The sequence below is a fragment of the Actinoplanes sp. NPDC049265 genome (assembly GCF_043197135.1).
Lineage (GTDB): Bacteria > Actinomycetota > Actinomycetes > Mycobacteriales > Micromonosporaceae > Actinoplanes.
This window is the reverse complement of the sequence record NZ_JBICSP010000028.1, coordinates 57,672-113,477: the sequence shown is the minus strand read 5'-3', so window position 1 is coordinate 113,477 and position 55,806 is coordinate 57,672. Positions and strand designations below refer to the sequence as shown.

General features: G+C 72.4%; 53 protein-coding genes and 1 pseudogene (2 of these 54 running past the window's edge). 27 read left to right on the top strand and 27 right to left on the bottom strand.

Annotation, left to right across the window (positions count from 1 at the left end; translation table 11 throughout):
* Positions 1-1,314, top strand: partial view of a hypothetical protein gene (locus ACGFIO_RS40535; RefSeq protein WP_392835647.1) — the 3' end only. The gene continues 1,410 nt to the left of window position 1, outside the view; the window shows 1,314 of its 2,724 coding nt (coding positions 1,411-2,724); the start codon falls outside the window, past its left edge; it ends in the stop codon at positions 1,312-1,314.
* Positions 1,315-1,331: 17 nt separating this feature from the next.
* Here ACGFIO_RS40535 and ACGFIO_RS40530 read toward each other — a convergent pair whose 3' ends face one another.
* Together ACGFIO_RS40530 and ACGFIO_RS40525 are read right to left on the bottom strand one after the other, a co-directional pair.
* Positions 1,332-1,628: a hypothetical protein gene (locus tag ACGFIO_RS40530; RefSeq protein WP_392835645.1), complete on the bottom strand. Its 297-nt coding sequence runs from the start codon at positions 1,626-1,628 to the stop codon at positions 1,332-1,334.
* A 15-nt stretch (positions 1,629-1,643) separates the two neighbouring features.
* Complete coding sequence (locus ACGFIO_RS40525) at positions 1,644-1,844, bottom strand: hypothetical protein (protein ID WP_392835643.1); 201 nt, start codon at positions 1,842-1,844, stop codon at positions 1,644-1,646.
* Between the two features lie 279 nt (positions 1,845-2,123).
* Here ACGFIO_RS40525 and ACGFIO_RS40520 point away from each other — a divergent pair, with 279 nt between their 5' ends.
* A complete protein-coding gene (locus ACGFIO_RS40520; RefSeq protein ID WP_392835641.1) occupies positions 2,124-2,327 on the top strand; it encodes a cold-shock protein in 204 nt (67 codons plus the stop codon).
* A 237-nt stretch (positions 2,328-2,564) separates the two neighbouring features.
* Here ACGFIO_RS40520 and ACGFIO_RS40515 read toward each other — a convergent pair whose 3' ends face one another.
* Together ACGFIO_RS40515 and ACGFIO_RS40510 are read right to left on the bottom strand one after the other, a co-directional pair.
* Entirely contained in the window at positions 2,565-3,401 is an 837-nt protein-coding gene (locus ACGFIO_RS40515; RefSeq protein ID WP_392835639.1) for a hypothetical protein, read from the bottom strand.
* Positions 3,398-3,730, bottom strand: a complete 333-nt coding sequence (locus ACGFIO_RS40510) for a PadR family transcriptional regulator (RefSeq protein ID WP_392835637.1) — start codon at positions 3,728-3,730, stop codon at positions 3,398-3,400. The genes ACGFIO_RS40515 and ACGFIO_RS40510 overlap by 4 nt, the downstream gene beginning before the upstream one ends.
* Before the next feature lie 94 nt (positions 3,731-3,824).
* Between ACGFIO_RS40510 and ACGFIO_RS40505 the strand changes: the two genes are divergently transcribed.
* The 4 genes from ACGFIO_RS40505 (at position 3,825) to ACGFIO_RS40490 (ending at position 8,885) form a co-directional block, all read left to right on the top strand.
* Positions 3,825-4,229 carry an ATP-binding protein gene (locus ACGFIO_RS40505; RefSeq protein WP_392835635.1) on the top strand — a complete coding sequence of 135 codons (405 nt, stop codon included), beginning with the start codon at positions 3,825-3,827 and terminating at the stop codon, positions 4,227-4,229.
* A gap of 65 nt (positions 4,230-4,294) precedes the next feature.
* Positions 4,295-5,431: an FIST N-terminal domain-containing protein gene (locus tag ACGFIO_RS40500; RefSeq protein WP_392835632.1), complete on the top strand. Its 1,137-nt coding sequence runs from the start codon at positions 4,295-4,297 to the stop codon at positions 5,429-5,431.
* Positions 5,432-5,449: 18 nt separating this feature from the next.
* The gene (locus tag ACGFIO_RS40495) at positions 5,450-7,645 is read left to right on the top strand and encodes a PAS domain S-box protein (protein ID WP_392835631.1); all 2,196 of its coding nucleotides are present in this window, start codon (positions 5,450-5,452) and stop codon (positions 7,643-7,645) included.
* 73 nt (positions 7,646-7,718) lie between these two features.
* Complete coding sequence (locus tag ACGFIO_RS40490) at positions 7,719-8,885, top strand: HD domain-containing phosphohydrolase (protein WP_392835628.1); 1,167 nt, start codon at positions 7,719-7,721, stop codon at positions 8,883-8,885.
* Here the strand turns inward: ACGFIO_RS40490 and ACGFIO_RS40485 are convergent.
* The 4 genes from ACGFIO_RS40485 to ACGFIO_RS40470 form a co-directional block, all read right to left on the bottom strand.
* A complete protein-coding gene (locus tag ACGFIO_RS40485) occupies positions 8,869-10,104 on the bottom strand; it encodes an HDOD domain-containing protein (RefSeq protein WP_392835626.1) in 1,236 nt (411 codons plus the stop codon). The genes ACGFIO_RS40490 and ACGFIO_RS40485 overlap by 17 nt on opposite strands.
* On the bottom strand, positions 10,101-12,140 hold the full coding sequence (locus tag ACGFIO_RS40480; protein ID WP_392835623.1) for a sensor histidine kinase: 2,040 nt from the start codon (positions 12,138-12,140) through the stop codon (positions 10,101-10,103). The genes ACGFIO_RS40485 and ACGFIO_RS40480 overlap by 4 nt, the downstream gene beginning before the upstream one ends.
* 356 nt (positions 12,141-12,496) lie before the next feature.
* Complete coding sequence (locus ACGFIO_RS40475) at positions 12,497-13,150, bottom strand: response regulator (protein WP_392835620.1); 654 nt, start codon at positions 13,148-13,150, stop codon at positions 12,497-12,499.
* Positions 13,138-14,313 (bottom strand): sensor histidine kinase, encoded by a 1,176-nt coding sequence (locus ACGFIO_RS40470; protein ID WP_392835618.1) that lies wholly within the window; start codon positions 14,311-14,313, stop codon positions 13,138-13,140. The genes ACGFIO_RS40475 and ACGFIO_RS40470 overlap by 13 nt, the downstream gene beginning before the upstream one ends.
* Before the next feature lie 109 nt (positions 14,314-14,422).
* Between ACGFIO_RS40470 and ACGFIO_RS40465 the strand changes: the two genes are divergently transcribed.
* Complete coding sequence (locus ACGFIO_RS40465; RefSeq protein ID WP_392835615.1) at positions 14,423-15,169, top strand: ABC transporter ATP-binding protein; 747 nt, start codon at positions 14,423-14,425, stop codon at positions 15,167-15,169.
* The gene (locus ACGFIO_RS40460; RefSeq protein WP_392835612.1) at positions 15,163-17,592 is read left to right on the top strand and encodes an ABC transporter permease; all 2,430 of its coding nucleotides are present in this window, start codon (positions 15,163-15,165) and stop codon (positions 17,590-17,592) included. Before ACGFIO_RS40465 ends, ACGFIO_RS40460 begins: the two co-directional genes overlap by 7 nt.
* A 185-nt stretch (positions 17,593-17,777) precedes the next feature.
* Here ACGFIO_RS40460 and ACGFIO_RS40455 read toward each other — a convergent pair whose 3' ends face one another.
* Genes ACGFIO_RS40455 through ACGFIO_RS40445 form a run of 3 tightly spaced genes read right to left on the bottom strand, consistent with a single transcriptional unit; the run spans position 17,778 to position 20,736 of the window.
* A complete protein-coding gene (locus ACGFIO_RS40455; protein ID WP_392835609.1) occupies positions 17,778-18,560 on the bottom strand; it encodes a PIG-L family deacetylase in 783 nt (260 codons plus the stop codon).
* On the bottom strand, positions 18,557-19,684 hold the full coding sequence (locus ACGFIO_RS40450; protein ID WP_392835607.1) for a glycosyltransferase family 4 protein: 1,128 nt from the start codon (positions 19,682-19,684) through the stop codon (positions 18,557-18,559). Before ACGFIO_RS40450 ends, ACGFIO_RS40455 begins: the two co-directional genes overlap by 4 nt.
* A complete protein-coding gene (locus ACGFIO_RS40445) occupies positions 19,675-20,736 on the bottom strand; it encodes a YbhN family protein (protein WP_392835604.1) in 1,062 nt (353 codons plus the stop codon). The genes ACGFIO_RS40450 and ACGFIO_RS40445 overlap by 10 nt, the downstream gene beginning before the upstream one ends.
* A gap of 188 nt (positions 20,737-20,924) precedes the next feature.
* Here ACGFIO_RS40445 and ACGFIO_RS40440 point away from each other — a divergent pair, with 188 nt between their 5' ends.
* Entirely contained in the window at positions 20,925-21,824 is a 900-nt protein-coding gene (locus ACGFIO_RS40440; RefSeq protein WP_392835602.1) for a LysR family transcriptional regulator, read from the top strand.
* Here ACGFIO_RS40440 and ACGFIO_RS40435 read toward each other — a convergent pair.
* Complete coding sequence (locus tag ACGFIO_RS40435; RefSeq protein WP_392835599.1) at positions 21,821-22,429, bottom strand: NAD(P)-dependent oxidoreductase; 609 nt, start codon at positions 22,427-22,429, stop codon at positions 21,821-21,823. The genes ACGFIO_RS40440 and ACGFIO_RS40435 overlap by 4 nt on opposite strands.
* A 123-nt stretch (positions 22,430-22,552) precedes the next feature.
* Here ACGFIO_RS40435 and ACGFIO_RS40430 point away from each other — a divergent pair, with 123 nt between their 5' ends.
* From ACGFIO_RS40430 to ACGFIO_RS40410, 5 genes are read left to right on the top strand one after another with little or no spacing between them, the layout of a single operon-like run.
* Positions 22,553-22,870: an NIPSNAP family protein gene (locus ACGFIO_RS40430; RefSeq protein ID WP_392835597.1), complete on the top strand. Its 318-nt coding sequence runs from the start codon at positions 22,553-22,555 to the stop codon at positions 22,868-22,870.
* 44 nt (positions 22,871-22,914) lie between these two features.
* Positions 22,915-24,003 carry an FAD-dependent monooxygenase gene (locus ACGFIO_RS40425; RefSeq protein WP_392835594.1) on the top strand — a complete coding sequence of 363 codons (1,089 nt, stop codon included), beginning with the start codon at positions 22,915-22,917 and terminating at the stop codon, positions 24,001-24,003.
* Complete coding sequence (locus ACGFIO_RS40420) at positions 24,000-25,742, top strand: CocE/NonD family hydrolase (protein ID WP_392835592.1); 1,743 nt, start codon at positions 24,000-24,002, stop codon at positions 25,740-25,742. The genes ACGFIO_RS40425 and ACGFIO_RS40420 overlap by 4 nt, the downstream gene beginning before the upstream one ends.
* A 56-nt stretch (positions 25,743-25,798) precedes the next feature.
* Positions 25,799-26,983, top strand: coding sequence for an amidohydrolase family protein (locus tag ACGFIO_RS40415; protein WP_392835656.1), 1,185 nt, complete (start codon positions 25,799-25,801; stop codon positions 26,981-26,983).
* A gap of 6 nt (positions 26,984-26,989) precedes the next feature.
* The gene (locus tag ACGFIO_RS40410; protein ID WP_392835589.1) at positions 26,990-27,754 is read left to right on the top strand and encodes a sulfite exporter TauE/SafE family protein; all 765 of its coding nucleotides are present in this window, start codon (positions 26,990-26,992) and stop codon (positions 27,752-27,754) included.
* A gap of 86 nt (positions 27,755-27,840) precedes the next feature.
* On the opposite strand, the gene ACGFIO_RS40405 is transcribed toward ACGFIO_RS40410, so the two are convergent.
* Positions 27,841-29,616: a helix-turn-helix domain-containing protein gene (locus tag ACGFIO_RS40405; protein WP_392835586.1), complete on the bottom strand. Its 1,776-nt coding sequence runs from the start codon at positions 29,614-29,616 to the stop codon at positions 27,841-27,843.
* A gap of 127 nt (positions 29,617-29,743) precedes the next feature.
* On the opposite strand from ACGFIO_RS40405, the gene ACGFIO_RS40400 reads away from it, so the two are divergent.
* From ACGFIO_RS40400 to ACGFIO_RS40375, 6 genes are read left to right on the top strand one after another with little or no spacing between them, the layout of a single operon-like run.
* A complete protein-coding gene (locus ACGFIO_RS40400; protein ID WP_392835584.1) occupies positions 29,744-30,769 on the top strand; it encodes a sugar ABC transporter substrate-binding protein in 1,026 nt (341 codons plus the stop codon).
* Positions 30,766-32,295 carry a sugar ABC transporter ATP-binding protein gene (locus ACGFIO_RS40395; RefSeq protein ID WP_392835581.1) on the top strand — a complete coding sequence of 510 codons (1,530 nt, stop codon included), beginning with the start codon at positions 30,766-30,768 and terminating at the stop codon, positions 32,293-32,295. The genes ACGFIO_RS40400 and ACGFIO_RS40395 overlap by 4 nt, the downstream gene beginning before the upstream one ends.
* Complete coding sequence (locus ACGFIO_RS40390; protein ID WP_392835580.1) at positions 32,292-33,284, top strand: ABC transporter permease; 993 nt, start codon at positions 32,292-32,294, stop codon at positions 33,282-33,284. The genes ACGFIO_RS40395 and ACGFIO_RS40390 overlap by 4 nt, the downstream gene beginning before the upstream one ends.
* The gene (locus tag ACGFIO_RS40385; RefSeq protein ID WP_392835578.1) at positions 33,281-34,288 is read left to right on the top strand and encodes an ABC transporter permease; all 1,008 of its coding nucleotides are present in this window, start codon (positions 33,281-33,283) and stop codon (positions 34,286-34,288) included. Before ACGFIO_RS40390 ends, ACGFIO_RS40385 begins: the two co-directional genes overlap by 4 nt.
* Complete coding sequence (locus ACGFIO_RS40380; RefSeq protein WP_392835653.1) at positions 34,288-35,892, top strand: long-chain fatty acid--CoA ligase; 1,605 nt, start codon at positions 34,288-34,290, stop codon at positions 35,890-35,892. The genes ACGFIO_RS40385 and ACGFIO_RS40380 overlap by 1 nt, the downstream gene beginning before the upstream one ends.
* A 36-nt stretch (positions 35,893-35,928) precedes the next feature.
* Entirely contained in the window at positions 35,929-36,471 is a 543-nt protein-coding gene (locus tag ACGFIO_RS40375) for a cupin domain-containing protein (RefSeq protein WP_392835575.1), read from the top strand.
* On the opposite strand, the gene ACGFIO_RS40370 is transcribed toward ACGFIO_RS40375, so the two are convergent.
* From ACGFIO_RS40370 to ACGFIO_RS40350, 5 genes are read right to left on the bottom strand one after another with little or no spacing between them, the layout of a single operon-like run.
* Positions 36,438-37,487, bottom strand: a complete 1,050-nt coding sequence (locus tag ACGFIO_RS40370; RefSeq protein ID WP_392835572.1) for a LacI family DNA-binding transcriptional regulator — start codon at positions 37,485-37,487, stop codon at positions 36,438-36,440. The two genes, ACGFIO_RS40375 and ACGFIO_RS40370, sit on opposite strands and share 34 nt — an antisense overlap.
* Before the next feature lie 59 nt (positions 37,488-37,546).
* Positions 37,547-38,323, bottom strand: coding sequence for an ATP-binding cassette domain-containing protein (locus ACGFIO_RS40365; protein ID WP_392835571.1), 777 nt, complete (start codon positions 38,321-38,323; stop codon positions 37,547-37,549).
* On the bottom strand, positions 38,320-39,300 hold the full coding sequence (locus tag ACGFIO_RS40360; protein WP_392835568.1) for an ABC transporter permease: 981 nt from the start codon (positions 39,298-39,300) through the stop codon (positions 38,320-38,322). The genes ACGFIO_RS40365 and ACGFIO_RS40360 overlap by 4 nt, the downstream gene beginning before the upstream one ends.
* A gap of 6 nt (positions 39,301-39,306) precedes the next feature.
* Positions 39,307-40,353 (bottom strand): sugar ABC transporter substrate-binding protein, encoded by a 1,047-nt coding sequence (locus tag ACGFIO_RS40355; protein WP_392835566.1) that lies wholly within the window; start codon positions 40,351-40,353, stop codon positions 39,307-39,309.
* Between the two features lie 27 nt (positions 40,354-40,380).
* Positions 40,381-41,040 carry a nucleoside/nucleotide kinase family protein gene (locus ACGFIO_RS40350; RefSeq protein WP_392835564.1) on the bottom strand — a complete coding sequence of 220 codons (660 nt, stop codon included), beginning with the start codon at positions 41,038-41,040 and terminating at the stop codon, positions 40,381-40,383.
* 95 nt (positions 41,041-41,135) lie between these two features.
* On the opposite strand from ACGFIO_RS40350, the gene ACGFIO_RS40345 reads away from it, so the two are divergent.
* Positions 41,136-41,327 (top strand): hypothetical protein, encoded by a 192-nt coding sequence (locus ACGFIO_RS40345; protein WP_392835562.1) that lies wholly within the window; start codon positions 41,136-41,138, stop codon positions 41,325-41,327.
* 71 nt (positions 41,328-41,398) lie between these two features.
* Entirely contained in the window at positions 41,399-42,394 is a 996-nt protein-coding gene (locus ACGFIO_RS40340; RefSeq protein ID WP_392835559.1) for an SDR family oxidoreductase, read from the top strand.
* A gap of 102 nt (positions 42,395-42,496) precedes the next feature.
* Here the strand turns inward: ACGFIO_RS40340 and ACGFIO_RS40335 are convergent, their stop codons facing one another.
* The 8 genes from ACGFIO_RS40335 to ACGFIO_RS40300 form a co-directional block, all read right to left on the bottom strand.
* Positions 42,497-42,658, bottom strand: coding sequence for a hypothetical protein (locus tag ACGFIO_RS40335; RefSeq protein ID WP_392835557.1), 162 nt, complete (start codon positions 42,656-42,658; stop codon positions 42,497-42,499).
* Between the two features lie 95 nt (positions 42,659-42,753).
* On the bottom strand, positions 42,754-43,707 hold the full coding sequence (locus tag ACGFIO_RS40330; RefSeq protein ID WP_392835555.1) for an AraC family transcriptional regulator: 954 nt from the start codon (positions 43,705-43,707) through the stop codon (positions 42,754-42,756).
* Positions 43,708-44,043: 336 nt separating this feature from the next.
* Positions 44,044-45,651, bottom strand: coding sequence for a dipeptide ABC transporter ATP-binding protein (locus ACGFIO_RS40325; protein WP_392835553.1), 1,608 nt, complete (start codon positions 45,649-45,651; stop codon positions 44,044-44,046).
* Positions 45,648-46,529, bottom strand: a complete 882-nt coding sequence (locus ACGFIO_RS40320; protein WP_392835550.1) for an ABC transporter permease — start codon at positions 46,527-46,529, stop codon at positions 45,648-45,650. The genes ACGFIO_RS40325 and ACGFIO_RS40320 overlap by 4 nt, the downstream gene beginning before the upstream one ends.
* Positions 46,526-47,497 (bottom strand): ABC transporter permease, encoded by a 972-nt coding sequence (locus tag ACGFIO_RS40315; protein ID WP_392835548.1) that lies wholly within the window; start codon positions 47,495-47,497, stop codon positions 46,526-46,528. The genes ACGFIO_RS40320 and ACGFIO_RS40315 overlap by 4 nt, the downstream gene beginning before the upstream one ends.
* A gap of 4 nt (positions 47,498-47,501) precedes the next feature.
* Positions 47,502-49,145, bottom strand: coding sequence for an ABC transporter substrate-binding protein (locus ACGFIO_RS40310; protein WP_392835546.1), 1,644 nt, complete (start codon positions 49,143-49,145; stop codon positions 47,502-47,504).
* Positions 49,146-49,237: 92 nt separating this feature from the next.
* The gene (locus tag ACGFIO_RS40305; protein WP_392835543.1) at positions 49,238-50,371 is read right to left on the bottom strand and encodes an acyl-CoA dehydrogenase family protein; all 1,134 of its coding nucleotides are present in this window, start codon (positions 50,369-50,371) and stop codon (positions 49,238-49,240) included.
* Positions 50,368-51,576: an LLM class flavin-dependent oxidoreductase gene (locus ACGFIO_RS40300; protein WP_392835540.1), complete on the bottom strand. Its 1,209-nt coding sequence runs from the start codon at positions 51,574-51,576 to the stop codon at positions 50,368-50,370. Before ACGFIO_RS40300 ends, ACGFIO_RS40305 begins: the two co-directional genes overlap by 4 nt.
* A gap of 179 nt (positions 51,577-51,755) precedes the next feature.
* Here ACGFIO_RS40300 and ACGFIO_RS40295 point away from each other — a divergent pair, with 179 nt between their 5' ends.
* The 5 genes and pseudogenes from ACGFIO_RS40295 (at position 51,756) to ACGFIO_RS40275 (ending at position 55,775) form a co-directional block, all read left to right on the top strand.
* Positions 51,756-52,457: an alpha/beta hydrolase gene (locus tag ACGFIO_RS40295; RefSeq protein WP_392835538.1), complete on the top strand. Its 702-nt coding sequence runs from the start codon at positions 51,756-51,758 to the stop codon at positions 52,455-52,457.
* Positions 52,454-53,353, top strand: a pseudogene (locus ACGFIO_RS40290) (ketopantoate reductase family protein); the annotation flags it as partial. The gene ACGFIO_RS40295 and the pseudogene ACGFIO_RS40290, both read left to right, overlap by 4 nt.
* Positions 53,354-53,434: 81 nt before the next feature.
* Positions 53,435-54,283 carry a sulfurtransferase gene (locus tag ACGFIO_RS40285; protein ID WP_392835650.1) on the top strand — a complete coding sequence of 283 codons (849 nt, stop codon included), beginning with the start codon at positions 53,435-53,437 and terminating at the stop codon, positions 54,281-54,283.
* The gene (locus ACGFIO_RS40280; RefSeq protein ID WP_392835536.1) at positions 54,280-54,447 is read left to right on the top strand and encodes a hypothetical protein; all 168 of its coding nucleotides are present in this window, start codon (positions 54,280-54,282) and stop codon (positions 54,445-54,447) included. The genes ACGFIO_RS40285 and ACGFIO_RS40280 overlap by 4 nt, the downstream gene beginning before the upstream one ends.
* Complete coding sequence (locus ACGFIO_RS40275) at positions 54,444-55,775, top strand: FAD-binding oxidoreductase (protein ID WP_392835533.1); 1,332 nt, start codon at positions 54,444-54,446, stop codon at positions 55,773-55,775. The genes ACGFIO_RS40280 and ACGFIO_RS40275 overlap by 4 nt, the downstream gene beginning before the upstream one ends.
* Positions 55,776-55,779: 4 nt before the next feature.
* On the opposite strand, the gene ACGFIO_RS40270 is transcribed toward ACGFIO_RS40275, so the two are convergent.
* A protein-coding gene (locus ACGFIO_RS40270; protein WP_392835531.1) for an HAD-IIIC family phosphatase crosses the window boundary here: on the bottom strand, positions 55,780-55,806 show its end. 1,005 nt of this gene lie beyond the right edge of the window; only the last 27 of its 1,032 coding nucleotides appear in the window; its start codon lies beyond the right edge, outside the window; it ends in the stop codon at positions 55,780-55,782.

Genomic DNA, 55,806 nt, shown 5'->3' with positions numbered 1-55,806 from the left:
CGCCTCGAGCAGGCCGCCCAGCTCCGGGACCGGCTCAACCCGCGCGAATGCGAGTTCGTCGACGCCGGCCTGGCCGCCGGGCAGGCACGGGCGCGAGCCGACCAGCGCGTCACCCGGCGACTGCGCCGGCTCGCCGCCGGACTCGCCGCCCTGGTCCTGCTGGTGGCCGGCGCCGCGGTGGTGACGGCGGCCGCGCAGCATCGGGCCACACAGCAGCGCAACGACGCGCTGTCCCTGCGCGCGTCCGACGCCGCCCGGGACATGATCGCCGGCCGGCCCCGGGAGGCCGCGGCCCTGGCTCTGGCCGCGTACCGCCTCACACCCACCACCGAGACCCGGGACGTGCTGGTGCTCGCGCACGCCGCCGTCGGCGCCACCATGCTGGGTCGCGGATACATGGATCCGCCGGGCCTGCGGTACGCGGTCACCTGGAGCAACAAGCCCGGACTACAGCTCTGGCGGCGGGCCGGTGCGACGTGGCGACCGGCCGGCGTCCTGCCCGACGACGACACCCACCTGCACCAGAGCAGTCTCGACGAGCGGCGCGCGATCTACCGGGCCGAGTACGACCACTCCGTCCTCTGGGACCTGACCGACCTCGATCGTCCCCGCCGGATCGGCTTCCCCGCCGACCTGGGCCTGCTGGACGGCATGGACCGGACCGGGTCACTGCTCAGCGGTCTCGGCCCCGACAAGACCGCCCGCGTGTGGCGGGTCGGGGAACGGTCCGTTCACCGGATCCCGGCCGGTGACGTCGTCGGCACGGCCGTGCTCACCGACGGGTCCGGCATCGTGCTCAGCCGGCGCGACGGCGACCAGGACCGCATCGAACAGTGGAGCCCCGACGGCCGCCGCGTCGCCACCCTGCTGCGGGTTCCGCACCCGGCGATCGTCCAGTCCGGGCCGGCCGGACTGATCATCGTCACCTCGTACCCGCGCGCCGTCAGCATGACGGTCATGGAGCTGAGCCGGGCCCGTGCTCCCCGGGTCGTGGTCCGGGCCGATGGCCTGGACGAGACGTCGGTACCCGCCATCGACGCCGCCGGACGAACCGTCGCCGTCGTCGACACCGCCGAGGCCCGGATCTGGGACGCGGTCACCGGTACGAAGGTGTTCTCGGTGCACACCCAGGGCCTGCGCCTGGGCTCACCCCGGCTGGCCGGCACCCAACTGTCGGTGCTGGACGGGAAGTCGGCGCTGTGGCGCCTCGACGCCGACCTGAACACCGTGATCGCCCAGATCTGCGCCCGGCCGGCGGCGGTCGACTGGGATCACTACTTCCCCGGTGCGGCCCGTCCCCGGCTGTGCCCCTGACCCGCCCGGGTCAGCGGTCACCGGCGGCGGTGACGGGTCCGTTCGGGTGCGGCGCGGTCGGGTACGCCGTGTCCGGGCGCCGACAGGAACACGGTGGCGGCGGGCCGGCTGGTGACCGGGGTCTCTTCTTGCTCGGGCTGATCCGGTTTCTCGGGCTGATCCGGCTCGTGGACACCGCGGTGCAGCTCCTCGGCCTTTTCCCGCATCTGACCCAGCGTGAGCCGGTCGTGTTCGCCGCTCAGGTCGACCTCGATGCGGCAGAAACTGTCGCAGGGATACTCCACGACGAACATCGCCTGGGAGCCGCCGGTCACCACAGGCCGGCACCGTCAAGAGAACTTCGCATCGGGTAATCGTAGTCGTGGGCCCGCGCCGGGTCGCACACCGCGCTGCGTGACGGGCAGAAAGCCGAACGGCGGCCCGCTGAACCAGTCGAGCCGCCGTTCGCCGCATGAGGTGGAAATCGAGCGATGCTCTCCGCGGACCCGGCGCACCGAGATGATCCGCCTGAAGAATTTCGTGAAATCCATCGGAAACGCTTGTCGAAATCGATGTTCGACTGGGTCAACGTAGCACGTCCGCGCCGGTCGACCCTGATCCGTGAGGGGCGTGGGTCGTGTCCCGGGAGCATCCGTGCTAGAGTCTTCCCCGTTGCAGTTTTGATTTCCTAAGACGTTTCCGGCGCCTGACGGGCATCTCAGCCCATCAGGCGTTTTTCGTTTCGGCGGGGATTGCGTTTCCGGTTTATCGAACCCGCGGCACGAGTCTCCGCACGGTGCGGAAACTCAACAGTCGGCTAGGAGATATTTGTGGTTTCCGGAACTGTGAAGTGGTTCAACGGTGACAAGGGCTTCGGCTTCATCACCCCTGACGGTGGTGGCGCCGACGTGTTCGCGCACTTCTCGGCGATCTCGGCCTCTGGCTTCCGCTCCCTGGAGGAGAACCAGCGTGTCGAGTTCGAGGTGAGCCAGGGCGCCAAGGGCCCGCAGGCGGAGAACATCCGCGCGCTCTGATCGAGCAGCCCGGTGACCCACCTCCGTGGGTGACCGGGTGTGGCGGCGGCCGGCCGCTCCGGTAGAGATCCGTTTCACACGTGATCTCCCGGGGCTGGTCGGCCGTCTCCTTTTCGGTGGCGGCCAGCCCGGCCGCCCGCCGACGTCCGGGCCGGGTTCAGATGGCCAGCCCGGCCGCCGATTTCCGGGCCGGGTTCAGACGGCCCGCCCGGCCGCCCGCCGACATCCGGGCCGGATTCAGACGGCGAGCCCGGCGGCCCGGCCGCCGATTTCCGGGCCGGGGTCGCCGCGACGGGTGGCCCGCGCCCTCACCGCCCGGCGCAGTGCGACGGCGCTGATCAGGAGTGCGACCAGCGCGGCGACGAAGTCGGCCAGCACGTAATTTTGCACGTTCTTGAAGACGCCGTCGACCGCCTCGATGACCAGGCCCACGGCGGCCAGACCGAACAACCCCGCGAACACCCGGCCGGTGGCGACCGGCGACGGCATCCAGCGCCCGGCTCCGCGCCGCCACACCAGCAGTGTGATGAGCAACGCCGCACCGAGGCCGGTCAGCACCAGGTCCGGGTGGGCGATCGGACCGGCGAACTCGGCCACACTGTTGTCGACGCCGGGGAAGAAGACCATGAAGTCGGGCCGGTAGACCCGTACGCAGTCGTCCACGCCCGCCGGATAGCCGACGAACCCGCACATGGGGTCGGCCCCGAACCGGTCCGTCGCGATCAGGAGCCTCGTCCAGGGCCAGCTCAGCAGCCGGACGAGAACTCCGCTGAGCCCGTACCAGATCAGAGCCGTGCCGATCAGGGCCCAGGCCGCGATGGCCAGCCGGGGCAGCACGGCCCGCACCGCACCGCGCGCCGGCACGCCGCCGGCGACGACGGCCGCCGAACCGAAGCGGTCGACCGCCTCCCGCTCGGCCGCCTCGGCGTCGAGGCCGCGGGCCCGCCCCTCGGCGGCGGCCTCGGTGAGATGCTCCTCGGCTTCGGTCAGCAGCCGCCGCCCGTCCGCGCCGGTGCCGGCCAGCAGGTCGAACATCTCGTCGAGGTAGCGATCGACGGGCCCCGGGGCGCTCACGCGACGCCCCCGGCCGTCATCGGGCCGATGACCGCCTGGACACCCGTGACGAAGCCGCGCCACTCCCGCTTCTTTGCCACCTGGGCCCGGTGGCCGTCAGTGGTCAGCTGATAGACGCGACGCCGGCGCGGCGCCGTCTCGTCCCATCGGCTGGCGACCAGACCGGCGCGCTCCAGGCGCTGCAGGGCCGGATAGACGGTCCCTTCCGGAAGATCGAACGCGCCGTCCGACCGGTCGCGCAGGGCGGCGATCACGGCGTAACCGTGCACCGGGCCGGCGTCGTCCAGCACCGACAACAGAAGCAGGTCGAGATGACCACGAACATCCATGCCCAGAGAAACTAGGCATAGGCAGACTAGGTGTCAAGGTCAGCGCGAAGGGATGAGGTGGCGTAGGCCAGACTGGATCGGGTACAAAGCCTCCATGGATCTGCGGTTGGCCTTCTCCCACGGCGCCGACTGCGCGGCCCTGCGAAGCCGGGCCCGGGACGCTCTCGGCCACTCGGCCGGCCCGGAACTGGTCGACGACGCCCTGCTGGTGATCACCGAGCTGGTCGAGAACGTGGTGCAGCACACCGGCAACGGCGGGGAGCTGACCGTACGCCGCCGCGACGGCGCCCTGCGGATCGAGGTCGCCGACACCAGCCCGCACCAACCCCAGGTCTACGGGCCCGACCCGCGGCGGATCCGCGGCCGGGGACTGATGGTCGTGGCCGCGGTCAGCCGCGAGTGGGGCACCCGCGCCCACGACGACGGCAAGGTCGTCTGGGCCGACCTCCCCCTCGCCGGCCTCCCCGGGCCCGCACGCGCGCCGGATGCGATCCGGTAGCAACCTGGGCTCATCTTTCCGGCGACCCGGTCGAACGGAGGTGAGAGCAGGCGTGGGAGGGCGAAGTGGCGACAACCAGCGAGCTTCGGAAAGCGGCCCGGGTGACGATGGCGTCGGCCGCCTCCCATCAGGCCGACGGCGCGGCCGCGGTCGGTGAGCTCGCCGAGCGTCTCGGCGATCAGGCCGACCTGTACGCCGTCTTCGTCGCGCCCGGTTACGACCTCGACGTCGTCGGACGGCGCCTGCGGCATCATTTCGGCGATCGGGTCATCGGCTGCACCAGTTCCGGCAACGTCGGAGCGCACGGCTACGACCGGAACGGGATCTGCGCTGTCGCGCTGACCGGTGGCGGCATCACGACCCGGACGGTCGTCGTGAACCCACTGAGCGACCCGGTCGCGGCCGTCGAGAACGCCGGCGCCCGGCTGGCCGCCGTCCGCGCCGAGCTCGGCGACCGCGACAAGTTCGCGATCCTGCTGGCCGACGGGCTCACCGGCAGCGAGGACGAGCTGGCCGCCACGCTCATGGCGATGCTGGGTGACGTCCCGATCATCGGCGGGTCGGCCGGCGACGGGCTGCAGTTCCGCCGGACCGCCGTCTACCACGACGGGGTCTTCGGTGACGACCGGGCGACGGTGACGCTGGTGGCCGCCGAGGCTCCGTTCCGCCTGCTCCGCCTGCAACACCACCTGGCCACCGACACCGTGCTGGTGGCCACCGACGTCGATCCGGGCGAACGGATCGTCCGGACGCTCAACGGGCAGACCGCCGTCGAGGCGTACGCCGAAGCGGTCGGGGTGGGTCGCGACCAGATGACGCCCGTGGTCTTCTCCCAGCACCCTCTGCTGCTGGCCGCCGGCGGTGCCAGCTGGGTGCGCAGCATCGCCGAGGTACGCGACGACGGCGCCCTGCGGATGTTCGCCCGCGTCGACCTGGGCGACGTGCTTCGGCTGGGCCGGTCGACCGGGATGGTGGAACGGCTCCAGGAGGGCATCGCCGAGGTACGCGACGACCTGGGCTCGCTGAGCGGCATGCTGGTCTTCGACTGCATCCTGCGACGCCTCGAGTCCGAGGAGCACGGCCTCTCCGAGCGCGTCGGACAGGTTCTCGCCGCCTGCGGAGCGGCCGGCTTCAGCACCTACGGCGAGCAGTTCAACGGCATGCACATGAATCAGACGCTGGTCGCCGTAGCGTTCGGCTGACCTGGTCCGGGAGGCGGCATGGTGGACACGCTGAGCGCTGTCGACGACGGCGAGCAGACGATCGAGGATTTGCGCCGTACGGTCGATCGCCAGCGCCGGACCATCGATGCGCTGGTCATCGCGGCCGAGCGGCGTACGTCGGCCGAACCGGACAGCGCGGCCCTGGCCACCTGGCAACGCAACCTCACGTTGCAACGCCGGCTGGCCGAGCGCACCGAGCGGATCCGCGCGGCCGAGCAGGTCCTGCGGGCGGTGATCGACTCGATCGACGCGGGTCTGTGCATCCTCGACGACGCGGGCCGCATCATCGACACCAACCAGGTGTGGAGCGCGATGGTCGCGCGCGCCGGCGACCTGGCCGGCGACGGGTGCTTCTTCTCGCTGGCCGCGCAACACGGCGACGGCCTCGGCGCTCTGCTGAACGGGGCGGGGGTCGCGGTCCGGCAGGTGCTGGCCGGGCAGAAGGTCGTTCCGGCGGTGGCACATCGGGTCGAGACCCGCGACGGCCCGAGGTGGTGGCGCCTGCGGGTGGATCCGGTGCTGCGGCACGGCGCGGCCCGCGCGGTGCTCAGCCTCACCGACGAGACCCATGCCATCCGTACGCAGGACGAACTACGCCAGACCACCCGGGAAGCCTCGCGTCTCGCCCTGGTCGCCCGGCACATGGACGACGGCGTGGTGATCACCGACGAGGACGGCCGGATCGAGTGGGTGAACGACGCCTTCACCGAGCTGACCGGGTACACCCCCGAGGAGGCGGTCGGCCGGATCCGCACCGACCTGTTCGGCATCGACCACATCCCGGCGTTCGACGCCACCGCGCTGAGCGCCAAGGGCTCGATGGTCCTGCCCGAGTTCGAGAGCCGTACCAAGGACGGACGCCGCTGCTGGTTGCGCGTGGAGCTCTACCGGGTCACCGACGACGACGGCGTGGTGCGCCTGGTCGGCGTGGAACGGGACGTGACCGCACGCGTCAAGGCGGAACGGGCCCGGCTGGCGGCCAAGGCCCGCGCCGAGGCTCTCGCGCACGAGCTGTCGGTCGAGAAGGCCGTGCTCACCGGCGTCATCTCGGCCATTCCGCAGTTCATCTACTGGAAGGACGCGAACGGCCGCTACCTCGGTCACAACGCCGCGTTCCTCGCCATCCGCGGGCTCGCCGCCGACGCGGAACTGGCCTGGAAACCGGAGGACGAGATCAACGTCGTCGACGATCTGACGCCGATTCTGGGCTCGCTCGAGGAGCGGGTACGCGACAACGGTGACCCGGTGGTCGACCACCACGTGAGCGTGAACGGCCCGGACGGCACGCCCCGCAGCTTCCTGCTCAGCGTGCTGCCGCAACCCGAGGCCGCCGGGGTCATCGGCATCGGCGCCGACGTCACCCGCATCGGGGAACTGGAACGCCAGCTCAACCAGGCCAACCGCCTGGAGGCGATCGGACAGCTCGCGGCCGGCATCGCGCACGAGATCAACACGCCGATCCAGTTCATCTCCGACAACACCCGGTTCATCGAACAGTCCTTCGCCGACCTGCTCACTCTGGTCACCGCCGTGCAGCAGCGGTTCGGCGACACCGACGACGAACTCGCCGGGCTGCTGCGCGAGATCGACGCCGACTTCCTGCTCGACGAGGTGCCCAAGGGGCTGGCCGAATCGCTCGAGGGCCTGGAACGGGTGGCCCAAATCGTCCGGGCGATGAAGGACTTCTCGCATCCCGGGCAGGGCCGCAGCGACGTCGACATCAACCGTGCCGTCGAGAGCACTGCCCACGTCGCCCGCAACGAGTGGAAGTACCACGCCGAGCTGAGCCTGGACCTGGGCGGCGACGTCGGCCTGGTGCCCTGCTACGAGGGCGAACTCAAGCAGGTTGTGCTCAACCTCATCGTCAACGCCGCCCACGCCATCGAGGCGGCCGGGCCGCGCGACGAGGGCGGCCTGGGGCACATCCGGATCCGGACGACCCGGGGGCCGGACACGGTCGAGATCGCCGTCAGCGACGACGGAACCGGCATGGACGAGGCCACCCAGCAGCGGATCTTCGACCCGTTCTTCACCACCAAGGAGGTGGGCAAGGGTACGGGCCAGGGCCTGAGCATGGCCTACTCGAGCATCGTGCAGAAGCACGGCGGCGCGATCAAGGTCGACTCGGCTCCGGGTGCCGGGACCACGTTCAGCGTCTGTCTGCCGCTACGGGCCGACGACGAAGCCGGGTGAAGGGCCGCTGAACCCGGCCTCGTGGCGATAGTTTGGCGGGGTTGCGTCATATTTGCCAGGAAGGTGACCAGGGATGGTCCTACCGCGTGTGCTGTTCGTCGACGACGAGCCGAACCTGCTCAACGGGCTGCGCCGACAGCTGCGCCGCGACTTCGAGGTGGTCACCGCGGTCGGGGCGGCCAATGGGCTGTTCTGCCTCGGCAAGGAAGACCCCTTCGAGGTCATCGTCTCGGACTTCCTCATGCCCGGCATCAACGGCGCCGAGTTCCTGGCCGCCGTCCGCAAGGCGGCACCCGACGCCACCCGGATGCTGCTGACCGGGCACACCAACCTCTCGGACGCGGCGACCACGGTCAACCAGGGTGGCATCTTCCGCATGCTGCTCAAGCCGGTCGATCAGGAGACCATGACCGGCGCCCTGCGCGACTGCGTGCAGCAGCACCGCCTGCTCCTCAGCGAGCGGCAACTGCTGGAGCAGACCTTGCACGGCAGCGTCAACGCGCTGATCGACGTGCTGGCGCTGGCGAACCCGGCGGCGTTCGCGACCGCCACGCGGATGCGCCGGACCGCCGCCGCGGTGCTCGACACCATCGACGTGCCGGACCGCTGGGCGGTCGAACTGGCCGTGATGATGTCGCAGCTGGGCGCCGTCTCCCTGCCGCCCGCGGTGGTGGCCAAGCTCGGCGCCGGCGAACCGCTCGCGACCGGCGAGCAACGCATGGTCGACGAGGTGCCCGCGGTCGCCGAACGACTGATCGCCGCCATCCCGAGGCTCGACGGGGTCACCGCCGCCGTGCGGTATTCCCGGACCAACTGGGACGGCTCCGGACCTCCCGGTGACGGTCCGGCCAGGGAGGATCTGCCCCTCGGCGCCCGGCTGCTGCATGTCGTCCACGAGTACGACGCCCTGGTCTGCTCGGGCTCGCCGGCCAACGTCGCCCTGCTGACATTGCGGTCCCGGGCCGGACACTACGACCCGGCGCTGCTCGACGCGCTGGACGCCGCGGTCCGGGACGACTCCGCCACCGAGGTGCTGTCGGTCGGGCTGGCCGAGTTGGGCACCGGCATGGTGCTGGCCGCCCCGGTGTGCAACCGCACCGGCACCCGTCTGGTCAGCGCCGGCCAGGAGGTGACGGTGAGCCTGCTGAGCCGGCTGCGCAACTTCGCCGAGCTCGATGAGGGGGTCGCCGAGCCGCTGATGGTGTACCCGGCAGGCGCCCACGTCACTGCCGGAGGGTAGCCCGCCAGCGTTCGATCACCTCCCGGTCCGGGCCGGCGAGCGAGTCCGGGCCGGCGGGCGAGTCCGGGCCGGCGGGCGAGTCCGGGCCGGCATTGTCGCCGGCGGCTCCGCACACGCTGCCGAACTGGGCCTCGACCACCCGATGGGCGAGCACGACGGCCGACACCGCGTCGCCGACCGGCCCGCGGGCGGCGTTCGCGTGACCGGCCACCGCGTCCACCACCGCGACGGGCAGCCCCCACAGGGCGAGAAGGTTGGCGCCGGCATCGCTGTGGCAGGTGCCCAGGGCGGCTCGTTCCGCGTCGTCGAGCAGGAACGGCGTGCTCCGCCGCGTACCCTCGGCCTCGCTGTTGAACTCCAGCACCCGTGCGTAATCCTCCCGGCGGGAACTGGCCAGCACCAGCTGACCGACCTCGTGCAGCAGACCCGCCGTGAACGCCTCGTCCCGCCATGCGGCGCCGCCGGCGAGCTGGCGCGCCAGCTGGGACGTGTGCACCGAGTGCTCCGTGAGCCGCTGGATCCAGTCGTGCGGCAGCACCCCGTCGGGATCGAAGCTGCGCACGACGTCGTGCATCAGGACCAGCCCCCGTACGGTCTGGGTGCCCAGCAGGGCGACAGCCTGCACGACGTCCGACACCTTCCCGCCGACCATCGAGGCCGACGAGTTGACCAGGTGCAACACCTTGGCGGCGGCCGCCGGGTCCTGTTCGATGACGGCGCCGATCGACTCGGCCGAGGCGTCCTCCGCGTTGAGCGCCGCGATCAGCTCGGCCACCAGACCCGGAGCGCTGGGCAGCGAGCTGACCATGGAGACGTCCCGGCGCGCCGAGTCGTCCCCGGACGCGCTCTGCGCGGTGATCAGCCGCTCGACGGTCTGCACCAGATCGTCGCGGGCGGCCGGCTTGGTCAGGAACTGGTGCGCCAGCGCGATGACCCGCAACACGTCCTTCTCGCTGGTCTGACCGGACAGGATCACCCGCGCGGTGGCCGGGTACAGCGACTGCACCCGGCTCAGCAATTCCCCGCCGTCCATGCCCGGCATGCGGAAGTCGGAGACCACCACGTTGCAGCGCCGGGTCTCCATCACGGCCAGGGCCTCGGCCGCCCCGGCCGCGAACGACATGTCCCAGCGCGCGCTCTCCCGGCGCAACATCCGGCGCAGCCCGTCCAGAATGCGTGGCTCGTCGTCGACGAACACCACGTGCGGCTTCTCGCTCATGTCACTACCTCCAGCTCGGCCGACGGGCGCGCGGCCGGAACCGCCTCGCCGATCGGCAACCGCACGCTGAACACCGAGCCGGCACCCGCCTCGGTACGAAAGGTCAAGGACCCTTGATGCCGGTCCACCACCAGGCTGCGGGCCAGCGACAACCCCTGCCCGGTGCCCCGGCCGACCTCCTTGGTGGTGAAGAACGGGTCGAAGATCTTGTCCGACACCTCGGCCGGCACGCCGGTGCCGGTGTCGGCCACCTCGATGACCACCTCGTCACCCTCGCGGCAGGTCACCACCCGGATCGTGCCCCGGCCCCGGCCGGCCGCCTCGATGGCGTGCGCCGCGTTCACCACCAGGTTCAGGACCGTCTGGGCGATGTCACCGGCATGGCAGCTGACCAACGGCAGCTCGCCCAGCTCGGTCTCCACGTCGGCCACGTACCTGACCTCACCGGCGGCCACCACCAGCGTGTTGCCGACGATCTCGTTGATGTCCGCGGGCGCCTTGACCTCGGCGCCCGGGTGCCCGAACGCCTTCATCGCCCGGACGATCGCCGCGACCCGGTCGACACCCTCCAGCGTCTGCCGCACCGCCGCCGGCACCTCGGCCCGCAGGAAATCGATGTCGATCTCGGCCGACGGGGAATCGAGCACGGCGAGCAGCTCGGCGAAGGCGTCGTCGAGGAACCGGACGTTGTCCCCGATGAACTGGATCGGCGTGTTGATCTCGTGCGCGACACCGGCCGCGAGACGCCCCACCGATTCCAGCTTCTGCGCGTGGCGCAACTCCACCTCCAGCCGCCGGCGCTCGGAGATGTCCCGCGCGTTGAGGATCAGGCTGCGGGAGCCGTCGTTCTCGGTCACGTACTCGACGACGACCTCGTACTCGGTCCACGGCCCGTCCTCCGAGCCGCGCAGCCGGCAGGTGTGCACACCGCTCGGGCCGGGCGCCAGCACCGCGTCCACGTCGTCGGGGTGGATGAAGCCGCGCAGCTCCGCGCCGACGAGCCCGCCCGCCGCGCCACCCAGCAGCCGCTCAGCCGCCGGGTTGGCGAAACGGATCACGCCGGGCTCGCCGGCCAGGATCAGCGCGTCCGACGAGTTCTCGACCACGATGCTCAACCGGGACCGGCTCAGCAGCTGGTCGAGCGTCAGCGCGGTCTCGTCGGCCAGGGTCAGCATGGCCGCCGACAGGTCATCGTCCGGGCGGCGGTCCAGGGCCGCCAGGAGCAGCCCGAAGACCTCCCCGCGTACGACCAGCGGCGCCAGCAGCAGCCGATCGCAGGCCGGCATACCCACCAGGGTGGTGAAACGCACGGCCGGCGGGCCGACGATCGTCGCCGACCCGCCGGGGGCCAGCGCGGCCCCGATTCCGGGCCCGAAGTCGTCGATGTCCATCGAGCGGCCGAGTGCTTCCGGGCCGGCCGACCCGGCATGACCTATCACGCGTACGGCCCCGGAGGCGATGGTGGCCACGAGCGCCCCACGGACCGCCCGGTCCAGGCGGACCGCCGCGCCCGACGCCGACCGCGCGGCTTCCTGCCGGGTGGACACCGCGGCGAACGCCGCTCCGGCCGAGGCGACCACACTCTCCCGGGCCGCGGCCCGGTCGCGGGCGCGCAGACCGTGCGCCAGCGTGTGGTTGATGACCAGACCGATCAGCGCGGTGACGGCCAGCGAGACGGCGTTGGCCGGCTCCATCTTCCCGAACCCGGTGCCGGCGCAGATCACGGCGACGACCGCGACCGCCCCCGGCAGCACGCTGCGCAGGTTGCCGTACAGGGCCCGGAAGTTGATCCAGACGAAGAGCAGGCCGATCGTGATGCCGTAGCCCGAGGCGTGCGCCACCACGCCGACGCAGGGCGCCTCGACCAGCCAGGTCCACCCGGGGAAACCGCCACGCCGGTACCCCTGGACCAGCGAAGCCTCGACGACCAGGAGTGCGCCGGCGGCGACGGCCCAGGCGAGGTGGTCGCCCCGATTGATGCCGAAGACGCCGATCACCGACCAGATCAGGCAGAACAACAGAAACAGCAGTCGCACCTGCACCAACATCGGGCTGGTACGGGTTCTCTGCCACGCCCGCCGAACGAAACCGGACACCGATACCCCCTGAACGGCTCTCCTCTTCCCTATCGGCGGGCACGCTGATCCACGGAGGCCGAACCGCCAACGGAACCGATGCTCACCCGCCCGGCACGCCGGCCAGGTCTGCGCCACCGCGTTCCGGGCCCTGGACCGTCGCCGTCCCGCGGCCCGCTCCGAAGGTCAGGACAGGTGCAGCAGCCAGCTGCGGGCCATCGGCCGGTCGAGGACACCGCCCAGGCGCAGGCCGATGACGCTGAGGCGATGCTCGTCGGCGTACACCCCGCCCGAGGTTCTCGGCCAGGACCTTCAGCTCAGGAGTTGAGGTAGGCCAGCACGGCCAATACGCGGCGGTGGTCGTCGGGCGCCTGGGCCAGGTCCAGCTTGGTGAAGATGGCGGCGATCCGCTTGGCCACGGTGGCCTCGGTGACGATCAGGCGCCGGGCGATCGCGGCGTTCGAGCGGCCCTCGGCGATGAGCCGCAGCACCTCCCGCTCCTTGGGGCTCAGCCGCTGCACCGGCGCCCGCCGGCGGGTGAGTAGCTGCCGGACGACCTCGGGATCGACCACGGTCCCCCCGCCGGCGACGTCGTCGAGCGCGGCGATGAACTCCTCGACCAGGCCGATCCGGTCCTTGAGCAGGTAGCCCAGGCCGGCACCGGAGGCACCCGATCCGATCAGCTCGGACGCGTACCCCTGGGAGACGTATTGACTCAGGACCAGAACAGCCAGGCCGGGGTACGCCGAGCGCAGCGCGTAGGCGGCCCGCAGGCCGTCGTCGGTGTTGTCCGGCGGCATCCGCACGTCGACCACGATCGCGTCCGGACGGTGCTCGGCGACGGCGGCGACCAGCGCGGTCGCGTCGCCCACGGCGGCCAGAACCTGGTGCCCGAAGCGCTCCAGCAGACCGGCCAGGCCCTCCCGGAGCAGAACCGAGTCCTCGGCGATGACCAGTCTCAGCTGTCGCACGGAATCTCCAGTCGCAGCACTGTCGGTCCGCCGGCGGGTGAGTGCAGGATCATCCGTCCATCCAGGACGGCGAGACGGTCCGCGATGCCGACCAGACCCGTGCCGGCGTCCGGGGTCGCGCCGCCGGTGCCGTCGTCGCGTATCTCGATCGTCAGCCGGCCCGCGCCGAACCGGCCGTGCACCCGGGCCGAGGTGGCCCCGCTGTGCCTGCCCACGTTGGTCAGGGCTTCGCAGATCACGAAGTACGCCGTGGTCTCGACCGGGGCCGAGGGTCGCACCGGCAGATCGATGTCGACCTCGACGGGCACCACCGAGCGGCCGGCCACGTCGCGGACGGCCGCCGCCAGGCCCACGTCGGCGAGCACCCGAGGGTGGATGTCGTGGATGAGCTCACGGATCTCGCTCAGCGCAAGCTGAACCTGGTCGCGGGCCGCGCTGACCTCCCGGGCGGCCGGCGACTCCGGGGGCAGGTCCAGCGCGGTCACGCCGAGCCGCATCGACAGCGTCACCAGCCGCTGCTGAGCGCCGTCGTGCAGGTCACGCTCGATGCGCCGGCGTTCCACGTCGAAGGCGTCCACCAGCCGGGCGCGGGATTCGATGACCTGGCGCAGCTCGCTGTCGCCGGGTACGAGCACGGCGCGGGCCATCGCGGCACGCACGCCGGCCCAGGTGGCGATGGGATAGGCCGCGATGGGCAACAGCACGACGCCGACGACGGGTACGGTCCAGGCGACGGCGGTGCTGGCGGTGGGTTGCAGGGGCGCCGCCATCAGGAAGAGCGGCAGACCGGCGGCGACGCCGAGCACGCCCAGGTCGATCCACCACAGCAGCAGCAGCGCGACGAGGCCGTACCCGACGTCGCGGGCCCGGCCCGGGGAACGCCGGAGCGGTCGCCCCGCCGGCGTCCCGATCACCAGCGGCAGCCGCCGGCGTTCGTACAACGCGACCACCCAGGCCAGGACGACCAGTGGCGGCAGCACCACCACGACCGCCAGCGGGCCCGAGCGGTCCCACACCCACGAGAGGATCCAGGCGAGCAGGGCCGCACCGGCGCCGATCGCCGCGCTGGCCAGCAGGAAGCCGGCCGACCGCCACGGCCAGGCCGACGTGAGGAAGCCGAGCGGGCGTTGAGCCAGGGCGTCCAGAGCGTTGCGCGCGACCACGGACCGACCGTAACGGCACGTACCGGCCGGCCGCAGGGGTGCCAGGTGTAAATCGAGTCTCGCCCCAGCGCCCCTGCGCCGGGCGGGCCTCGACCGGTTCGCTGGGGCCATGACGAACTCCACCGACGTCGTGCGGTTGTGGTCCGCGACGAAGCGGTACGGCTCCGGCCCGCGCACCGTCACCGCACTCGACCAGGTCACGACCACGTTCACCGGCGGCACGTTCACCGCGGTCATGGGCCCCTCGGGGTCGGGCAAGTCGACGTTGCTGCACTGCGCGGCCGGACTCGACCGGGTCAGCGAGGGCAAGGTCGACATCGACGGCATCGACCTCGGCGGCCTCGGCGAGACGGCTCTGACCCTGCTGCGCCGCGACCGGGTCGGCTTCGTCTTCCAAGCTTTCAACCTGGTCTCGGCCCTCACCGCCGAACAGAACGTCGCCCTGCCGCTGCGGCTGGCGGGCCGCGAGCCCGGTCGCGCGGACCTGCTGGCGGCGCTCACCGAGGTCGGGCTCGGGCACCGCGGGCGGCACCGGCCGAGCGAGTTGTCCGGCGGCGAACAGCAGCGCGTCGCTATCGCCCGGGCCCTGATCACCCGGCCCGCGGTGCTGTTCGCCGACGAGCCGACCGGCGCGCTGGACACGAAGACCTCGCGGGACGTGCTGACCCGGCTGAGGGACGTCGTCGACCGGCACGGTCAGACCGTCGTCATGGTCACCCACGACCCGGCCGCGGCGGCGTACGCCGACCGGGTGCTGCTGCTCGCCGACGGGCGCATCGCCGACGAGTTGCACGGACGTACCGGCGCCGAGACGATCGCCGCCCGCATGGCCGCCCTGGAGGTAGTGGCGTGCTGAGCCTGGCGACCGTACGCCGGCGCTGGTCGTCGTTCGCCGGCACGTTCACCGCCCTGTTCCTGGGCGTGACCATCCTCGGCATGACCGCGCTGGTGCTCACCTCGGCCCGGCCGCGGGTCCCGGAGCGCTACGCCGGCGCCGCGGTCGTGGTGCGGAGTCCCGCCGTCGACCAGTCCGACGGCACGTTCACCGACAACCAGCCGTGGCCGGCCTCGCGCACCCGGGAACTGGTCGCCGGTCTGAGCGCGGTTCCGGGTGTGGCCGCCGCCGTTCCGGACCGCTCCTTCTACGTCCAGGCCGTCGCCGGGGGCCGGCCGGTCGGTTCTCCGGCGCCCGACCGGCGCGGGCACCCGTGGTCGGCGGCCGCGCTGGGCCCGGACCGGCTGACCGCGGGCCGGGCGCCGGAGGCCGGCACCGAGGCCGTCGTGCCCGCGTCCCTGGGGCTGCGGCCCGGTTCCCGGGTCAGCCTGCTGACCGCCGGCGGGCCCGCGACCTACACCGTCTCGGGCACGGTCGGGTCGACCGCGTTCTACCTGTCCGAGGCGGCGGCCGAGCGGCTGGCGCCGGGCGTACGCGTCATCGGTCTGATCACCGTGCCCGGCGCCCGCGCCGCCGAGGTGGCGAGCGCGGCCGCCGGGGTCGTCGGCGGCGCGGGCGAGGTTCTCACCGGGGACACGCTCACCCAGGTGGAGGCCAGGTTCGCCGCGCAGACGCGGTGGATCGGCATGCAGATCCTGATCGCCATGGCCGGGCTGACGGTGTTCGTGTCCGTCTTCGTGGTCGCCTCGACCTTCGCGTTCGGCGTCGTTCAGCGGCGCCGGGAGTTCGGCCTGCTCCGGACGATCGGCGCGACCCCGCGGCAGATCCGCCGGACGATGTACGGCGAGGCCCTGGCGGTCGGCGTGGCGGCGGCGACGGCCGGCGTCGTCCTGGGCACCGTGCTCGCTCCGGTGCTGGGCCGCCTGCTGGTCGCCGGCGGCCTGGAGCCGGCCGGCTTCACGGTGCGGCCGCAGGCCCTGCCGTTGATCGGATCGTTCGGGCTGGGCCTGGTCGTCGCCCTGGCCGGTGTCTGGTCGGCGTCGCGCCGGGCGGCCCGGATCGCCCCGCTGGAGGCGCTGCGCGAGGCGGCGGTCGAGAACCGGCCGATGACCCGGGCCCGGTGGGTCGGCGCGATCGGCTGCACCGCGCTCGGCCTGCTCCTGCTGGCCGTCGCCGCGACCGGCGACCCCGACGAGATGATCAACAACGTGCTGTACGCGGCGATGGCGCTGATCGTGGGGCTGACGCTGTTCGCTCCGGCGGTGATCCCGCTGGTGGTCCGGGTCGTCTGGTGGCCGCTGGGCCGGCTGCGCGGCGCGACCGGCATGGTGGCCCGGGAGAGCTCCCTGACCGCCGTACGGCGTACCGCGTCCACCGCGGCACCGGTCCTGGTCACCGTCGGATTCGCGGTCCTGATCGCCGGCCTGTTCCAGATCCGGGCGACCGGGTACGCGCTCGAGGAGACCGTGTCGCACCAGGCCACCTCGGTGGTCACGCCCCGGGGTACCCCGGGGCTCTCGGACGCCGCGGTGCGGGCCGTACCGGGCGGGGCGTCGCTGCTGCCGACCGAGCTGTACGCGGGCGACGGCCGGCACATCGGAGCGGTCGGCCTGAGCGACACGGCGTTCGCGAAGGCCCGCACGAGGATGACCGCCACCGGCGGGTCGCTGGACGACCTCGGCGACAACGCGATGATCGTCCGGGCCGCGACGTCGGCCTGGCTGGGCTGGACCGCCGGGCGCACGGTTCCGGTGACCTTCGAGGACGGTTCCAGCGCCGGCGTGCTGGTGGCCGCCGTGATCACCGACGACTCGTCCACGGCGAGCGTGCTGCTCCCCCGGCGGACCGTCCGTCGGCACGCCCCCGACGCGCTCACCGAGGTCGTCTACGTTCCCGGCGCCGGACGGAGCGAGATCCCGGCCGCGCTGGGGGCCGAGTCGATGAGCGCCCGGGAGTACTCCGAACGTACCGACGACCACGACGACCACCTGGTACGGATCTTCCTGCTGATCCTGATCGGGATGTCGCTCGGCTACACCGGCCTCGCGATCGCCAACACGCTGCTGATGGCCACCGCGGACCGGGCGCCCGACTTCGCCGTTCTGCGGCTGTCCGGGGCCACGACGCGGCAGGTGCTGCGCATCGTCGCCGCGGAGTCGGCCCTGTCCGTGGGCATCGGCACGGGGCTCGGGCTGGGCGTCGCGCTGGTCGCCTTGCTGAGCATCCGGTCCGGGTTGTCGGCCCGGCTGGGCACCGACGTCAGCCTGAACCTGCCGTGGTCCATCATGGCGCTGACCATCGGGCTCTGCCTCGTGCTGGCCCTGGCCTCCAGCGTGCTGCCCGCCCGGATCGCCCTGCGCCGCCGCGGCCTCGGCCCGGCCTAGGGGTGCGCATCGGAACGGATCACCCAGGGCTGCGGCGTGGCCCTGGGTGACGCGCCCCGGATCGGGGCGGGGGAAGGACGCTCAGCCGCCCGGCGAGCGCGGCCGGCGCCGCGACAGCCGCCGGCACTGCCGCGAAGTCGGCACCCACCGAAATCGCGCCCTGGTCCATCCCGGCGTTCGACACGTCATCGCCGAAGGAGGTCGCGCTCCGGTGGGCGGCCGGCCGGGCGGGCCGGGTCGACGTACCATTCCTTGCCCGCGACCAGGTTGAACAGCGGGATCGGGAGCCGGCCGAGCAGGGCCACCGTGCGGATCCCGGCGCCGCGGGTCTGGCTGACGTGGGCGCGCAGGGCGGTGCGTTTCTTCCGGGTGTACGCGCGTACGTCGATGACGTGGGTGATCTGCTCGCGGGGCGTGAACGTGGTGGCGGCGCCGGCCAGGGGCAGCCGGGGCAGCAGACGGCCGCCGAGGCGGAGGAGCCGCAGCGCGAGGCGCAGGCGGTGCCGGTCGATGGTGGCCTCGAGCAGGCGGGTGCCGGCCATGGCGGCGGCGCGCCGGGCGACCCGATGCACCTGCACGTGGTCGGGGTGGCCGTACCCGCCGCCCGAGTCGTAGCCGATGACCAGGTCCGCGTTCTCCGCACGGAGGATGCCGGCGAGCCGGGTGGCGGCCTCGTCGACCGGCACGTCGGCGAATCGCGGAGCCGCTGCGCCGGCCGGCTCCGCGTCGCCGTGCAACCCGGAGTCGTGGTAGCCCAGCTCCTCGACCCGGGCGCAGCCGAGGGCGGCCGCGGCCGCGTGCAGTTCGGCCCGCCGTGACGCACCGGCGCCGCCGGCCTCGCCCAGGGTGGCGGTCACCAGCACGACCCGGTGGCCCTCGGCCGCGGCCCGGGCCAGCGTGCCGCCGGTGAGCAGGCTTTCGTCGTCCGGGTGGGCGTGCACGGCCACGATCGTGCACCGCCCGGTCATCGCACCGGCCCCATCTCGTACGACGACGCCCGTACGGCCCGCTCGTAGAGGGCGTCGGTGGTGTCGAGCACCACCTGCCAGTCGACGGTGGGCGCGGTGCCGCGGTTGTGCCGGGCGGCGGCGGCCAGGCGGCCCGGGTCGTCCAGCAGCCCGGCGATGGTCGAGGCCAGGGCCCGGTCGGAGTCGGCCAGCCAGCCCTCGACGCCGGGGCGGATGAAGTCGGCGATCCCGGTCTCGGTGCGGGCCAGCACGGGCAGGCCGGCGCTGCGGGCCTCGAGCGCGGCGATCCCGAACGACTCCCGCAGCGCCGGCGCCACGTACAGCGACGAGGTGGCGAGCAGGCGGCGGATGGCCGGACGGTCGAGCGCTCCGGTCAACCGGATCTCGCTGTCCGCTCCGGCCGACTCGACGCGCTGCCGCAGACGAGGCAGCAGCGGGCCGTCGCCGACCAGGACGGCCCGGAATCGGCCCGGATGGGTGTCACGCAGGGCCAGCAGGATGTCCAGCAGGGCCTTGGGTCGCTTGCGGCGCACCATGCGCATGACGCTGATCAGCGTCGGCACCGGGGGCTCGACGTGGCCGCGGGGCATGCGCCAGGCGGCGGGCTCGATGCCGTTGGGCACCACGGCGACGTCGGTGCCGTCGAGCGCCTCACGGACCGCCGCGGCCGCCGCGCGGCTGACCGCGGCCCAGGCCACCGGCCATTGCCGGGCGCGCTGCCAGCGGGCGTACCGGCGGACCACAGGCAGCACGTCCGTCCACATCGAGTGCACGGTGACGACCGTGGGCAGCCCGGTCGCGGCCGCCGTCCGCGCGGCCGTCCAGGCCAGCGGCGAGAACGCCGAGATGTGCGCGTGCACCTGCTGCACACCGTGGGCGCGGAGCACGTCGGCCAGCGTCTGGCCACGCACCATCCGGTACGGGCCCCGGCCGAACCCGTCGTCGATGGTGCTGAGCCGCCGGGCCGAGACGTCGCCGGCGATGTCGGCCGGGCCGGCCGGGGTGGTGGTGACGACTATCGCTTCGTCGCCGCGGGCCCGCTGGCGTGTGTGCAGGTCGTGGACCTGCAGTTCGACGCCGCCGAGCCGAGGCAGATAGACGTCGGTGACGTGGGCTACGCGCATGCCGGTGGGGTCCCGTCCAGGTGTCGTCGGCGGTCGGTGCGGGCTCGGAGCCGCCGGTTGGCCCACCAGCCGAGGGTCGCGGCGGCACCGACCGGGATCTCGGCGGCGAACACGAAGGCGCGGAACAGCAGCACCCCGGCCAGCGATCCGGTCGGGTCGACGCCCAGCGCGATCAAGGTGGTGACCATTCCGGCCTCGGCCGGCCCGGCGCCGCCCGGGGTGATCAGCAGCAGCGTGGCCACCCGCTCGGCGGCCAGCGCGCCGAACACCACTGCCGCGTGCGGCCGGATCCCGACGGCCAGCAGGCAGCACCAGAGCAGAGCGCCCTGGGCCAGCCAGTAGCCGGCCATGCCCAGGATCAGCGCGGTCCGTCGGCGGCGGACCAGCTCGTCCGTACCGGCCAGCAGTTTGTCCACCGCCGACGGCCAGCTCTCGCCCCACCCGCGGGCGCGCTGGTGCGGCAGCCGGCCGATGGCCCGGGACACCGCCCCGACCAGCCTCAGCAGCGGACCGCTCCGGCCGCACAGCGCGCCCGCCAGCAGCAGGCCCGCCGCCAGCCCGGCCGCCGTGGGCAGCCACCAGGCCGCGGCCGCCGCCGGGGTCACCACGCCGGCGGCGAGCAGCCAGGCGACCGCGACGATGGGCAGCACCAGCTTGGCGATCACGTCGATGGCCTTGGAGACCACCACGAACCGGGCGAAGTCCAGGTTGCTGTGACCCCAGGCCCTGGTCATGGTCAGGTTGAGCGCGGTTCCGGCGACCCCGCCGAGCGGCAGCACGTTGGAGACCGCGCTGCCGGACAGGTTCAGCACCAGGGCCCGGCCGTGGGTCAGCCCCGGCATCGAGGCGGCGAGCACCACCGTGTGCACCCACAGCCCGGCCAGCCACAACACGGTGAGCCCGGCCACCTGCGGCCAGGGCAGCCCGGCCACGAGGTCCACCGCTCCGGTGAGTGAGGCGCCCGCGCCGGCCGCGCCGTACCCGGCCCAGACGACGAGGCCGGCACCGACCAGCAACAGGGCCGCCCGCAACCACCGCGCCGTCCCGGTCACCACCTAGTTCCCAGCATCACAGTTCCTCCGGCGGCTGACCGTATCGGACGAGATCAACACCATCGTCGGCCGCGGGCGGGCCGACTCGCCGGAGGTTCGGGACAAGTCAGCCTCGTGTTGCCGCCGGGCCCGTCCGGCGGCGACGTCTTCCGGCCGGCGCAACTGGCTGGCCAGTATGATTTACCAGCGTGAAACTGGATCTGAATCTGCTGATGGTGCTCGACGCGCTGCTCGACGAGAACAGCGTGATGGGCGCGGCGGAACGACTGCACCTGTCGTCGCCGGCGATCAGCCGCAGCCTGGGCCGGCTCCGCAAACTGACCGGCGACGAGATCCTGGTGCGGTCGGGACGCGCGATGGTGCCGACTCCGTACGCCACGGCGATCCGCGAGGACGTCCGCCTGCTGTTGCGGCAGGCCGAGGACGTGCTCGTGCCCAGCCGCACGCTCCAGCTGGACGAACTGGAGCGCACGTTCACCGTGCAGTGCCACGACGGGCTGGCCACCGCGCTGACGCCGGCGCTGCTGCGCCGGGTGCGCGAGCAGGCACCGGGCGTACGGCTGCGGATCCTGACCGAGAACTCGATCGACACCGACGACCTGCGGCGCAACCGCGTCGACGTGGAGCTCGGCCAGGACCGGCAGGACTCGCCGGAGTTCCGCTCGGAAGCGCTCGGCTCCGACTCGCTGGTGGTGGCGATGCGCGCCGGGCATCCGTGCGCCGAGCATCTCGACCTGCGGTCGTACGCGGCGTACCCGCATGTCGTGGTGTCCCGGCGGGGCCGCCTGACCGCACCGATCGACGACGTGCTGGCCGCGGAGGGCCTGCGGCGGCACGTGGCGGCGGCGGTGGCCACCGGCGCCATCGCCCTGCACGTGGCCAGCCGCAGCGACCTGCTGGTGACCACCACCGAGTTGGTCAGCCGGCCCCTGGTCGCCGCGTTCGGCATGGTCAGCCGGCCGTTGCCGGCCCCGTTCCCCGAGGCCGCGATCAACTGCACCTGGCACCGGCGTTACGACTCCGACGTGGCCCACGCCTGGCTGCGCGAGCAGATGCGGGCCGCGATCGCGGAGCTGGCCGCCGGTTAGGCCGAGAGCGCCACGGCGACAGTTCCCTCGAAGCGGGGCGTCTCGGCCTCGTCGAGCATCACGGCGGCGACGGTGGCCCGCGAGATCTTCTCGGCCAGGTCGAGCGGGGGCGCGTCGGTCAGGCCGACGGTACGCCGGGAGGGACTCTCCGGGTCGTCACCGAGCAGCCCGGCGTGCACCACCGTGCCACCGGCGGCGAGCACCGCGCCGTCGGCCATCACCTTGTCGGCGAGCCGGTCGCCGAGCAGGGCACCGAACTTCTCGGCGGCCGGGCCCGCGGCCTTCGCGGATCGGCCCGTGCCGTACGCGCCGAGCCAGATGACGCGGCCCGGCCCGGCGGCGAGCACAGCCCGGGCGCCGGCGGTGAGCACGCCGGCCCGTTCGGTGCCGAGCGCGGACAGCACCACCGCCCCGGCGTCGATGGCGGCGGCGATGCTGCCGGGTTCGTCGACGTCGCCGGCGACCTTGTGCAGGCGCGCCGAGTCCGGGACGGCGATGCGCTGCGGATCGCGCGCGATGGCGGTGACGGTGTGCCCGCGTCGCAGCGCCTGCCGTACCAGTTCCAGCCCGGTTCGCCCGGACGCGGCGAGAACAGTGATTTTCATAGCGGCAACATTAAGCACTCGATTGCGCCCGGCACAAATGTTGTTTTGCATTGCGTCGCGGTAAATCGACGATTTACCAATGAGCATTGGATTGTCCCGCCGATTACGCTCTAGCCTGGGCCCATGTTCTACGAGATTCGCCGCGAGAAAGCGATGCCGGGGCGCGGCGACGCGTTGGCGCAATGGATGGACGAGCAGGTCATTCCCCTGCACGAGGCGGCCGGGATGACTGTCGTGGGCGCCTTTACCGACGCCTTCGACGCCGACGCCTTCGTCTGGATCCGCAGGTTCGGCAGCGAGGAAGAACGAGCCGAAATTGTCGACCGGGTGCACCGGGATCCAGCCTTCGAGGCCGATGTCGTTCCGCGGCTGGCTGACCTCGTGGCCGGCGAAGCGGTGACCGTCCGGCTGGTGCCGACCGCGCATTCCAAGCTCAGTTGACCAAGTCGGCAATTCATGCGGAACCCATTCAGGAGGAATGACACGTGCGTGCGATAGTGGCCGGGGCCGGGATCGTCGGGCTCACCACCGCGATCGCCCTGCGGAAAGCGGGCATCGAGACGGTGGTCCACGAGCAGGCGCCGGAGATCCGGGCCGCGGGCGCGGGGCTCGGGCTGTGGGCGAACGCGGTCGCGGTCTTCGACGAGCTGGGGCTGGGCGAGCGACTCCGCGCGATCGGGCGCCCGGCCGAGATGTACTTCCGCGGCCCGGGCGGCGAGCTGATCGATCCGCCCGGGTTCTCCGTGGACGACCACCGCTACCTGCTGGTGCACCGGGTCCGGCTGAACGATCTGCTGGCCGAGACGGTGGGCCCGGACAACATCCGGCTGAACTCACGGATCACCGGCTACGACGAGACCGGTGACGGCGTGACCGCCCGGTTCGGCGACGGCAGCACCGCCGAGGCCGACGTTCTGATCGGCGCCGACGGCGCGTACTCGGTCGTCCGGTCCCAGCTGGTTCCCGGCAGCGACGCCGTCGAGCACGCCGGTCATCACGCCTGGCGCTCGGTGGTCACCCCGCCCGAGGGCGTCGCCGTCGATCAGGGCGTCATCGTGGTCGGTGACCGGCGCACCCGGGGCGGGTACGTGCCCACCGTCGACGGCACGGTCTACTGGCTGGTCAACCAGCTCGCCGCCGACCCGCTGCGGGGCACCGCGAAGGAGCAGGCGGCCGAACGGGCGGTGCACCTGGACACCACCGGCTGGAACCCGGCGCTGCCGGCCCTGATCGAGTCCACCCCGGACGACAAGGTGCTCTACAACCAGATCATGTTGGTTCCGCCGCTCTCCACCTGGGTGTCGGACCGGGTGGCCCTGGTCGGGGACGCCGCCCACGCGCTGTCCCCGCACATCACCGCGGGCGCGTCGCTCGGCGTCGAGGACTCGATGCTGCTGGCCCGGTTGCTGGTCGCGGCCGACAGTGTGCCCGCCGCGCTGGCCGGCTACGAGCGGGACCGCATCCCGCACTACCGCCTGGTCAACGAGCTGTCCAAGAAGGTCGAGGAGTCGGCCACGCCGGAGGAGTTCGCCGCCACCTACGTGGCCTTCAGCCACTGGATGCTGAACCGATGAGCTCGACCGGCCTGCACATCGACGCGAACGTCGCCGTGCCCATGCGCGACGGCGTCCCCCTGGCCACCGATCTGTGGCGGCCCGACGGGAGCGGCCCGTGGCCGGTGCTGCTCGCCCGCACCCCGTACGGCCGCACCTCCACCGCCCACCTGGGCAATCCGAAGCTGCCCGACATCCGGGTCCTGGTCGACCACGGGTACCTGGTCGTCGTGCAGGACGTGCGGGGCACCGGGGCCTCGCCCGGCCTGTTCGAACCGCACCGCTTCGACCGCGACGACACCGTCGACACGCTGGCCTGGATCGCCGGGCAGCCGTGGTGCGACGGCAACGTGGGGATGTGGGGCGCCTCGTACATGGGCTTCGCGCAGTGGCAGGCGGCCGCGCAGGCACCACCGGCGCTGCGGGCGATCGCCCCGACGATGACCTCGGCCGACCCGTACCACGCCTGGCATTCGCCGCAGGGCGCGGTGGCGCACGGCATGTTGTTCAACTGGTCGGCCCGGATGGCGCTGGCCAACCTCCTGCGCCCGGAGCACGACGGCTCGTCCGACCGGACCGACGCGGCGGTGCTCCGGGGCGCCCTCGACCGCGCCGACGCCTTCCAGGCGCTGCCGATCGCCGAGCGGGACTCGCTTCTGCGGGGGCTTCCGTGGCTGCGTGACGCGCTCGCCCACCCGGATCACGACGGCTTCTGGAAGAACCTGACGGCGTGGGAGGACAGCGCGGCGGTCACCGTTCCGGCGTTGAACGTGACCGGCTGGTACGACGTGTTCGCGCGGGAGGTCGTCCGGTCGTACACCACGATGAGACGTGGCGCCGGAAGCGGGCCGGCCCGCGACGGTCAACGGCTCGTCATCGGGCCGTGGGGCCACGGTGACGGCGCCGACCTCGGCGTCTTCCCCGACCGCTTCTTCGGCTTCACCGGCTCGGCCCGGGCCGCGGCGCTGACCCAGACCCATCTGGCGTTCTTCGACCGGTGGCTGAGGGGCCGGGCCGAGGCCGACCCGGGCCCGCGGGTACGCATCTTCGTCATGGGTTTGGACCGGTGGCGCGACGAGGACGACTGGCCTCTGCCGGGCACCCGGTACGACGACTATTTCCTGTGCGGCGGCGGGTCGGCGAACACCTCGCGGGGCGACGGCGAACTGCACCGGAGCCCGCCGGCCGACGACCGAAGTGACACCTTCACCTACGACCCGCACGACCCGGTCCCGACCGCCGGCGGCGCCACCCTCGGCTTCGACCGGCCGGCCGGCCCGGCCGATCAACGCGGGGTCGAGGGCCGGGCCGACGTGCTGTGCTACACCGGCGCCCCGCTCGAGGCGCCGCTGGAGGTCACCGGCCACGTCGCGCTGTCGGTACACATCTCCTCGAACGCGGCCGACACCGACGTCACCGGCAAGCTCGTCGACGTCTTCCCCGACGGGCGGGCCGTCATCCTGTGCGAGGGCCTGTGCCGGCTGCGGTACCGCGACTCCCGGAGCCGGCCCGAGCCGCTCGAGCCCGGCCGGATCGCCGAGGTCACGGTCGACATGGGTGTCACGTCCAACGTCTTCCTACCCGGACACCGCGTACGGCTGGAGGTGTCCAGCAGCGACTTCCCCCGCTACGACCGCAACCCCGGCACCGGCGGCGGCAACGCGTTCACGACCGAGGTTCAGGTCGCGGTCAACCGGATCTTCCACGGGCCGGCGCGTCCCAGCCGGTTGACGCTGCCGGTCATCGAGAGGACCGCATGAGCATCGGCGTGCAGCGCATCGAGGCGGATCTCCTGATACCGGGCCGGGGAGAACCCGTGCGCGACGGCGTGGTCGTCATCGACGGCCCGGCCATCACCTACGCCGGCCCACGCGACGGCGCCCCGGACACTCCGCCGTCGGCCGGGACGGTGTGGGCGCGCACCGTCATGCCCGGCATGTGGGACTGCCACACGCACGTCAAGGGGGGCCGCCCGGGCAACTTCGACGACGGTCAGCTGGTGCGGGAGCATCCCGCGACGCGGGCCGCCCGCGGCGTACCGGGCCTGCGCCGCGCCCTCGACGCCGGCGTCACCAGCGTCCGCGAGGTCGGCGGGATGGGGCTGGCCCTCGCCCCGGTGGTCGCCGAGGGTTTCCTGCCCGGCCCGGCCATCCACGCCGCGGGCGCCGTCCTGTCGGCCACCGCCGGCCACGGCGACATCCACAGCCTGCCGGTGGAATGGGTGCACGACTGTGCCCGGCGGGGCGCCGAGTTCCGGCTGGCCGACGGCGAGGCCGAATGCGCCCGGGCGGTCCGCGAACAGCTGCGGCGCAACGCCAAGGTGATCAAGGTGTACGCGTCCGGCGGCGTGCTCAGTGTCGTCGACGATCCGCTCCACCAGGAGTTCACCGGCCGGGAACTGCGCACCATGGTCGAGGTCGCCGGGCTCGCGGAACGCAGTGTCGCGGCGCACTGCCACGGCAAGGCGGGGATCATGGCGGCGCTCGAGGCCGGCGTGCTCACCATCGAGCACGGCAGCTACCTCGACGACGAGGCCTGCACGGCGATGAAGGAGGCCGGCGCGATCCTGGTACCGACCCTGACCATCGTCCGGGAACTGCTCGACGCCGGCGGGCTCCCGCCGCATGTGGCCCGCAAGCTGGCCGAGGTCGCGGGAGTGCACCGGGACAACATCGCCCGCGCCCACCGGGCCGGCGTACGGATCGCGATGGGCAGCGACATCCAGAGCACCGGCGACGCCCCCGCCGCCTGGGGACGCCACGGGCGCGAGACGGTGCTGCTCGAGGACATCGGCATGACCCCGCTGGAGGTGATCGAAGCCGCCACCGCCAACGGCCCCGCCACCCTCGGTCTCCAGGCACCCCGCTCCGGTCAGCTGCGTGCGGGCTTCGACGCGGACGTCATCGTCGTCGACGGCGACCCGCTGGAGGACATCTCCGTGCTCGCGGATCCGTCCACCGTCACGGCCGTCTGGCAGGCCGGCCGGCGGGTGAAGGGCTGACACCGGATGGACCTGGGGCACACGTTGCTGCTGATCCTGGCCGGTGTCGTCGCCGGCGGCATCAACGCACTGGCCGGGGGCGGCTCGCTGATCACGTTCCCCGGTCTGATCCTGACCGGGCTGTCCTCGGTCGAGGCGAACGTCACGAACTCCGTCTCGGTCTTCCCCGGCTACGTCGCCGGTGCGCTGGGCAGCCGGGCCGACCTGGCCGGGCAGTGGCGCCGCGTACCGGCGCTGCTGCCCGCCTGTGTCGCCGGTTCGGCCGGCGGCTGCGCCCTGTTGCTGCACACGCCGGCCCGTGCGTTCGAGCTGATCGTGCCGGTCCTGGTTCTCGGTGCGACCGCGACGCTCTACTTCCAGCAGCGGCTGCGCGGGCTGGTCGGCCATCCGCAGGCCTTCGGTCCGCGCCGCCGGGCCGTCGCCCTGCAGGTGGTCGTCTTCGTCGGCGCGGTGTACGGCGGCTACTTCGGCGCCGCGCTGGGCGTGATGTACGTGGCCGCGCTGGCCCTGGTCCTGGACGAGCCGCTCAACCGGATCAACGCCCTCAAGAACGTCCTGACCGTGACGGTCGGGCTCGTCACGCTCCTCGCCTTCAGCCTCTTCGGCCCGGTCCACTGGCCGGCCGTGCTGATCCTCGCCCCCGCGACGGTGGCCGGGGGCTATGCCGGGGCGCTGCTGGCCGCGCGCCTGCCCGGCCACATTCTCAAGGCGCTCATCGTCGCCTTCGGCACCACGATCGGGCTGATCCTGCTGGGCCGGGCGTTCGTCTGACGGCCGGCGCGGGGCCGGGCCCGCGCAGCCGGCGTACCCACCGCCCGGCACGAACTGACCGCACACGTCGACGGGCGGCCCGGCGGTCAGGTCGGCCGGTCGATCCGGCCGCGCAGCTCGTGCAGGCGGAGCGCCACCTGCAGCTGCAGGGCCCGGTCGGGGTCGCGCCAGGCCGGGCCCAGGATGCTCTCCACCCGGTCGAGGCGTTTGAGCAGGGTGTTCAGGTGCACGTGCAGGGTGCTCGCGGTGCGGGTGAGGTTGGCCGAGTTGGCGAAGTAGGCCGTCAACGTGGCCACCAGCTGGGTCGATCGGCGCTGGTCGTAGGCGAGCAGCGGGGCCAGCGCGGCGGTGAGGAAGCGGTCCAGGTCGGGTGCCCGGTCGGTGTCGAAGAGCAGGGCGAACATGGCGTACGGCTCGGTCGTCGAGCCGCTGTCGGTCACGCCCAGGCTGAGCATCAGGTCGCAGCACCGGCCGGCGATCTCGAATGCCGCGCGCCAGTTGCCGTCGGGCACGGGTTCGGCGACGACCCGGACCGGTGACCCGAGTTCCCGGCTCAGGCGGCCGTGCACCGCACCGGCCAGCCCGGCGGCGTCCGGGGCGGCGGCCAGCAGCGTGGCGCGGCCCAGGTGTTCGCCGGCCAGCCCCTGCCACTCCGGTGACATGGCGTGCAGCCGCCGGCTGACCTCGGACGCCGGCCTGGTCTCGGACTGCACGACGACGATGACGTTGAGCGAGTCGATGTCGACGCCCCGGGCGTGGGCCCGGGCCCGCGCCGCCGGACCGGCCGGTGGCAGGCTGACCAGCAGCTCGGTGAGCAGCTCGCCGCTGACCCGCTCCTCCGCCTCGGCGATCGCGGTCTCCTTGAGGATGAGCAGGCCCATGATCTGGGCGGCTCGTTCCAGCGTACGGATGTCGACCGGGGTTGGCTCCTCGGCCCGGGTCAGCAGCAGCGCGCCCAGATGCGTGTCACCGGCCTGGATCGCGGCCGCGCTGTGCCACTGGCCGGCGCTGTCCGATGTGGTCGCCCAGCGTCCGGACCGGCGCGCCTGCTCGACCACTTCCGGTCGCGACCGGTCCGGTGGTGGCCCGGACGCCGGGCCGGGCGAGCACCGGGCGGTGACCGCGCCGCCCCGGTCGAAGACGGTCACCTCGCCGTGCAGGTGGTCGACCAGCAGCCGGGCGATCTCGCCGGCGCCGCCGCCCTTGAGCACCACGGTGGCCAGCGACTCGTGGACGGACTGGGCCCGTTCCATCATGGCCACCGCGGACTGCAGCTGTTTCAGGGCCGAGCGGCTCTCGTCGTACAGTCGCGCGTTGTTGAGGGCGATCGCCGCGTGGTCGGCGAACGCGCTCAGCAGCGCCACCTCGTCGTTCTCGAAGGGACGCTCGGTGCGGTCGGCCGCGAACAGGACCCCGATGACCTCCTCGCCCACCAGCAGCGGGACGCCCAGCAGCGCGACCATCCCTTCGGGCACTACGAGGTCGTCGAAGGCCCGGTCGTGCGGCACGTCGCGGGTCTTCAGATAGTTGCTGACCCAGGCCGGCGCGCCGGTGGCGATGACGCGGCCGCCGACGCCGGTGCCGGCGGGCACGCTGGCCTGGTTGAACGACGGCGAGATGGTGCCCTCGGACGCCTTGAGCGTCAGTTCACCCTCGGGCGTCAGCAGCGACAGGTAGGTGAAGTCGGTGCCGATCAGCTCATGCGCGGCGCGGACGATCGAGTCGAGGACCGAGTCGAGCTCCCCCAGCGCGGTCAGTGACCTGGCGGTCGCGTACAGCGAACTGAGCTCTCGTTCCCGCCGCCAGCGGTAGGACGCCAGGTCGGGGCTCGACGTCCGGAGTTCCGACGCTTCGTGGAACATAAGTCCACCTCACCACCTCAAACAGTGTGGTGATCTTCCCTCACCCGGACCCCGGGGCGCTCCTACAGTTCGTCACATATCTCATGTGACACGGGTCACAAGAACGGCGCAAAACGGGAGTTCTCTCATGATCAGTGCCCATGTCACGCACCCTCGCCGAGCTCCGGCCGTACTCATGGCGGCCCTCCTGTTCCTCACCGCCGCATGCGGGGGTGGTTCGTCCGGCGGCGACACCACCGCGTCCGCCGGCGGCGGGCTCAAGGGCAAGACCATCGACTTCGTGGGGTACGGGAAAGACAACCCGTGGGGCGCCTACTTCAACGGCGTGTTCATCCCCAAGCTGGAAGCCCAGGGGGCCAAGGTCGTGGACCTCACCACCATGGACCCCGGCACCGCCGTGACCAACTTCAACCAGGCCATCTCCAACCGCCCCGACCTGATCGTGGCCGCCCTGCTGGACACCTCGTCGATGGTGGTGCCGATCAAGAAGGCCAAGCAGGCCCAGATCCCGGTGCTGGTCTACGACGGCCGGCCCGACCCGTCCGTCGACGGCGAGGTCATGCAGGTCCTCTCGGACAGCGAAGCGCTCGGCACGGCGGCGGCCCAGAACCTGGTCGAGGGGATGAAGGCACAGGGCCGGACGTCCGGCAGCATCATCGCGATCACCGGCACCAAGTCCGGGTTCGCCGCCCAGGACCGGATGAAGGGCTTCGACGCCGAACTGGCCAAGACGCCCGAGTTCAAGGTCGTCGACGTGCAGGACGGCAACTGGGATCCGACGCTCTCCGGCCGGATCGCCACCCAGCTGTTCGCCAAGTACGGCTGCGCCGGCATCCAGGGCGCCTACGGCATGGCCGACTACCAGGCCCTCCCGATCGTCGCCGCGGCCAAGCAGGCGGGCTGCGCGGTGGCCGGCAAGGACGGCGTCATCGTCACCGGCAGCAACTGCTTCAAGGTCGGCATCGACGCCATCAAGGCCGGCACCCTCTACGGAACCGCCACCGAGGACCCGGGCACGATCGCCGAACAGACTGCCGACTACGTCATCCGCTACTTCGGCAGCCAGAAGCCCCAGGCCAAAGAGCTGGTCAAGGAAGAGCGGGTGACCAAGGACAACGTCGACCAGTACGCGGAACAGTGCAGCAAAGCATGAGTACGGAAATGGTCCGGATCGACCGCCTGGCCAAGAGCTTCGGCCGTACCCGGGCCGTCCGCGACGCCTCGTTCAGCATCACCGCGGGCGAGATCCACGCGCTGTGCGGGCACAACGGCGCCGGCAAGAGCACCGTCGTCAAGATGCTGTCCGGGCAGGAGGCACCGGACGAGGGCGCGATCCTGATCGGCGGCGCGGTGGTCGACCTGCGGAGCCGGCAGGCCGCCCAGCGCACCGGGGTGGCCCTGGTCGACCAGGAGCTCAGCGTCGTACCCGCGCTCACGGTGGCCGACAACCTGATGCTCGGCGACCTGCGGGCGCACTGGATCAACCGGCGGCGCGCCTCCGGGCGCCGGCTGCGGACCCTGCTCGACCGCGTCGGCCTGACTCACGTCGGCCTCGATCAACCGCTCGGTGACCTGAGCATCGGCGAACGCCAGCTGATCGAGATCGCGCGGGCCCTCGGCCAGGACGCGCGGCTGGTCATCCTCGACGAGCCCACGGCCACGCTCAGCGACGTCGAGAGCGCCTACGTGTACGCCGCGGTCCGGGCCGTGGCCGCCGCCGGCTGCGCCGTCCTGTTCGTCTCGCACCGGCTCGGTGAGGTGCTCGACCTGTGCGACCGGGTCACAGTGATGCGCGACGGCGCCGTGGTGGCCACCACGCCGGTCGCCGACCTGACGCTCGACGCGCTGATCGTCCAGATGCTCGGGGAGGCACCGCACCGGTCGGCCGGCGGCCGCACCGGCGACGACGACGGCGCCACGGTCCTGGCCGTCCGCGGGCTGACGGTGCCCGGCCGGGTCAGCGACTTCGGCCTCGAACTGCGGGCGGGCCGGGTGTACGCCCTGGCCGGGCAACTCGGCTCCGGCGCCTCCGACGTGCTGCGAGCGATCGCCGGGCTGGTGCCCGCGGCCACCGCACGGCTCACCGTCGACGGAACAGCGGTCCGGCCCGGCCACCCGGCCGCCGCGATCCGGGCCGGCATCGCGTTCGTCTCCGGCGACCGCAAGTCCGAGGGCCTGTTCCTGGGCCAGCCGATCAGCTGGAACCTGCTGGCCACGCGCCTGCCGCGGGTCACCCGGTTCGGCGTGATCGACCCTCGGCGATGGTCGGCCGCGCTGGGCGTACTCGTCGAACTGTGCGGTCTCGACCGGAAGCGGTCCGGCCAGGCCGTGGGCTCGTTGAGCGGGGGCAACCAGCAGAAGGTGTTCGTCGGGCGCTGCCTCGGCCGGGACGACGTGCGGGTGCTGTTGCTCGACGATCCGACCCGCGGGGTCGACGTGGGCGGACGGGCGGCGATCCACGCCCTGCTCCGCGACGCCGCCGGGCGCGGCCTGGCCGTGCTGTTCAGCTCGACCGAGCTCGAGGAACTGCGCGACCTGGCCGACGTCGTGGTCACCATGCACAAGGGCGAGACGGTACGCCGCCACGAGGGCGACCTGGCCGAGACCGCCCTCCTACGGGAGATGACCCACGGCGCGGCCGGCGGCACGACCGCGACCCTGACGGAGGAACGACCATGAACAACCTTCTGTCCGCGCCGGCGCGTCCGGAGGCGGCGGCGTCCGAGCGGGGCCGGCGGCGGTCACGCGCCGACATCGTCATCGCCGTGGTCGTCGCCCTGCTCGTACTGGCCGCGACCGTCGTGGCCCTGTCCACCCACCGCTTCGTGACAGTGGCCAACGCCAAGGCGATCATCACGTCGGCCAGCCTGGTCGGCATCGCGGCGCTCGGGCTGACGCTGATCACGATCGGCGGGTCCGCGGTGTCGCTGGCCATCTCGCCCAGCGTCGCGGCGATCGCCATGATCTTCCTGTCGGCCCAGTCCACCGGGCTGATCCCGGCGCTGATCCTCGCCGTCGTGTGCGGGACCCTGATCACCGGCCTGCAGGGCGCCGTCGTCGGGTACGCCGCGGCCAACCCGGTGCTGCTGACCATCGCGACCAGCTTCGCCATCGCCGGCCTGGCCACCGGGATCAGCGGCGGCGAGACGGTCTCACCCACCGGCACCGGGTACGACCGGCTCAACGCGACACCGGGCGGCGTGGCGCTCAGCGTCTACGCGCTGGTCGCGCTGGCTGTGCTCCTGGAGTGGCTGCTGCGCCGGACGTCCTTCGGCCGCACGCTCTATCTGATCGGCGAGAACCGCCGGGCCGCCCGGGCCGCGGGCCTGCCGGTGGGGCGGGTGACCACGGTGGCCTGGCTCGGGGCGGGTGCCCTGTTCGCGGTGACGGCGGCGTTCATGGCCGCCTTCAACACCTCGGCCAACGTCAACCTGGGCGGCACACTGACCTTCGACGCCATCGCCGCGGTGCTGGCCGGCGGCACACCTATCTCGGGCGGTCGCGGCTCGGCCCTGCGCACCCTGGCCGGCGCCGTCCTGATCGCCGCGGTGTCGGACATCCTGCTGCTGCGCGGCTACTCCACCGGAGTTCAGATCATGGTCAAGGGACTCATCGTCCTGCTCGTCGTCGTCGGCGTACACCTGCGGGCCAAGGGGAGGGACGCGTGAAGCCGCGTTCGCTGCGCCGGCCCGAGGCGCTGCTGCCCCTGGCCTCGATCGGCATCACCGTCGTCGCGTTCGCGTTGATCCCGGCGTACACGGATGCCGTGATCGCCCCGTTCGACGTCTACAACACCTTGCAGATCTTCGCCCGCCTCGGCCTGCTCGCGCTCGCCCTGGGACTGACGATGATCGCGGGCGAGTTCGACCTGTCCGTGGTCGGGACCTACGCGCTCGGCGGGATGCTGACCGTGCAGGTCGGGCAGGAGCACTGGTATTACGGCCTGCTCGCCGCACTGGCCGCCGGGGCGGTCATCGGCCTGGTGCAGGGCGGGGTGATCGCGGGGTTCAAGCTGCCGTCGATGCCGGTCACCCTGGCCACGTACATCACGCTGCTCGGCCTGACCAGCGCGCTGTCCGGCGGGCTGACCAAGACGTACGCCAACGCCTCGGTGACGCTCTGGGTCGACCAGACCGTGCTCGGCTTCTTCTCCCCGCGCAGCCTGATCACCCTGGCGTTCTTCGTCGTGGCCGCGGTCGTGCTGTCCGGCACCCGCTGGGGTCGCGAGCTGCGGGCGATCGGCGGCGACCGGCGGGCCGGCCGGGTCGCCGGGGTCCCCGTCGACCGCCTCGTCGTCGGGACCTTCGTGGTCTCCGGCATGCTGTCCGCGCTCGGCGGTTCGCTGCTCAGTTTCAGTCTCGGATCGGCCAATCCCGACCCCGGCGTCCAGCCGCTGATCGTGGCGGCCGCGGCCGCCCTGCTCGGCGGGGTATCGCTGGCCGGCGGCCGGGGCAACCCGATCGGGCTGCTCGGCGGGATCATGGCGGTCGCGCTGCTGGCCGAGATCGTGACCGTCGCCGCCCTGCCGGTCTACGTCACCCAACTCTTCTTCGCCGGCCTGCTCGGGATCATCGTCGTCATCGACGCCCCCGACCTGCACCGGGCGCTGGCGCAGCAGCGGACCCGCCTGGTGCGGGAACAACCCCCAACCATGAAGAGGGAACTGTCGTGATGCGCGGTTTGATGCAGGATCGCCAGCTGACCATTCCGACGCTGCTGTCCCGGGCCGAGACCAACTTCGGGCACAAGCGGGTCATCACCGGCGGCGCCGGCGAGACGGTGGCCACGTGGCGCGAGGTCGCTCCGCGCGTACGCAAACTGGCACGCGCCCTGACCAGCCTGAACGTGCCGCCCGGGGCGTGCGTCGGCACGTTCGCCTGGAACAGCCAGCGGCACGTCGAGCTGTACATCGGGATCCCGAGCTCGGGCCGGATCCTGCACACCGTCAACCACCGGCTCCACCACGGCCAGATCAGCTTCATCGTCAACGACGCCGCCGACGACGTGCTGTTCATCGACCGGAGCATCCTGCCGGTGATCTGGCCGCTGGTCCCGTCGTTCCGGACCGTCCGGCACATCGTCGTCATGGACGACGGCGGCGACATGCCGCTGCCCGACGACCCGCGGATCCTCGACTACGAGGAGCTGCTGAGCGCGCAGGACGACGGGCCGTTCGAGAACACTGTCGACGACGAGAACGCGGCCGCGTCGCTGTGCTACACCTCGGGGACGACCGGCAACCCCAAGGGCGTCCTCTACAGTCACCGGTCCGTCGTCCTGCACAGCCTGCTCCTGCTCGGCGCCGACGTCTTCGCGCTCAGCGAACGGGACGTGGTCGCGCCGATCGTGCCCATGTTCCACGTCAACGCCTGGGGTCTTCCGTACGCCGCCATGCAGTGCGGCGCCGACCTGCTGCTCCCCGGCCCGATCAAGGACGCGGAGGAACTGGTCACCCTGCTGTCCCGGTACGGGGCGACGTTCAGCGCCGCCGTGGCCACGGTCTGGCGCGACCTGATCCCGGCCCTGCCCGGCCACGACCTCAGCCGCCTGCGCCACATCGCCTGCGGTGGCGGCGCCGTCGACGACGCGCTGTCCAGCACGTACGAGAAGATCGTGGGCATACCCCTGACCAACGCGTGGGGCATGACCGAGACCAGCCCGGTCGTCACCACCGCCCGCCTCGCGACCCACCACGACGGTCTCGACGCCGAGGAGCGCCGGCGGCTGATCGGGACTCCGGGGCCGGCGGTGCCGCTGACCGAGATCCGGGTCGTCTCCGACGACGGTGTCGAGCAGCCCCGCGACGGACGCTCCCCGGGGGAACTGCAGACGGCCGGGGCGACCATCGCGAGCGCGTACTTCGGCGCGGACAACGGCTCGGACTCCTTCACCGCGGACGGCTGGCTGCGCACCGGCGATGTGGCGACCATCGACCAATGGGGATATCTGCGCATTGTCGACCGTACGAAAGACCTGGTGAAATCCGGCGGCGAATGGATCTCCTCGGTCGCGCTCGAGAACGCCGTCATGTCCGACCCGAGGGTCAAGGAGGCGGCCGTGATCGGCGTCAGCGACCCGCGGTGGGGGGAACGCCCGATGGCCTGCGTCGTCCCCGCCGCCGGGGTTAACCTCACGGCGGACGACGTCCGGGAGCACCTGCGCGATCGCGTCGCGTCGTGGTGGATTCCCGAGCGCATCGAGTTGATGAACGAGATTCCGAAAACCGCCACCGGCAAATGGTCGAAACAGACGCTGCGCCGCCGATTCGCCGACTAGACCGTTCCCGCTTCCGCCTTTCGCTGAGGAGACATCATGCCCATCGAGCCCCGCCTGATCGTCACCGGCCACAGCCCCGAGGGGCATGCGATCTTCGTCGAGGACCGAGCGCCCGACCCGGTGTCCGTGCGGCTCCTGCCGGGATCCGACTTCTTTCTGCTGTGGGGAACCGCCGACGGAGTTCCCGAGGTCGGCGACAAGGACGCGGCGCCGGTTCTGCGGCCGTACTTCCCCGGTGTCGGCGGCAGCCGGGCCCTGTTCCTGCGGTGGGGCCCGCGCTCGTCGGAACCCGAGCCGGTGGCCGACCCGGCCGTGATCGAGAGCGAGGTCGCGGAGAAACTGCCCGGGCTGATGGACCCGTTCGAGGACGACGGCGACGGCATGCACACCACCGACACCATCGACTATGCGATCTGCCTCGAGGGTGAGCTCTGCCTCGAACTCGACGACGGTGTGGAGAAGACGCTGACCCCCGGCACCTGCGTGATCCAGCTCGGCACCCGGCACCGCTGGGAGAACAAGAGCGACCGGCCGGCCCTGATGTGTTACGTGCAGATCGGAGCCGTACGAGCCGGCTGACCGCAACCGCACGAGTCGCGGTGCACGAACGCCGGTTTCATGACCAGCCGCCGGGGCGGCAGAGCCGGGTCGGCCAGCCGGGACATGACCAACCGCAGGGCCTGCGCCCCCAGGGGCTGGGTGGGCTGGGCGATGACGGTCAACCGGGGATGGAACAGGTCGGCCCATTCGAAGTCGTCGAAGGCGACCAGGGCCAGGTCGTCCGGGACGCGGAGGCCCAGTTCCCGGACGGCGCGCATGGCCCCGATGGTCATCCGGTTGTTGCCGACGACCACGCCGGTGGGTGGCTCGGGCCGGGCCATCAGGGCGTGCAGGGCCTGCCGGGCCGGCTCGTCCTGCGAATCACCGGACCGGACGAGTTCCGGCGCGTACGGCAGGTTGCTCCGCTCGAGCCCGTCGCGGTAGCCGGCCAGGCGCTCGTCGGACGTGCTCAGCCCGGAGCGGCCGCCGATCATGGCGATGCGGCGGTGCCCGAGGCCGGCGAGGTGCGTGACCAGGTCGGCCGTCGGGCCGCGATTTTCCGAGCCGACCTGGTCGACCTCGTCGTCGATGAGCCGGTCGATGACCACGACGGGTACGCCACGCTTGCGGGCGTGCTGCAGAGCGGCGGCGGGGTCGGCCGACGGCGCCAGGATGATCGCCTCGACGTGCCGGCTCAGCAGGTCCGACACGGCCCGCAGCTCGCCGGCGACCTCGTCGTGGGTGTCGGTGAGCAGCAGGGAATAGCCGGCGGTGGCCGCGGCCTGCTCGATGCCGTGCACGACGTCACCGAAGTAGGTGTTGGAGATGGCCGACATCGCCAGGCCGATCGTCTGGGACCCGGCGGTCCGCTGGGAGCGGACCACCGCGTCGGGCACGTAGCCGGCCTCGGCGATGGCGGTCAGTACCGCCTGCTCGGTCTCCGGCCGTACCGGCCGGGTCTTGTTGATGACGTGCGAGACGGTGGTGATCGAGACACCGGCGCGCTCGGCGATGTGCGCCATCGACACCTGGCGGCGCCGACCCGTACCTGGCATGGCCTCACCGTATCCCAGCCGGCGGCGCGACCCGCGTCAGGCGTTCACGTCGGGCCGGGTCACGGCCGCACCGGCGGGGGTTCCTGCGCACCGGTCATGATCGCGACCGCGTCCGCCATCGAGAACTCGCGCGGGTCGATCACCGCGATCCGCCGGCCCAGCCGCTGGATGTGGATGCGGTCCGCGACCTCGAACACGTGCGGCATGTTGTGGCTGATCAGGATGACCGGCAGGCCGCGGTCGCGGACCTGGAGGATGAGCCGCAACACCCGGTTGCCCTCCTTGACGCCGAGCGCCGCGGTGGGCTCGTCGAGGATCACCACCCGGCTGCCGAAGGCCGCCGACCGCGCCACCGCGACGGCTTGGCGCTGACCGCCGGAGAGCGACTCGACCGCCTGGCCGATGTTCTGCAGGGTGGTGATGCCGAGGTCGCTCATGTGACGCCGGGCCTCGGCGCGCATGCGGCGTTTGTCGAGCATCCGGAACACGGTGCCGGCCAGCCCGGGCTTGCGCACCTCCCGGCCGAGGAAGAGGTTGTCGGCGATGTCGAGGCCGGGGGCGACCGCGAGGGTCTGGTGAACGGTCTCGATGCCGGCCGCGCGGGCGTCCATCGGCGTCCGGAACTGGACCGGCCGCCCGTCGAGCCGGATCTCACCGCTGTCCGGGACGACGGCGCCGGAGAGGGCCTGGATGAGGCTGGACTTGCCGGCGCCGTTGTCGCCGATCACGGCCAGGATCTCCCCCGGCCGGAGCTCGAGGTCGCTGCCGTCCAGGGCGACGACCCGGCCGTACCGCTTGGTAAGTCCACGGGCCTGCAGAACCGGTGTGGTCGTCATGCCTTCACCTTCCTGATCCACTGGTCGAGCGAGACCGCGACCAGCACCAGCAGCCCGATCGCGAAGCCCTGCCAGACCACCTCGACGCCGGCCAGCTGCAGGCCGTTGCGGAACACGCCGACGATCAGCGCACCGATCAGGGTGCCGAGCACACTCCCCCGGCCGCCGAACAGGCTGGCCCCGCCGAGCACCACGGCGGTGATGGAGTCGAGGTTGTAGTCGGTGCCGACGTTCGGGCTGGCCGAGGCCAGCCGTCCGACGAGGATCCAGCCGCCGACGGCATAGAGCAGACCGGCGACGGTGTACGCCGAGAAGAGCACCCGGGAAATGCGGATCCCGGCCAGCCGGGCCGCCTCGGCGTCGTCTCCGGCCGCGTAGACGTGCCGGCCCCAGGCCGTCGAGCGCAGCGCGTGGAAGACGAACGCGAACAGCACCAGCATGATGATCGAGCCGTAGGTCAGCCGGAAGGAGCCGATCGGGATCGCCGTGCCAGTCCAGGTCATCAGGGCCGGCAGGTCGGATCCGCGTACCGTCTCGCTGTTGCTGACCACCGCGTTCAGCGAGAAGAAGATGGTCAGGGTGCCGAGCGTGACGATGAACGGCGGGAGCTTGATCCGGGTGACCAGGAACCCGTTCACCGCCCCCATGAGCACGCCACTCAGCAGGCCGAGGGCCAGCGCGAGGAGACCCGGCAGGCCGGTCTTCAGTGCGATGCCGGCGCTCAGGATGGACGAGAACACGGCGATCGCGCCGGTGGACAGGTCGATGCCGGCGGTCAGGATGATCAGCGTCTGGCCGAGCGCCAGGACGGCGATGACCGTCACCTGGGCCACGACCAGGGACAGGTTGGCGGCGGAGAAGAAGCGCGGGTTGACGATCGAGAACGCGACGATCGCGACGACCAGCACGGCCAGCGGACCGAGCACGGGGTTGCCGTGCAGGACGTGCTGGATGCGGGCCCGGGTGGTGGTGGCCATGGCCGGTCAGCCCCAGCAGTTCTGCTTGCCCCAGGCGGAATCCTTGGATTCCACCCCGGTCTGCGGGTCGTCGGTGACCAGCTGGGCGCCGGTGTCCACGAAGTCCTTACCGTCGCCGGCCCGCGGTTTGGTGCCGTCCTGGGCGAACCGCGCGACGGCGTCGACGCCGAGTTCGGCCATCTTGAGCGGGAACTGCATCGAGGTGGCCCCGATGACCTTCTTGGTGACGTTGCCGACGCCCGGGCACCCGCCGTCGATGGACACGATGGTGACCTGCTTCTCCTTGCCGGCCGCCGACAGCGCCTGGTAGGCGCCGGCCGCGGCGGGCTCGTTGATGGTGTAGACGAGGTTGATCGACGGGTCCTTCTGCAGCAGGTTCTCCATCGCCGTACGGCCGCCGTCCTCGTTGCCGTTGGTGACGTCGTGTCCGGAGATCCGCGGATCGTGTTCGTCGCCGATCCGGTCCGGGTCGCCGACCGGGATGCCGAAGCCGTCCAGGAAGCCCTGATCCCGCTTGACGTCGACCGAGGTCTGGTTGGCGTTGTCGTCCAGCAGGGCGATCTTCGCCGGCTTGCCGTCCTTGGCGAACTTCGCCTTGGCCCACTGCCCGATGAGCTTTCCGGCCTGGTAGTTGTCGGTGGCGAAGGTGGCGTCGACCGCGCTGGGCGGGTCGGTCGGCGTGTCCAGGGCGATCACGAGCAGGCCCTGCTGCCGCGCCTTGTCGATGGTCGGGACGATCGCCTTGGAGTCGTTCGGTGTGATGAGGAAACCCTTGGCGCCGGCCGACATCAGGCTTTCGATCGCCTGGACCTGGGCCTCGTTGTCGCCGTCCTGCTTGCCGGCGAACGTCTGCAGGGTCACGCCGCGCGGGCCCGCCGCCTGCTGGGCGCCCTGCTTCATCTTGACGAAGAACGGGTTGGTGTCGGTCTTGGTGATCAGTCCGACCACCTGCCCGCCGTCGCCGGAGGATGCGGCGTCGTTGGCGCAGGCGGCGCTGAAGGCGGTCAGGGTGAGGATCGTTCCGATGGCGAGGGTGCGGCGTAAGCCGGGCATGTCGAGTCCTTTGCGGTCGGGGGTGGGTCAGAGGTTTCCGGGGTGCCGGAGGCGGACGACGAGGTCGGCGCCGGGGCGGCTGGCCCGGATCTGGGCGGCGTTGGCCTCGTCGCTGCCGGTGGCCCACGCCCACGCCTGGGCCGGGGTCTTGCCGGCGGTGATGTGCCGCTCGACCAGCCGGTGCGTCCGCAGGTCGCCGTCGACGTCGAGGTACCAGCACTCGTCCAGGGCGGCCCGTGCGGCGTCGAGGTCGGGGTGGGTCAGGAGCAGGTAGTTGCCCTCGACGACGATCACCCGGGCCGCGCGTGGCACCGGGATGGCGGCCGCCACGGCCTCCTCGATCTCGCGGAGGTAGGCCGGGGCGTACACCACCTCGTCCCGGTTGTGGCGGAGCCGTTCGACCAGCGCCCGGAATCCGGCCAGGTCGAACGTGTCCAGGGCACCCTTGTGCCCGGCGCGGCCGCGCTCGCGCAGGACGGAGTTGGCCAGGTGGAACCCGTCGAACGGCACGACGACGGCGCGGCCCGGCTCGGCCGTGTTGAGGATGCCGGCGATCTCGGCGGCCAGGGTGCTCTTGCCCGAACCGGGCGGTCCGGCGATTCCGACCATGGTGCGGTGCCCGGGCCGGTCGAGCCGGGCGGCGAGTTCGGCCGCCGTGCCGGCGCCGGTCTGCTGCTGGGTTGTCATCCGATCTCCTTCTGACCGGCTGATTATGGGAAGCCCGCAACGGTTTGCGCAATGCTTTGCGGCGATCTTGCCGCAACATTCTCGAAACCCGGCCGGTGCGACCGAAGTCCCGGTCGGGCGGACCGGCGGGGACCGAACTGCTCGGTCACCTGCCCGTGTACGGCGTCTTCCGCACCCTGCCGGCCTACTGCTCCAACCCCCGGACCGCCGGCCTCGTCCAATGGCTGCCCGACCCCAGACGTCGCGTCCGGGGTGAGCCCCACCGGACGGTCACGCCCGCGGTCTGAGCACTGTCGGGCCGCGCCCTGACTCGTCCGCCGGAAAACGGGTACAGCGGAGGCGAAGAAGGGAGAGATCGATGAGTGATCGCCGAGTCGCCGTGGTCACCGGCGGCACCGCCGGGATCGGCCGCGCCACGGTACGGGAACTGGCCGCGCACGGGTGGGACGTCGCGGTGCTGGCCCGCGGGGAGGCCGGCCTGGACGCCGCCGTCCACGACGTCGAAACGGCCGGGGGCCGTGGCCTGGGCATCCCCACCGACGTCGCCGACCTGGACCAGGTACGCGCGGCGGCCGACCGGACCGAGAAGGAACTGGGCCCGATCGACCTGTGGGTGAACAACGCGTTCAGCGGCAACCTGAGGTACTTCTGGGACACGCCACCCGACGAATACCGGCGGATCACCGAGGTCACCTACTTCGGGCAGGTGCACGGGACGATGGTGGCGCTGGAACGGATGCGGCCCCGCGACCGGGGCGTGATCGTCCAGGTCGGCTCCGCGCTCGCCTTCCGCGGCATACCCCTGCAGTCGGCGTACTGCGGGGCCAAACACGCGGTCAAGGGCTTCACCGAGTCGGTGATCACCGAGCTGAAGCACAGCGGAAGCGCCGTCCGCGTCTGCATGGTGCAACTGCCGGGCGTCAACACCGTCCAGTTCGACTGGAACGCCGACCAGTTCGACCAGCACCCGCAGCCGGTGGCCCCGATCTTCCAGCCCGAGCTGCCCGCACGGGCCGTCCGGTTCCTGGCCGACCACCCGCGCCGCACCATGTGGGTCGGCTACTCGACCGCCTACACCATTCTCGGCAACCGGGTCGCACCGTGGTTCCTCGACTGGTACCTGGCCCGCACCGGCGTTCAGGGCCAGCTCAGCGACGACGGCGGCCCCCGCCACGGATCCAACGTGAACACCGCCAAGGACGACACCGCCGACCGCGGCGCCCACGGCATGTTCGACGACAAGGCCAAGAGCCACGACCTCTGGTCCTGGGCGTCGATGCACCGCACGGCGGTGGCCGCCACGATCGGCGCGGCCGCGGCCGGCCTGCTGATCCGCCGCGCTCGGCGGCGCTGACCGGGCGCTCCATACCAACGGGGCGCGTCACCGAGGACGGGCCCGATCCCTTGCGACCTCGGGGCGCGCGCGGGTTGAGCCGCCGGCCCCGAGGCGCCCGGTTCAGTGGCCGGTGGCCCGCACGGCCAGAGCCGCGAGCTGGACCAGCAGGTCGGGCAGGTTCAGGGAGCCCAGCGCGATCCCGGCCAGCAGCCAACGCCGGCGACCCGGCAGGGTGATCGTGACGTTGATCCGCACGTCGCGTTGCTCTTCCACCGTCAGCATCCCCGGCCCTCGCGCACCTCCGTCGCCGCGTTCGTCTTCCGCTGTCAGCATCCCCGGCCCTCGCGCACCTCCGTCGCCGCGTTCGTCTTCCGCTGTCAGCATCCCCGGCCCTCGCGTGCCTCCGTCGGGGCGACGCCGAACGCCTGCCGGAAGTCCCGGGCGAACTGGTCGGGCCGGCGGTAGCCGCAGGCCGCCGCGATCTCCCGGATCGGCCGGGCGCCGAGCGCGGGATCGACCAGTCGCCGGCGGCTCTCCTCCAGGCGCATCCGCTTCACCACCTGCATCGGGGTCGAGCCGGTGCCCTGATGGAGTTCGTGCAGGTAGCGCGGCGAGATGGCGGCGGCCCGGGCGATGCCGACCGGGTCCAAGCCGGGGTCGTGCAGCCGGGCCTGGATGACGTCGCGGATCCGGGCCAGGTGCAGCGCCCGCCGGGTGTGGGACGTCATGCCGTGCGGCAGCCCGAGCCAGGCACGGATCAGCCCGCGGACCCCTTCGGCGAGCACATCGGCACAGTCGGCCACAGCGGAATCGGACCGTCCGCCGAGGAGCCCGGCCATCTCGTTGCGCCCGGGCAGGCGGCGCGGCATGAGAGTGCCGAGCCGGGGGCCCAGGGCGCACTCGTCGACCGCGAGCACGGCCCGCGCGAAGGTCAGCGTCATCACCCGGAGGCGGCTCGGGCCGGCGGGATGGCAGGCTCGCCACGGGCGGGAAAGGTCGAACAGGCCGATGTCCCCGGGACCGATCCTGATCCGGCTGTCCATCTGTTCCAGGTGGACCTCCCCGGCGACGCCCAGGACCAGGCGGTAGCGTTCCGGCCCGCCCGCCCGGAGCAGCCGCTCGGTCCGCCGGGTGACCACCGCGCCGTCGGCCGCCCAGGTCAGTTCCTCCAGGTCGAGGTCGCCGACCCGTCCGACGGCCATCCGGGCCGACAGACGGCCGGGCGCCCGGCCGTACACCTCGACCGGGGCCAGCTCGCAGGCGGCGCCCGCACGGTAGTAGTCGTACCGGTCCAGCTGCGGGACCGTCGTCGTGTCGTACAGCAAGCGCATGGGCCAATTCTGGGGTGACGGAGGCGGCACCGGGTTGACTGTGCGCGCACAACCGGAGGGCGGCGGCCAGCGCCGCGGATGAAGATGGTGCTGAACCGCGCGGCCGAGATGCCGGCGATCAGCAGGCCGCTGGTCCACCGAACGCCGGCCGGCACCCGGTCGCCGGCCAGCGCGGGAAGGACGAGGTGGTCGGTGGCCCAGCCGATGGCCGACGCGCCGGCCACCATGGTGGCGCCGTTGACCAGTCCGCTGACGATGGCGACAGCGGCGGGCCCGGGGTGGGCGCGGGCCCCGGCCAGCTGTGCGCGGAGAGCGGCGAACGGACCGCCCCTGGTCTCAGGCGGCATCGGCGACCGGCGCGACCCGCCCGGGGATGGCGTCGATGAGCTCCCGCGTGTGCTCGCTGCGGGGCGCGCCGAAGACCTCGGCCACCGGCCCCTCCTCGACCACCCGTCCCCCGCTCATCACCGAGACCGTGTGCGCGACGTCGGCGACCACGGCCAGGTCGTGCGAGACGAACAGGTACGACAGTCCCAGCGCCTGCTGCAGGTCGGTCAGCAGCCGCAGGATCTGGTCCTGCACCAGCACGTCCAGCGCCGAGACGGGCTCGTCGAGCATCAGCAGGTCGGGCCGCAGCGCGAGGGCCCGGGCGATGGCCACCCGCTGGCGCTGGCCGCCGGACAGCTCGGTCGGCAACCGGTCCAGGCAGGACGACGGCAGCGCCACCTGGTCGAGCAGTTCCCTGGCCCGGGCCGTGCGGCTGCGGCGGTCGCCGATCCGGAACGACACCAGCGGCTCGGTGATCGACTGGCCGATGGTGAACTTCGGGTCGAGCGTCGCGAACGGATCCTGGTGCACCAGCTGGGCGGTGCGCCGCAGCGGGCGCAGCTGCTGCCACGACCGGCCGACGATCTCGGTGCCGCCGAGCCGGACCGATCCGCGGGTCGCGGTCTCCAGCCCGAGCGCGATGCGCAGGGTGGTCGTCTTGCCGCAGCCCGATTCACCGACCAGAGCATGGGTACGCCCGCGCGGCACGCTCAGGCTGACGTCGTCGAGCGCCGTGAAGCCGCGCCCGAACGTCTTGCCGACACCGGTCAGGGTGAGAACCGGATCCTCCGCGGCCGACGAGCGTACGTCGAACCGCGGCACCAGCCGCCCACCGTGGGCGAGCCGTGGCGCCGCCCCGATCAACTGCCGCGTGTAGCGCTGCCGCGGCGCGGTCAGGATCGCGGCCGGTGCCCCCTCCTCGATCTTGCGGCCGTGGTGCATGACCAGCACCCGGTCGGCCCGATCGGCCGCCACGGCCAGGTCGTGGGTGATGATCAGCAGTGCGATGCCCTGATCGCGGACCAGGCCGCCGAGATGGTCGAGGATCCGCTTCTGCACTGTCACGTCGAGCGCGCTGGTCGGCTCGTCGGCGATGATCAGCTTGGGCCGGCCGGCCAGCGCGGTGGCGATCAGGGCCCGCTGACGCAGCCCGCCCGAGAGCTCGTGCGGGTATTGCCGGGCCCGCGACTCCGGGTCGGGCACGCCCGCCTGGCCGAGGTACTCCAGCACCTCCGCGCGTACCGCCGGGCCTCTGATCCCTCGCAGTCTGATCGCCTCGCCGATCTGCGCGCCCACCCGCTTGGTCGGGTTGAGCCCGACCATCGGGTCCTGCGGGATGAAGCCGACCACCGAGCCGCGCAGCCCCCGCAGCGTGCGTTCCGAGGCGCCGGCCGTCTCGATGCCGTCGACCCGGACCGAGCCCGCGGTGATCCGGCCGTTGGCCGGGAGCAGGCCGATCACGGCGTTGGCGGTGGTGGTCTTGCCCGAGCCGGACTCCCCCACGATGGCCACCACCTCGCCGGCCGCCACGGTCAGGTCGAGACCGGTCACGGCCGGGCGTACGGTGCGGTGCCGGAGATAGCCGACGTCGAGGCCGGTGATGTCGACGAGCGTCATCGGGTCAGCTCCTGCAGGGTCTTGGAGATGTGGTTGAGGCTGAGTACGAGCACGGCCACGAACAGGCCGGGCAGCAGGCTCAGCCACCACGAGGTGACCAGGTAGTTGCGGCCGTCGGCGATGAGCGTGCCCCACTCGGCGGCCGGTGGCGCGGCGCCGAAGCCGAGGAAGCTCAGCGACGCGATCGCGATGATGGCCACGCCCGCGTCGAGTACGGCCAGGACCGCGACCGGGCCCCACGAGTTGGGCAGGATGTGCCGCAGCAGCACCCGGCCCCAGGAGGCGCCGCCCGCGCGCGCCGCCTCGACGTACGGCAGCGTCTTGACCCTCAGAACCTCGGCCCGGGTGGTACGCGCGAAGCCGGGAACGATGGCCACCCCGACCGCCACCGCGACCGGCACCGTGCCGTAGCCGAGCGCGGTCACGATGGACAGCGCCAGGAGCAGGCCCGGGATGGCCAGCAGCACGTCGACGCAGCGCATCAGGAACGCGTCGACCAGGCCGCCGAAGAAGCCGGCGACGATGCCCAGCCCGAGCCCGGCCACCAGCGCGATGCCGAGCGCGGTCAGGGTGGCCTTGATGGTCAGGGCCGAGCCGTGCAGCACCCGGCTCCACAGGTCGCGGCCGAGGATGTCGGTGCCGAAGAGGTGCCCGGCCCCCGGGGCCTGGGCGGCCGCCTCGGGGTGCGTGTCGTACGGCCCGGCCGACGCGAACAGCTCCGGCCAGAACGCCGAGACCAGCACGAACAGCACCCAGAGGACGGCGATCAGGAACAGCGGCTTGCGGGCCAGCTGCCGCAGGGTGGCGAAGCGGCCGTCGGGCTCGTCCGGTGGCACCGGCGCGTCGACCTCCGCGTCAAGCTCGGCGAGCAGCGTCATACCGCCACCACCTTCGGTTCGGCCGGCCCGCGGGTGTGCGAGATGCGCGGGTCGAGCAGCGGGTAGAGCAGGTCGACGATCAGGTTGACGACCACGAACACGGCCGCCGCGATGGTCACCACGGCCAGCACGACCGGCACGTCCTGGGACAGCACGGCCTCCTGGGCGAGCTTGCCGACGCCCTCCCGGGTGAACACCGTCTCGACGACGATCGCGCTGGTCACGGTCAGGCCGACGATGACGCCGAGGATGGTCATGGCGGGCAGGGCGGCGTTGCTGAAGGCGTGCCGCAGGTGCACGGCCGAGCGGGACAGGCCCTTGGCCCGGGCGGTCACCACGTACGGCTGCCGCAGTGTCTCGTCGAAGCTCTTGATCAGCACCTGGGCCAGCACTGACGAGGCCAGCACGGCGATGGTGAGTACGGGCATGACCAGCGACGCGACGCCCTCGGTGCCGGTGGCCGGGAACCAGCCGAGCTGGAACGAGAAGAGCTGGATCAGGAACAGGGCCACGAAGAACTGCGGGAACGAGGCGCCCAGCGCGGGCAGTCGAGTCAGCACCACCCGGATCGGGTTCCAGCGGACGAAGGTGGCCAGGTAGGCCAGCGTGAAGCCGGCCACCAGCGCGACCACCGCGGCGCAGGCGCTGAGCAGCAGTGTCGGCCCGATCCGCTGACCGATCAGGTCGGTGACCGGCACGCCCTGGCTCAGCGAGACGCCGAAGTCGCCGTGCACCGCGCCGATCAGGTGGTTCCAGTACTGCGCGAGGATCGACTGGTCGAGGCCGAACTCGTGCCGCAGGCCGGCCAGCTGGTCGGGGGTCAGGCTGTCCGGCTGGACGCCGGCCGCGGCCAGTTGCAGCTCCAGCGGGTCGCTGGGCAGCAGGTAGAGGATCGCGAAGGTGAGGGTGAAGGCGGCCCACAGCACCACGACCGCCTGCACCACGCGACCCATGAGGTAGCGGGTCATGTCGTCAGCTGTCCTTCCAGACGTCGTTGAGCTTCAGGAAGCTTTCCGACGTGTACGCGAACCCGTGCACCTTCTTGCCGATGCCGGCCTTCTGCACCCGCTCGAACAGCGGGATCGTGACGCCCTGGTCGACCAGGTAGTCCTGCAGCTCGGCATAGGCGGGGGCCGGCTCGCTGGACTCGATCGCCTTCGCGAACAACGCCTTCACCTCGGTCACGGTGGCCGGCGGGGCGGCCCGGTTGGCCAGGCCCTTGGAGTTGGCGACGTCCGGGTTGAGGATGAACTGCAGCGCGCCGGGGTCGGCCCGGGTGAAGTAGGTCGACGTCAGGTCGTAGTCGCCGTCCTTGGTGTAGGTGGCCTGCTGGGCCGGGGTCAGCGGCCGCAGCACGAGGTTGATGCCGGCCTTCTTGAGCTGGGCCTGCAGCAACTCACCGCCGGGGACGGCCGAGGTGACCGGGTAGTCGATCTTCAGCTCGGCGCCGTTCTTGAAGCGGATGCCGCCCGCCCCCACGGTCCAGCCGGCCGCGTCCAGGATCTGTTGCGCGCCGGCCAGGTCGTACGCCAGCTTCTCGGTCTGGGCCTGGAAATACGGCGTGGTCGAGTCGAACGGGCCCTGCACCACCGGGTAGTTCGCCCCGAAGATCGTGGTCGCGAACGTCTTGCGGTCGATCGCCTTGGAGAAGGCCTTGCGCACCTCCGGATCGGCCAGCGGCCGTCCGGCCTCGGTGTTGGAGAAGAGGGTGTACGCGACGCCGGGCAGCGGCCGCTCCTGGATGGTGCTGCCGGACTTCTTGATCAGCTGCTCGTCCTGCGGGCTGAACGGGTTGCGGGGCCAGGCGATGTCGGTGGCGCCGCTGACCAGGTTGCCGGTCCGGACGCTGTCCTCGGCCACGTAGTTGAAGACGACCTTGTCCAGCTTGGCCTCACCGCGGTTCTCGGACAGCTCCGAGCCCCACTGGTAGCCGGCCCGCTTGGTCAGCACCGTCTCGACCTTGGCCGTGTAGTGGTCGAGCTGGAACAGCCCGGAGCCGACCACGCCCTTGCCGGTGCACCGCTCGGCCGGCGTGAGCTGGAACTCGGCCGGGTCGGTGATGGCCAGGTTGGTGGTCGAGGTGGCCTGCAGGAACGACGAGTTGGGCTTGCTGAGCCGGAACGCGACGGTCTTCGGGTCGATGGCCTGGGCGCCGGTCAGGCCCTGGACGTACGACGAGCCGAAGGCGGCGCCGTTGGTGGCCTTGACCGTGGCGATCCAGCCGGCCGCGTTGTCGGCGACCGCCTGCGCGTCCAGCTTCTTGCCGTTGGCGAAGGTAACGCCGTCGCGGAGCTTGAACGTGTAGGTCCGGCCGTCCTTGCTGACCGTCCAGCTCTCGGCCAGCCAGGGCACGATCTTGCCGGTCGCCGGGTCCTGGTCGGTCAGCGAGTCGGCGAAGTTGCGGATGATCGACCGGCTCTCGATCCAGTACACCTGGAACGGGTCGACGCACGAGAACGTGGGGTTGTCCGGCCAGAACGAGACCTTGAGCGTCCCGCCCGTCCTCGGCGGCCCGCTCCCGTCCGAGGCGCTGCTTTCGCCGCCGCCGCAGGCGGTCAGCGCCAGCAGTCCGGCTAACGAAACCGCGGCGGCGGAGCGGCGGCGAATGGTGTTCATGCGTCGTCCTCTTTCTCAGGTGGTGAGTTCGCTGGTGGTAGCCCCGGGCGCTGTCGGCGGCTCGGATGCCGCGCTGGGCTACCACTGGGGGGTCAGACGGCGAGCGTGCGGCGGCCGGCGGCGATCAGGGCGGTGTCCTCCTGGGGCGGGTGCACCCGGATGCAGAGGGCGTCACGGAGATGACGTTCGAGCGGGTTGTGGCGGGACAGGCCGGGGTTGCCGAGCACGGCCACCGCGGTCTGGGTGGCGGCGATGACGCTGCGGGCGATGGCCGCCTTGACCAGCGAGAGGTCGGGTTTCTCGCCGGCTTCGAGCCGCAGCAGCGCGCCGTGCAGCAGGGTCTCGGCCTGGGTGATCTGCAGATCGATCTCACCGGCGGCGGTCTGGATCCGCTCGGTGGTCGCGATCGGACGGCCCAGGGCCGACGGCACGCGGGTACGGGCGAACTCGGCGAACGCCGCGCGGGCGGCCCGGGCCACGCCGATGTAGAGCGCCGGGTGCCCGAAGCTGCCCGGCCCGGCGGCCGCGGCCGGGTCCCGGTAGACGCCGTCCGGGCCGCGCGGGATCTCGACGAACGCGTCGGCCGGCACCTCGACGCCGTCGTAGACCACGTCGTGCGTGTTGGAGGCGCGCAGGCCGAGGTGATCCCAGGTGTCGATCCAGGTGATGCCCTTCCTGTCCCCCGGCACGATGACGTGGCCGACCTGTTCCCCGTCGTCGGTCACGGCCCACACGACGTGGTAGGCCAGGCCGGCGCCGCCCGTCGCGTACGCCTTGCGGCCGTCGAGAATCCAGCCCTCTCGCGTACGCGTGATGGTGGTTCTGGGCAGCCCGCCGCGCGCCGGGGCACCCAGCTCGGGTTCCGCCCGGATCGCGTTGGCCAGCGCCGGACCGGTCTCCGAGCGGCGCAACAGGTCCTCGTAATAGGCGGCCGGCCAGGTCGGCCGGTCGGCCTGGGCGGCATGGGTGTTGAGCAGGTTGGCGGCGAGCAGGCCGACCGAGGCGTCACCCTCGCCGATGGCGGTCAGGATCCGGGCCGCCTGCCGCGGACGCACCGCCGGGCCGCCGTAGCGTGTGCCGACGGTGGCGGTGAGCAGGCCGGCCTCGTGCGCCGCCTCGACGCCCTTCCACGGGAACTCTCCGGTGCGGTCGTACTCGGCCGCGGTCGCCGCGATCTGGCCGGTCACGTCGGCCAGCGCCGCGTCGGAGAGGTCGGGGCTCTTCACCTCGGGCCGGCCGTGGCGTACTCGCGGTACTCGGACCCGTAGTTGCCGACGTGCTCGGCCTGCAGGGGGCCACGCTGCCCGGTGGCCTTGCGATGGGCCAGCTCCTGCCGGACCAGGGGCAGGATGTGCCGGCCGTAGTCGACGGCGTCGGCCAGGGTGTCGTACCCCCGGATCGACACCAGCGAGGCGCCCTGGTCGACGTAGTCGAGGATCGCCGCGGCGACCGTCTCGGGCGAGCCGACCAGGGCGGTCGACGCGCCGGCGGCGTTGGTGACCGCGGCCGTACGCGTCCAGAGCGCCCGGTCGTAGAGCTCGGACGCCTCGGCGAAGGCCAGCGCCCGCTGCGACCCCTTGTTCTGCGGTGTGCCGGTGCGGTGCACCTGGGCCCGGTAGGCCGACTTCTCGAACGTGGCGGCGATCTTCGCGACGTAGTCGTGCGCCTTGGCCCAGGCCAGCTCGTCGGTCCGGGCGACGATCGGGCGGAAGGTGACCCAGATGCGGGGCAGCGTGGTGCGGCCGGCGGCGCGGGCGATCGCGTGCACCCGGTCGATCTCGCCGCGCAGGTCGGCCAGGGGCTCGCCCCAGAAGCTGAAGATGTCGGCCTTGGCCCCGCCGACCGCGAAGGCCTCGTCGGACTGGCCGCCGATGGAGATCGGGATCGGGCTGTCGTACGGCGCGAAGCCCGGACCGAAGCCCTCGAACCGGTAGAACTCGCCCGCGTGGCCGAACGGCGCCGGCTCGGTCCACGCGCGGCGCAGGATGTCGATGTACTCGCTGGTGCGGGCGTACCGCCGGTCCTTGGGCAGGAAGTCGCCCTGCCGGGCCTGTTCGGCGTCGCTGCCGCCGGAGATCAGGTGGACCACCGCGCGGCCCTCGGTCAGCTGGTCGAGGGTGGCCAGCTTCTGGGCGCCGACGGTTGGGAACGTGGTGTTCGGCCGGAGCGCGACGATCGGCCGGATCCGCTCGGTCAGGGTGCCGACGGCGGCCGCGGTGACGAACGAGTCGGCGCTGGACGAGCCGTACGGCAGCAGTGTGTAGTCGTAGCCGCCCTCCTCCAGCGCGGCCACGTACCGTCGGAAGTAGTCCAGGTCGATGCCGCGGGCCGGGATCGGCTCGAGCTCGGTCGACGGGTTCAGATGGGTCAGGCTGATGAACTCGACCTCGGTCGAGGCGGTCGGCGGAATGGTCGGGTCGAAGGCAGTCATGCGGTCAGTCCTTCCCTACAACTCCTACGTAGTCAATAGGGATTGGCGGGAAACGTCCAACGACGATTTCCCATCGCTGCGATCACGTTTGCTTCTCGATCTTTGATAAGCGGGCGCGTTCGCACCGATCGGGGATCGGAGTTGGACGCCGCGACGGGACCGCCCGCATGCTGACCGGCATGACGAACGCCTTTGACGAGCCCGAGGGAATCCACCCACGCGGCACCGTGGTGGTGGCCGCCGGGCGGGGCGAGACCATCGACGCCTACCAGCGGTTCGGCCGGCGCATCGCGAGCGACGGGTACCGCGTACGTCTCCTCCCGGACGTCACCACCGACCCTGCCGCGAGCTTCACCGAGGCCGAGAAGCTGCTGGTGGACGACGGTTCGCCGGCGCCCCGAGTGCTGGTCGGGGCGGACACCGGCGCACTCTTCGCGCTCACCCTGGCCGCCCGCTCGACCCCCGGCCTCGACGGTCTCGTGCTGGCCGGCCTGCCGGTCGCCCGGCCCACCGGCATCAGCCTGCTCGACTGGGACGCCGAGCTCGAGGCGCGCACCGGCTGCCCGGCCCACCGGGGCGTGCTGTCCCGGGGCGCGGTCACGCCCGGCGCGCTGACGTCGGCCCAAATTCCTACTGAGTTCATCGGTACGATAGGTGACGTGAACCTACCCACCCTGGGCCTGCACGGCGACGCCGATCTGGTCAGCCCGCTCGACCAGGCCCAGCCGGCGTACCCCGGCGCACTGACCGTGATCACCGGCGGCCGGCACGACGTGCTGAACGATCTCAGCCACCGCACCGTGGCCGCGACGGTCGTCGTCTTCCTCGAACGGCTGCGGCTCGGCGCCGACGCCCCCGCTGTCGCCCGGACCGTGCGATGACCCGCTACGTGATCGTCGGCGCCGGCGCGGTGGGCGCCTCCATCGCCGCCGAGCTGCACCGGGCCGGCCTCGACACGCTGCTGGTGGCCCGGGGCGCCCAGCTGGCCGCGCTGCGCTCGAACGGGCTCACCTACCTGCGACCGGACGGCGGACACCGGCTCCGGGTGCCGGTCGCCGACGGCCCCGGTGAGGTTGAGCTGACCGAGGACGACGTCCTCCTGCTCACCACCAAGACCCAGGACACCGCGGTGGCGGTCGCCGAGTGGGCGTGGCGGCCGGTCAAGCGCACCGACGGTCGCACCGGGGTCGCGGCGGCCGACCTGCCCGTCGTCACCTTCCAGAACGGGCTGGACAACGAGCGGGTCGCGCTGCGGGCCTTCACCCGGGTGTACGGCGGGGTGGTCTGGATCCCCGCCACCTATGTGACACCGGGCGAGGTGGCCAACCACGCCGACCCGGTGCCGGCCGTGCTGTGGCTCGGCCGCCATCCGACCGGCACCGGCGCGGACGCCGAGCGGATCGCCGCCGACCTGCGCCGCGGCGGATTCACCGCGCACGTCGTGCCCGACATCACCGCGCACAAGGCAGCCAAGCTGATCGGCAACCTGGTCAACGGGCTGGACGCGCTCTACCGGCCCAGCGACCTGCGCGCGGCGGCCCTGGAACTGCTCCGCGACGAGGCGCGCCGGGTGTTCGCGGCGGCCGGGATCGTGCCGGCGGCCCGCGAGTCGGCCGGGTTCACCGTGGCCGACATTCCCGGGCGAGAGCGCCTGGGCAGCTCGACGTGGCAGAGCCTGGCCCGCGGCGGCGGCACCGAGATCGACTACCTGAACGGCGAGATCGTCCTGCTGGGGCGCCTGCACGGCGTACCCGTCCCGGCCAACGCCGCCCTCCAGGCCCGCGTCCACCGGGCCTTCGCCGCCGGCACCACCCCTGGCACCCTCGACGACGCCGACCTGGCCGCCACCCTGGACGATCTGCTCCCGGCCACGCCCCGCCGCCCCGTTCTGATCAGCGCGGACGAGCTCTACCAGCGGTCGGCCGGACCGGAGGCGCCGGTCGTGCTCGACGTCCGCTGGGCGCTCGGCGATCCGCACGGCGCCGACCACTACCGCGCCGGGCACCTGCCCGGGGCGCTGTACGTCGACCTCGACACCGAACTGGCCGGGCCGCACGCCCCGGGCGGGGGCCGCCACCCGCTGCCCTCGGTCGCGCGACTGCAGGCCAACGCCCGCAAGTGGGGCATCACCCGCCACCGGGGCGTCGTCGTCTACGACGACAGCGGCGGCCTCGCCGCGGCCCGCGCGTGGTGGTTGCTGCGCTGGGCCGGAGTTCCCGACGTACGTATCCTCGACGGCGGCCTCGGCGCCTGGCGCGCGGCCGGGCACAGCGAGGTGACCGGCGCGGCCCGCCCCCGGCCGGCCAGCGGCATCGTCCTCGACGGCGGCCACCTGCCCACACTGACCGCCGACGAGGCCGCCGCCCTGCCTGCGACCGGCACCCTGCTCGACGCCCGCGCCGCCGAGCGCTACCGCGGCGAGGCCGAGCCGGTCGACCCCCGGGCCGGGCACATCCCCGGCGCGATCAGCGCCCCGACCACCGAGAACCTCCGCGACGGCCGGTTCCGCACCGAGGCCGAGCTGCGCGACCGGTTCGCCGGGCTGACCGGCCCGGTCGGCGTCTACTGCGGCTCGGGCGTGACCGCCGCCCACGAGATCGCCGCGCTGGCCGTGGCCAGCGTCGACGCCGCCCTCTACCCCGGCTCCTGGTCGGCCTGGTCAGCCGATCCGGCCCGCCCGGTCGCTACGGGCCCGGACCCCTCATGACCGCGCCGGGCGCCTTCGTGAGCGCGCCGCGCGCCTTCGTCACCGCGCCGCGCGCCATTGTCACCGCGCCGCGCGCCTTCGTCACCGCGCCGGGCGCCTTCGTGGCCGTCGGGGCGGGCCGGCCGCGCCCGGCCGGGATCGGCTCCGGCCGGGAGCTTTCATGACCGTCACGTCGGGGTGGCTGAGGTCGGCCGGGGTGGAGTGGAGCACCGATCCCGAGGTGCTGGCCGGGCGGCGGCTCGACCGGTCCGGGTTCGAGCCGGCCGGCGGGCCCGTGGCGGTCGCGTTCCCGCGCAGCGCCGACGAGGTGCAGACGGTGCTGCGGGACGCGGAGTCCTCGCGTACCCCCGTGGTCCCGCGCGGCGCCGGAACCGCCATGACCGGAGCGACCACCGCCGGGGCCGGCACAGTGGTGCTGGACCTGTCGCGGATGAACCGCATCCACGCGATCCGCCCGGACGACGGCGTGGCCGAGGTCGAACCCGGGGTGATAACCGCCGACCTGGACCGGGCCGCCGCCGCGCACGGCCTGCGCTACGCACCCGACCCGGCCAGCCTGGAGATCTCCACGATCGGCGGCAACATCGCCACCAACGCGGGCGGGCTGCGTTGCGCCAAGTACGGCGTGACCCGTGACTCGGTGCTGGGCCTGGACGTGGTGCTGGCCGGCGGGCGGCGGATCACCACCGGCCGGGGCACCCTCAAGGGCGTCGCCGGGTACGACCTGACCGGCCTCTTCGTCGGCTCGGAGGGAACCCTCGGCGTGGTCGTCGGGGCCACCCTGCGGCTGCGGACGCTGCCCGACCCGACCGCGACCATCGCCGCGTCCTATCTGGACATCGCCGACGCCGCGGCCGCCTCGGTGGCATTGACCGCCGCCCGGGTCCAACCGGTCCTGGCCGAACTGCTGGACGCGGCCACCCTGGCCGCGATCGGCTTTCCGGGCGGTGGCGGCGCGCTGCTGATCGTGCAGACCGACGGCGGCCCCGAGGAGGCGGAACGGGCGACCGAGGTCCTCGGCCGCACCGCGACGACCCTGCGCGCGACCACCGACCCGGCCGAGGCCGCCGCGCTGCTGGCCGCCCGCCGCGAGGCGCTGCCCGCGCTCGAACGCCTGGGCCGGCCGCTGATCGAGGACATCGCGGTGCCGCGCTCCCGGATGGCCGACGCGGTCCGCCTGATCCAGGACATCGCCCGCCGTCACGACGTCCGGATCTGCACTGTCGCCCACGCCGGCGACGGCAACGTGCACCCCCTGATCGTCGCGGGCGCGTACGGCGAACCGATTCCCGCCGCGGCGATCCGCGCCGCCGACGAGATCTTCGAGCTGGCGCTCCACCTCGGCGGCACGGTCACCGGCGAACACGGGATCGGCACGCTCAAACGGGACTGGCTGGCCCGTGAGCTGGGCGAGCAGAACCACGACCTGCAGCTACGGATCAAGGCTCTGTTCGATCCCCACAACATCCTGAACCCCGGCAAAGCCCTATGAGGCGTCACAGTCCGCCGGACGGTAGGACCGT

What these genes read in the sequence shown, in the direction of transcription:
- ACGFIO_RS40525 (WP_392835643.1), bottom strand. Translation starts at nt 1,844, where the DNA reads ATGGATTTCACGAAATTCTTCAGGCGGATCATCTCGGTGCGCCGGGTC.
- ACGFIO_RS40510 (WP_392835637.1), bottom strand. Translation starts at nt 3,730, where the DNA reads ATGGATGTTCGTGGTCATCTCGACCTGCTTCTGTTGTCGGTGCTGGAC.
- ACGFIO_RS40505 (WP_392835635.1), top strand. Translation starts at nt 3,825, where the DNA reads ATGGATCTGCGGTTGGCCTTCTCCCACGGCGCCGACTGCGCGGCCCTG.
- ACGFIO_RS40495 (WP_392835631.1), top strand. Translation starts at nt 5,450, where the DNA reads ATGGTGGACACGCTGAGCGCTGTCGACGACGGCGAGCAGACGATCGAG.
- ACGFIO_RS40490 (WP_392835628.1), top strand. Translation starts at nt 7,719, where the DNA reads ATGGTCCTACCGCGTGTGCTGTTCGTCGACGACGAGCCGAACCTGCTC.
- ACGFIO_RS40485 (WP_392835626.1), bottom strand. Translation starts at nt 10,104, where the DNA reads ATGAGCGAGAAGCCGCACGTGGTGTTCGTCGACGACGAGCCACGCATT.
- ACGFIO_RS40465 (WP_392835615.1), top strand. Translation starts at nt 14,423, where the DNA reads ATGACGAACTCCACCGACGTCGTGCGGTTGTGGTCCGCGACGAAGCGG.
- ACGFIO_RS40455 (WP_392835609.1), bottom strand. Translation starts at nt 18,560, where the DNA reads ATGACCGGGCGGTGCACGATCGTGGCCGTGCACGCCCACCCGGACGAC.
- ACGFIO_RS40450 (WP_392835607.1), bottom strand. Translation starts at nt 19,684, where the DNA reads ATGCGCGTAGCCCACGTCACCGACGTCTATCTGCCTCGGCTCGGCGGC.
- ACGFIO_RS40435 (WP_392835599.1), bottom strand. Translation starts at nt 22,429, where the DNA reads ATGAAAATCACTGTTCTCGCCGCGTCCGGGCGAACCGGGCTGGAACTG.
- ACGFIO_RS40430 (WP_392835597.1), top strand. Translation starts at nt 22,553, where the DNA reads ATGTTCTACGAGATTCGCCGCGAGAAAGCGATGCCGGGGCGCGGCGAC.
- ACGFIO_RS40420 (WP_392835592.1), top strand. Translation starts at nt 24,000, where the DNA reads ATGAGCTCGACCGGCCTGCACATCGACGCGAACGTCGCCGTGCCCATG.
- ACGFIO_RS40410 (WP_392835589.1), top strand. Translation starts at nt 26,990, where the DNA reads ATGGACCTGGGGCACACGTTGCTGCTGATCCTGGCCGGTGTCGTCGCC.
- ACGFIO_RS40405 (WP_392835586.1), bottom strand. Translation starts at nt 29,616, where the DNA reads ATGTTCCACGAAGCGTCGGAACTCCGGACGTCGAGCCCCGACCTGGCG.
- ACGFIO_RS40400 (WP_392835584.1), top strand. Translation starts at nt 29,744, where the DNA reads ATGATCAGTGCCCATGTCACGCACCCTCGCCGAGCTCCGGCCGTACTC.
- ACGFIO_RS40395 (WP_392835581.1), top strand. Translation starts at nt 30,766, where the DNA reads ATGAGTACGGAAATGGTCCGGATCGACCGCCTGGCCAAGAGCTTCGGC.
- ACGFIO_RS40390 (WP_392835580.1), top strand. Translation starts at nt 32,292, where the DNA reads ATGAACAACCTTCTGTCCGCGCCGGCGCGTCCGGAGGCGGCGGCGTCC.
- ACGFIO_RS40380 (WP_392835653.1), top strand. Translation starts at nt 34,288, where the DNA reads ATGCGCGGTTTGATGCAGGATCGCCAGCTGACCATTCCGACGCTGCTG.
- ACGFIO_RS40375 (WP_392835575.1), top strand. Translation starts at nt 35,929, where the DNA reads ATGCCCATCGAGCCCCGCCTGATCGTCACCGGCCACAGCCCCGAGGGG.
- ACGFIO_RS40370 (WP_392835572.1), bottom strand. Translation starts at nt 37,487, where the DNA reads ATGCCAGGTACGGGTCGGCGCCGCCAGGTGTCGATGGCGCACATCGCC.
- ACGFIO_RS40365 (WP_392835571.1), bottom strand. Translation starts at nt 38,323, where the DNA reads ATGACGACCACACCGGTTCTGCAGGCCCGTGGACTTACCAAGCGGTAC.
- ACGFIO_RS40360 (WP_392835568.1), bottom strand. Translation starts at nt 39,300, where the DNA reads ATGGCCACCACCACCCGGGCCCGCATCCAGCACGTCCTGCACGGCAAC.
- ACGFIO_RS40355 (WP_392835566.1), bottom strand. Translation starts at nt 40,353, where the DNA reads ATGCCCGGCTTACGCCGCACCCTCGCCATCGGAACGATCCTCACCCTG.
- ACGFIO_RS40350 (WP_392835564.1), bottom strand. Translation starts at nt 41,040, where the DNA reads ATGACAACCCAGCAGCAGACCGGCGCCGGCACGGCGGCCGAACTCGCC.
- ACGFIO_RS40340 (WP_392835559.1), top strand. Translation starts at nt 41,399, where the DNA reads ATGAGTGATCGCCGAGTCGCCGTGGTCACCGGCGGCACCGCCGGGATC.
- ACGFIO_RS40335 (WP_392835557.1), bottom strand. Translation starts at nt 42,658, where the DNA reads ATGCTGACGGTGGAAGAGCAACGCGACGTGCGGATCAACGTCACGATC.
- ACGFIO_RS40330 (WP_392835555.1), bottom strand. Translation starts at nt 43,707, where the DNA reads ATGCGCTTGCTGTACGACACGACGACGGTCCCGCAGCTGGACCGGTAC.
- ACGFIO_RS40325 (WP_392835553.1), bottom strand. Translation starts at nt 45,651, where the DNA reads ATGACGCTCGTCGACATCACCGGCCTCGACGTCGGCTATCTCCGGCAC.
- ACGFIO_RS40320 (WP_392835550.1), bottom strand. Translation starts at nt 46,529, where the DNA reads ATGACGCTGCTCGCCGAGCTTGACGCGGAGGTCGACGCGCCGGTGCCA.
- ACGFIO_RS40315 (WP_392835548.1), bottom strand. Translation starts at nt 47,497, where the DNA reads ATGACCCGCTACCTCATGGGTCGCGTGGTGCAGGCGGTCGTGGTGCTG.
- ACGFIO_RS40310 (WP_392835546.1), bottom strand. Translation starts at nt 49,145, where the DNA reads ATGAACACCATTCGCCGCCGCTCCGCCGCCGCGGTTTCGTTAGCCGGA.
- ACGFIO_RS40300 (WP_392835540.1), bottom strand. Translation starts at nt 51,576, where the DNA reads ATGACTGCCTTCGACCCGACCATTCCGCCGACCGCCTCGACCGAGGTC.
- ACGFIO_RS40295 (WP_392835538.1), top strand. Translation starts at nt 51,756, where the DNA reads ATGACGAACGCCTTTGACGAGCCCGAGGGAATCCACCCACGCGGCACC.
- ACGFIO_RS40280 (WP_392835536.1), top strand. Translation starts at nt 54,280, where the DNA reads ATGACCGCGCCGGGCGCCTTCGTGAGCGCGCCGCGCGCCTTCGTCACC.
- ACGFIO_RS40275 (WP_392835533.1), top strand. Translation starts at nt 54,444, where the DNA reads ATGACCGTCACGTCGGGGTGGCTGAGGTCGGCCGGGGTGGAGTGGAGC.